Source organism: Solimonas marina, assembly GCF_012241385.1.
Taxonomy (GTDB): domain Bacteria; phylum Pseudomonadota; class Gammaproteobacteria; order Nevskiales; family Nevskiaceae; genus Solimonas; species Solimonas marina.
The window spans coordinates 1-57671 of sequence record NZ_JAAVXB010000011.1; the positions used below are offsets into that span (position 1 = coordinate 1).

The following is a 57671-nucleotide window of genomic DNA, read 5'->3' on the forward strand; positions in this document are numbered from 1 at the left end:
CCGATCGCGGTGAGGGCGTGGTAGATGCCCCAGACCGTGCCGAACAGACCGACGAACGGCGCCGTCGAACCCACCGTTGCGAGAACCGCCAGGCCGCCCTGCAGCCGCGACTGAATCTCCTCGACCGCGCGGTTGATGCTCATCGTGATCCAGCTGTTGAGATCGATCTGCTCGACCATCGTGCCTTCGTGATGCTGGCTGGCAGCGATGCCGCGGTCGGCGATGTACCAGAACGGCGTCCCGGCCTTCAGCATCGCCACGCCGTCCGTCGCCGAACGACTCGACCAGAATTTGTCGTTGGCATCCTTCGCCTGGCTATAAACCTTTTGCTGTTCGATCAGCTTCATGATCATGATGTACCAGGTCGACGCCGACATGATCAGCATGATGATCAGCACGCCGCGCGCGACGAAGTCGCCCTGCGCCCACAGCGCCGACAGGCCGTAGGGGTTGTTCACCTCCGCCATCTTGTTGCCGTCGGGTGCGGTGCCGGCGTCTTCCGCCGGGGCCGGGGCCGACATGTCGTCAGCCGGGACGGCGGCCGGCGCCGCCATCGGGTCCGCCGGCGGCGTCGAACTGTCCTGCGCGTATGCCGGCAACGCCGCCGTCATCAGCAGCAGACCAACGGCGGCAAGCGCCTTGCAAGAATCCTTAAACGACATCGGACATCTCCAGATAAGTTGCGAAGTCTTGGGCAACAAGTGGGCGTGACGGCTTCCGGCCAATCGGCTGCCGGGCTTCTTTGCGACGTTTGTTCATTAAGCGATGATCATTCCGACCGGAACGTGTACTTCAGCGCGCCCCAGGCCGGTACTTTCTGACCATCGACGATGGCCGGCTGGAACTGGCACAGGCTCAAAGCCTTGCGCGCGGCTTCGTCGAGACGCGGATACCCCGACGACGACTGAATCTTGCTGTCGGTAACACGGCCGTCGACGCCGACCTTGAGCTGCAAAACCACCGAGCCTTCCTCGCCCAGACGCTGCGAGATCGGCGGATACTCCGGTGCGCGACAGCCCTTGCCGGTCACCTTCAGCGGGAACGACGGCGGCGCCTTCGGCGCCGGACGCGGCGGCGGGGTCGGCGCCTTGTCCTGCACGGTGATCGTGTTGGTCGACGGCGGCGTCGCGATATTGATTTCCGGCGGCGGCACGAATGGCGGCGGCGGTGTCTCGAGCTTCGGCGGCGGCGGCGGTGGCGGCTTGTCCGGCGGCGTCACCTCTTTGATGATCTTGGTCTCGATCGGCGGCGGCGGCAGTTCGATCGCCTTGCGCGCCAGTCCGTAGACCAGCGCCCAGATGAGTACCGCATGAAAGACGATCACCGAGCCGATGCCGATCATGCGGCGGCTCTGCTTGGGTTTCTGGCCGAATTCCATCAGCCGCTCCGCCCGCCACGGCAGACGGCGCCACCGTGGCGGCCACGCCTTGCATGACGCGGCGTCGATCCAGCCGTCTCAGAAACCTTCCCGGTCTCACGATCCACTTGTTCTCCTCCGGCAACCGAATACTCGCGGTACGGCGAGTGGCCACTTTATGTTTATAGACAGCGCTGTTGGCTATATTAATCTTTTAGCGTTATCGCGCCAACATTTGCCGGGGAAACTTTAGCGCTGCCCGGGCGATACTTTCGTGACCGCGCGGCGCCAGCACAGGGAATGCGCAGGACGACGGCAAGGCCTGGCGCTTCGGCAACCGCGCCGCACACTCCCCTCGACCAAAGCAGCAAAGGTCACACCGGAAGACGACAACGGGGCCGGACTGTCGGCGCCGGCACGGATACCGCATATGCCGCGGCGGACAAGAGATGCCGCCGCCGTGGAGTTGTCGAAGCGGCGTGCGGCGCCGGTTCAGGCCTCCGGCAAATGACGGCGCAGAAAGCCGATGACGCCCTCGTTGAAAGCATCGTTGCGATCACCGGCGACCATATGGCCGGCGCCGACGACGTCGTAGACCTCCAGGCCCTGCAGATGCCGGCGGAACTCCTCGACACCCTCCTCCGACACGATGTCGCTCTGCATGCCGCGCACCAGCAGCGTCGGCACCCGGACCCGGCCCGCGGCCTCCAGCAGCAGGGTCGCCATCTGCGGCGGTTCGGCACGGCTGGCGCGGGTCACGAACGCGGGATCCCAATGCCAGTACAAGCGCCCATCGGCATGCCGGCGCAGGTTCTTCATCAGCCCCGACGGATCCTTCGGACGCGGCCGGTGCGCGTTGTACGCCGCCACTGCATCGGATGCGTCCTCCAGCGTCGCAAAGCCGTTCGTATGGGCGCCCATGAACGCCGCGATCTTCTCGGCGCCTTTGCGATCGACACGCGGCACGATATCGACGACGACCAGCGCGGCCGCGAGCGTTTCGCCTTTGGCCGCAGCGTCGCCACAGGCATACAGGCTCGTCGCCCCGCCCATAGACGCACCAACCAGCGCCGGCGGCGATGGCAGCGTGGCGATGATCGCGCGCAGATCGTTGGCCATTGTCGTCAGCGAATAATCGGCGTCGGGTGCCCAGCTGCTGTCGCCGTGGCCGCGCGCATCGAAGTTGATGACGTGATATCCCTGCCGCAGCAACTCGCGCATCGCTCCGCCCCAGGAGTGCCGCGTCTGACCGCCGCCGTGCATCAGGATCACGGCCGGCCGGGACGGAGCGCCACCAACGTCCGCCGCAATCTCGATACCACTCGGCATGACGTAACGGCGGGTTTCGATCTCGTGACTCACGCGTCTCTCCTCAATGCATCCTGATCGGTTATCCGGACATCGTCGCATGCGGGTGCCATGCCTGCATGTCGGCACCCCCTCATGCGAGGATGAATTTCGTCAGACGTCCCTGCGCAATCGGCTTGTCGCCGCACCAGGCATCGGCCACCAGAAATGCGAGATTACGTCCGCGCTTGAGGATGCGCGCCTCGAAACGCACGCGATCACCGAGTTGCGTACCACTCATCATCGAGACATGAATGTCGGCAGTGGTCGCCGATCGATCGTGCGGCAGGACGCTGAGCAGTGCGGCATAGCACGCCACGTCGAGGAAGGTGTAGCAGAACGCCGCATGCGTGCGCCCATAGACATTGATCGCTGCATCGCCAACGGAAACCTCGAAGTCCGCGCGGCCATCAGCGGCGCGCAACTCACTCATGCCGAGAAAGCGATGCAGATCTTGCTCGCGCATCGCGGCGAGCTGCGGGTGTTCGAAAGCTTCGGCACAGGTCATCGGCTTGAGTTCGTTGGAACCGAGTGGGATGGAGAGCGCGTCAGCAGGCAGGAGACGATCGAGAGAACAGGTCCAGCGTCTGCCGTTTCAGCAGCGCGTGCAGCTCGCGAACCGGCAATCCCGGATTGACGAGCCAGCGATAGATCAGGCCGTCGACCGTTGCGCAGAACAACTCCGCCGCCAGCACGGCATCGTGCGTCTCGTCGATGGCACCAACCTGTTGGCCACGCTCGATCCAGCGTTGTACGTCTCGACGCTGGGCCTTGTGCGCGTTGGCGACATTGGCGCGGAACTCAGCGCCCGGGTCTATGCTGGCGTAGCGCAGCTGGTACATCACGCGCATCTCGTCCGGCGCTTCCTCGATGAAGCCGTGCAGGGCGTCGATCACCCGCAACAGCGCGACGACGCCGACCGAATCGCCGACCGCCTGCTGGACACGCGCGATCCAGTCGGCCACCACCTGGTCGTGCAGATGTCCGAGCAGGCCGGCCTTGGTGCCGAAACGATGCGTGACCAAGCCACGTGAATAACCGGCGCGCTCGCCGATCGCCGCCAGCGTCGCCGCCGACAGTCCGCCGTCGCACAGCAGTACGACCGCCGCCTCCAGCAAGCGCCGATCCGACAGCGCCGTGCGCGCTTCCTGGGTACGTCGGGTTCGTGGCGAAGGCAACTCTGGCATCGGACAATTTACTTGTTGGCAACAAGCAACTTATACTCACCGAATAGAAATCGTCAACTGACATCGCGTTCCGTCGCGATGTGCCTAGCGCCCGGAGGAGACGTGAGCGAACAGGCCGACAACGCCGCCGTGCAGCTACGCAGCGCGGCGCAGACCGTGCCGCAGGACTGGCCGCGCCTGCAGCGCTATCTCGCCGGGTACGGGCTGACGCTCGACATCGACCCGCCACCAAGGCAGTTCGCCGGCGGCTTCGCCAATCTCAACTACTTGGTCATCATCGACGGCAACGAAGCGGTGTTGCGTCGCCCGCCGATGGGTCCGCTGCCGCCCGGCGCCTACGACATGGCACGCGAGTCGCGCATTCTCGCCGCCGTGCACCCGGCCTTCCCGCTGGCGCCGCGCGCCCTGCATCTGTGCGAGGACCACGCGGTGCTTGGCGCGCCGTTCCAGATCAGCGAGTTCCGCCACGGCGTCTCGGTTCGCGATCAACTCCCGCCGCCATTCGTCGGTGACGCGAGCGTCGGCCAACGTCTGAGCACGATGCTGGTCGATGTCCTGGCGCAGCTGCACCGCATCGATCCGCAGGCGATCGGGCTCGGTGAGCTTGGGCGCCCACAGGGTTTTCTGTCACGTGCGGTCGAAGGCTGGATCAAACGCGCGACGCTGGCGACCGCCGACTGGGGCATGCCGCGCACCGATGCGCTGATTCGCGAACTCGGCGCCTGGATGCGCGCCAACGTCGTCCCGGATCGCCACATCGTGCTGCTGCACAACGATTACAAGCTCGACAACGTCCTGCTCGATACGCAGTCCCTGGCACCGGTCGCGGTCGTCGATTGGGATCAGGGCACGCGCGGCGACGGCCTCTTCGATCTGGCGGCGCTGCTGTCGTGGTGGGTGCAAGCAGGCGACCCGCCGGTCATGCATCAGTTGCAGCAGATGCCGACGGCGCAGCCGGGCTTCATGACGCGGCGCGAAGTCGCCGACGCCTATGCGCGCGCCACTGGCTTTGACCTGTCCGACTTCACCTTCCATCGCGTGCTGGCGATGTTCAAGACCGCCGTGATTCTTCAGCAGCTGCATCTGCGCTATCGCAGCGGCGGCACCACCGACCCGCGCTACGCGACCTTCGCGACGATTGCCGAGGATCTGATGGGCCTCGCGCTCGACGTCTCGGCCGCACGTTTCTTCTGAGCCGATCTTCATGGACTTCTCCCTTTCTCCCAAACTCGTCGAACTGCAGCAGCGCACGCGCGAGTTCATCGCCAGCGACGTCATCCCGCTCGAAAACGACGCACGACAAGGTGCGCACGGGCCGAGCGAGGCGCTGCGCGCCGAGTTGATCGAACGCGCGCGCCGCGCCGGTCTGCTGACCCCGCATGCATCGGTCGAACTCGGCGGCCTCGGTCTGACGCATATCGAAAAAGCCATCGTTTTCGAGGAGGCCGGCTATTCGCCGCTCGGACCGGTTGCCCTCAATGTGCATGCACCCGACGAAGGCAACATCCATTTGATGGACGTGGTCGGCAGCGACGCGCAGAAGCAGCGCTGGCTCAAACCACTGGTCGAGGGCCACAGCCGTTCGTGCTTTGCGATGACCGAGCCGGACCCCGGCGCCGGCGCCGACCCCGGCATGCTGCGCACGACCGCGGTGCGCGACGGCGACGACTACGTCATCAACGGCACCAAGTGGTTCATCACCGGCGCCGAAGGCGCAGCCTTCGCCATCATCATGGCCAAGCTCGACGACGGCGCGGCAACGATGTTTCTTGCCGACATGAACCAGCCGGGCATTCGCCTCGAACGGCTGATGGACTCGCTGGACTCGTGCTTCACCGGCGGCCACGGTGTGCTGCATTTCGAGAACCTGCGCGTCCCGGCCACTGACGTGCTCGGCGAGGTCGGCAAGGGCTTCCGCTACGCGCAGGTGCGCCTGGCGCCGGCGCGCCTGACGCATTGCATGCGCTGGCTCGGCCAGGCGCGGCGCGCGCACGATGTGGCGCTGGCCTATGCACGCCGCCGCCAGGCCTTCGGCAAAACACTCGGCGAACACGAAGGCGTCGGCTTCATGCTCGCCGACAACGAGCTCGATCTGCAGACCGCACGGCTGTCGATCTGGCATACCGCGTGGCTGCTCGATCAGGGCCACAAGGGCAATCTCGAATCGAGCATGAGCAAGGTCTTCGTTTCCGAAGCGGCCTGGCGCATCGTCGATCGCTGCGTGCAAGTGCTCGGCGGCCAGGGCGTCACCGCCGAAACCATCGTCATGCGCATCTTCCGCGACCTGCGCGCCTTTCGAATCTACGACGGCCCCAGCGAGGTGCATCGCTGGAGCATCGCGCGCAAGCTGCTCAGCAACGCAAGCTGAGTCCTGTTTCACCTGTCGTTCGATACACCATTTCCCGGAGGAGAAATCCGATCATGAAACTCGATGCTTCGATTGCTGCCGTCGTCACCGGCGGCGCGTCCGGCCTCGGCGAGGCGACCGCACGCGCGCTGGCCGCCCACGGCGTCAAGGTCGCACTGTTCGACCTCAATGAAGAAAAAGGCACGGCACTGGCAAACGAGCTGGGCGGCGTGTTCTGCAAGGTCAACGTCACGTCCGACGCCGACGTCGACGCCGCATTCGCCAAGTCGCGCGCGGCGATCGGCCAGGAGCGCATCCTCGTCAACTGCGCCGGCATCGCCAACGCGATCAAGACGGCATCGCGCGCCAGGGAAGACGGCGCGATCAAGCACTTCCCGCTCGACGCCTACGAGAAGGTCATCCAGATCAACCTGATCGGCACGTTCCGCTGCATCGCCAAATCGGCCGCCGGCATGCTGACGCTGGCACCGCTCGAGGACGGCGACCGCGGCGTCATCATCAGCACCGCCTCGGTGGCCGCACAAGACGGGCAGGTCGGACAGGCCGCGTACTCGGCATCCAAGGCGGGCGTCGCCGGCATGACGCTGCCGATTGCACGCGATCTGTCGCCCGAAGGTATTCGCGTCAACACCATTTTGCCGGGCATCTTCGCGACGCCGATGATGAAGGCGATGCCGGACAACGTGCAGGCCGCGCTTGGCGCTTCGGTGCCGTTCCCGAAACGGCTCGGCGACCCCGGCGAATATGCCTCGCTGGCACTCGAGATGTGCCGCAACGGCTATTTCAACGGCGAATGCGTGCGTCTCGACGGCGCGATTCGTATGTCGCCACGCTGACGCTTCGCAAAAAAAGTATCAGTTGATACCCGACAGGTGTCGCATCATGCGACATCATGTCGCTCCGCAGCGCCCCTGCGCCGACACGGGTTCGGCCAGGGGCGTTCGCACGTTAGAATCCCCCGCCTGCCCGACCGCAGGGCCGTTTTGTGCTGCGCGCATCAAAAATCTGCGCATGGCATGAACCTGGCACCGCGCCGGCCGGCATCGGCGCGAATCGTGCTGTTTTTCGAGAAGACTGATAAGGAGTCGCTGAATGGAATCGTCACCCGCCCCTGTCCGCAAACTGCTCGTCGCCAATCGCGGCGAGATTTCGATCCGCGTGATGCGCGCGGCGGCCGAGCTGGGCATTCGCACGGTGGCGATTTACGCGCACGAAGACCGCTTTGCGCTGCACCGCTTCAAGGCCGACGAAAGCTATCTGGTCGGCAAGGGTCAGAAGCCGATCGCCGCGTATCTGGACATCGCCGACATCGTCCGCATCGCGCTCGAAGCCGGTGTCGACGCCATTCATCCGGGCTATGGCTTTTTGTCGGAGAACCCGCAATTCGCCGAGGCTTGTGCGGCGGCCGGCATTCGCTTCATCGGCCCGCAGCCGGCGGTGCTGCGCGCGCTCGGCGACAAGGTTGCGGCGCGCAACGCGGCGGTCGCGGCACAGGTACCGGTGCTGCCGGCCTCGAAAGCCCTGCCGTATGACCTGGACGAATGCAGGAAACTGGTGGCCGACGTCGGCTATCCGGTGATGATGAAAGCCAGCTGGGGCGGCGGCGGACGCGGCATGCGCGTCATCGAGTCCGAGGCCGATCTGCCGCTGCAGATGGAGACGGCGCGCCGCGAAGCCAAGGCCGCGTTCGGCAACGACGAGGTCTATGTCGAAAAGCTCGTGCGCCGCGCACGCCACGTCGAAGTTCAGGTGCTCGGTGACACGCACGGCAACCTGATTCACCTGTTCGAGCGCGATTGCTCCGTGCAGCGCCGCAACCAGAAGGTGGTCGAGCGCGCACCGGCGCCCTACCTCACCGAGGCCGGCCGCAGCGAATTGTGCGAAGCCGCGCTGCGCCTGTGCCGACAGGTCAATTATTCGCACGCCGGCACTGTCGAATTCCTGATGGACGCCGACACCGGCTCGTTCTACTTCATCGAGGTCAATCCGCGCATTCAGGTCGAACACACGGTCACCGAACAGGTCACCGGCGTCGACATCGTCAAGGCGCAGATTCGCGTTACCGAAGGCGCGCGCATCGGCGATCCGGCGCACGACCATGTGCCGGCGCTGCCGACACAGGATCAGGTCCGCCTCAACGGGCACGCCCTGCAGTGCCGTGTCACCACCGAAGATCCGGAAAACGGCTTCACGCCGGACTACGGCCGCCTGCTCGCCTACCGCAGCCCGGCCGGCCTGGGCATCCGCCTCGACGGCGGCACCGCCTACGGCGGCGCGGTGGTCACGCCGTATTACGACTCGCTGCTGGTCAAGGTCACCGCCTGGGCGCCGACCACCGGCGATGCGATCGCGCGCATGGACCGCGCGCTGCGCGAATTCCGCATTCGTGGTCTGTCGACGAATCTGGCGTTCCTCGAAAACGTCATCAACCACGAGCTGTTCAAGTCCGGCGAGTGCACGACGCGCTTCATCGACTCGACGCCGGAGCTGTTCGTGTTCACACCGCGCCGCGACCGCGCGACCAAGCTGTTGCGTTTCGTCGGCGACGTGATCGTCAACGGCAGCCCGGAAATGAAAGGCCGCCAGCCGCCGAAACTGCCGCTGCCCGAACCTCGCCTGCCGAAGCTGGCGCTGGCCAACACCGCAGCGCCGGCCGGCACGCGTGACATCCTGCTCAAGGAAGGCCCGGCCGGCTTCGCGCAGTGGCTGAAAGCGCAGCCGCAGGTGCTGCTGACCGACACGACCATGCGCGATGCGCACCAGTCGTTGTTCGCGACGCGCATGCGCACCGCCGACATGCTGCCGATCGCGCCGTACTACGCGCGCATGGCGCCGAATCTGTTGTCGATGGAATGTTGGGGCGGCGCGACCTTCGACGTCGCGCTGCGCTTCCTCAAGGAAGATCCATGGGATCGTCTTGCCCTGCTGCGCGACGCGATTCCGAACATTCCGTTCCAGATGCTGCTGCGCTCGGCCAATGCGGTCGGCTACACGAACTACGCGGACAATGTCGTCAAGTTCTTCGTGCAGCAAGCGGCGGCCAACGGCATCGACATCTTCCGCGTCTTCGACTCGCTGAATGCGGTCGACAACATGCGCGTCGCGATGGACGCGGTGATCGAAGCCGGCGCCGTCTGCGAAGGCACGATCTGCTACACCGGTGACCTGTTCGACGCGACGCGGCCGAAGTTCAATCTCAAGTATTACGTCGACATGGCCAAGGCACTGGAGAAGGCCGGTGCACATGTGCTCGGCATCAAGGACATGGCCGGCGTCTGCAAGCCGCGTGCGGCTCGCGAACTGGTCAAGGCGCTGAAGCAGGAGATCGGCCTGCCGATCCACTTCCACACGCACGACACCAGTGGCATCGCCGCCGCCAGTGTGTTGGCGGCCATCGAGGCCGGCGTCGATGCCGTCGACGGCGCGCTCGACTCGATGTCGGGCCTGACCTCGCAGCCCAATCTCGGCTCGATCGCCGCCGCGCTCGCCGGCAGCGAACGCGATCCGGGCGTCGATCTCGACGCGCTGCAGCGCCTGTCCGACTACTGGGAAGACGTGCGCCGCGTCTACGCGCCGTTCGAAGCCGACATCCGTTCCGGCACCGCCGACGTCTATCACCACGAGATGCCGGGCGGTCAGTACACGAATCTGCGCGAGCAGGCCCGTGCGCTGGGCCTGGCCTCGCGCTGGCCCGAGGTCTCGCAGGCCTACGCCGACGTCAACAAGCTGTTCGGCGACATCGTCAAGGTGACGCCGAGTTCGAAGGTGGTCGGCGACATGGCGCTGTTCATGGTCGGCAACGGCCTGACCACGGCCGACGTCGAAGACCCGGAGCAGACCATCGACTTCCCCGAGTCGGTCGTGCAGTTGTTCCGTGGCGAATTGGGCCTGCCGCCGGATGGTTGGCCGCAGGCGCTGCAGGCCAAGATCCTGCGTGGCAAGACGGCGCTGACCGAACGCCCCGGCAAGAGCCTGCCGGCGGTCGACCTCGACGCGGCGCGCAAGGCGGCCGAGGCCGACCTCGGCATCGAGCTGGCGGACCGCGATCTGGCGTCGCACTTGATGTATCCGAAGGTCTATCGCGACTACGTCGAGCACGTGAAGCAATACGGCGATGTCTCGCGCCTGCCGACCACGGCGTTCTTCTATGGCCTGCGCGAGCAGGAAGAGATCAGCGTCGAGATCGACAAGGGCAAGGCGCTGGTGATCCGCTTGCAGGGCCGCGCCGAGGCCGAGGACAGCGAAAAGCTGTTCTATGAGCTGAATGGCCAGCCACGCGCAGTGCGTGTCGACAAGGCTGGCGTCAAATCGTCGACGGCGCGTGCGCAGGCCGCCGAAGGCGACGCCAATCAGATTGGCGCGCCGATGCCAGGCATGGTGTCGCGTGTCGCCGTGAAGGCGGGCGACAGCGTCAGCAAGGGCGATCCGCTGGTATCGCTGGAGGCGATGAAGATGGAAACCGTCATTGCGGCGCCGCGCGATGCGCGCATCAAGGAAGTGCTGGTACCGGCCGGCGTCACCGTCAACACGCGCGATCTGCTCGTCGTGCTCGAAGACTGACGACCAGACCCCGCAGAGCCCCAGGGGAGCGCCGCGGCGCTCCCCTTTTTCATGCGACGCGCATCGGCGCGCCAAGCATCATGTCGGCCAGGCGCTCGGGCGGCACCGCGGCCGAGAAGAAGAAGCCTTGCGCGTAGTCGATACCGAGCCGCTGCAGTACGGCGAGCTTGTCGCCGCTGTCGACGAACTCGGCAACGGTACGCTTGCCGGCGGCACGCGCCACGTGATGAATCGAGCGCACGATCTCCAGCGCCAGCGGATCGTCGACGATGTCGCGGATGAAGCGCCCGTCGATCTTGACCTCGGTGACCGGTAGCGAATGCAGATAGCCGAACGAGCACAGCCCGGAGCCGAAGTCGTCGAGGCTGAAGGTACAGCCGACCGAGCGGAAGTCTTCGATGATGTCGGCCGCCATTTCGAGCTGCGCAATCGCCGCCGTCTCGGTGATTTCAAAGCCGAGCTTGCCCGGCGGCGGCCGCACCGAACGCACATCATCGAAAAGGCGCTGCATGAAACGCTGATCGCCCAGCGAATGCGCGGACAGGTTGATCGTCAGCCCGTCGAGCCGCGACACGACCTCCGGGTGATTCTCGATCCATTCGAGGATCGCACGCGAGACGAAGGCATCGAGCTCCGGCGTCAGGCCGAAATGCTCGAGCGTGTCGATGGTACCGGCCGGCAACGGCGTGTGACCGCCGCGATTGCGCATGCGCAACAGAAACTCGGCCTTGGCCAGTCGCGGTGTCTTGTCACGAATGTCCATGATCGGCTGGGCATGTAGCACCAGGCGCCCGTCGTCACGCAGACGCCTGAAATTGAGGACGGCACCGGCATCGCGGTGCGACGTGCCGCCCTGCGCATGACCACGACTGACGACGATCTGGTTGAGGCCGCGGCGCTTGGCGATCTGGCAGGCGTCTCCGGCATCCGCCAGATGCCGCTGCCAGTCGCGCTTCTGCCCGACCGTCGCCAGACCGATCGCCACGCTCAACTCGCTCTCGCCAAGCGACGAGGGGTAGTGAATGGCGCACAGACGGTCACGCAGTTGCCGGCAGTCGTCGATGGCGGTCTGGCCATGATCGATCGCGCGAGCCGCGACGAACTCATCGCTCCACAGCCGGATCGCCACACCACCAGGCCCGACCCACTCCTGCATGGTCTTCAGCACGCGCTCGATGATCTCGTCGCCGACGCTGGGTTGCGCCCACTGGTTGATGTCGCGCATCTGGCGAATGTCGACGTACACGAGCATCGCGCCTGGGTAGGCATCCCATTGGTCGAGCGCGCGGCAGAGTTGCCCGAAATTGGATGTCGGCATGACACGAAGAAAGAAGCAAGGACCTGCCCTGATAGCGGCCCCTTCGGTGATTTTCTGAAGCCGCGCGCAAGCGGCCAACTGTGCGCCAGATCACAGTGGCGCCCCCGAACGGGGGGCAGAAGCCCAACAAAAAGGCCCCGCCGAGGCGGGGCCCAATGCAGATCAGGCGGTCCGGGGCCATGACCCCGGACCGGACCCGCTGCTTATTCGACGACGTGCAGTTCCACGCGACGATTGTTCTCGCGACCCTGCTCGGTGTCGTTGGTGTCGATCGGGCGCGTTTCGCCGTAGCCCACCGGCGTCATGCGCTTGGCCGCCACCCCGTGCGCGGTCAGATAACGCTTGACCGCGTTTGCACGGCGTTCCGACAGGCCGAGGTTGTACGCCTCGGAGCCGATGTTGTCGGTATGGCCTTCGACTTCGACATTGATCGTCGGATACGCATTCAGCGTCGTCGCCACCTGGTCGAGAATCTTCTGCGCTTCCGGCGTCAGGCGGTCCGAGTCGAACTCGAACTTCACACCCTTGAGGATGAAGTTCTTCTCGACGGCGCAGCCATTGGCGTCAACCTGCTCGCCCGGATGCGGCTTGCGGCAGTCACCGACCAGCGCGCAGCCATTCGGCAGCACCTTGGCACCCGGCGGCGAATGCGGGCACTCGTCGAGGTAGTCCGGGATGCCGTCGCCATCCGAATCCAGCGGGCAGCCATCCGGACCCACGGCGACACCGGCCGGCGTGTTCGCGCAGCGATCAAGATCATCCGGAATGCCGTCGCCGTCGGAGTCGTTGGACGAGCAGCCGTCGGCGTTGACCTTGGTGCCCTTCGGCGTGTTCGGGCACTTGTCGAGGTAATCCGGCACGCCGTCGCCATCCGAATCCAGCGGGCAGCCGTTGGCGTCGACCTGCACGCCCTTCGGCGTGTTCGGGCACTGGTCACGCGTATCCGGCACGCCATCGGCATCCGAATCGAGTTCGCAGCCGTCGGGGCCAACCTGAGTACCCTTCGGCGTATTCGGACACTTGTCGAGGTAATCCGGCACGCCGTCGCCGTCGAGATCGGTCGGGCAGCCGTCGGAATAAACCGACACGCCCTTCGGGGTATCCGGGCACTTGTCGCGCGAATTCGGCACGCCGTCGCCGTCGTCGTCGTTCGGATCAGCACCGAACTTCCAGCGCAGACCAGCCGTCGTCGTCCACAGATAGAACGTGTCGTCCTGGACCGCACCCTTGCCGCTGATGAAGTCGAGGTTGTAACGACCTTCGACGCGCAGATCGAGGTTCTGCGACAGATTGAAGAATGTACCGACGCCGACACCGACGCCCGCACCACCCGTGTTTTCCTGAAGGAAACGGATGTAGTGGCCGTTGACGTTGCCGATGATGTACGGCCGGACCACCGAGCGCTCAGGCAGCAGGTACTGCATCAGGCTGAAGCCGAGCACACCGCGCTTGTAGTCGTTGGCCTTGTCGAGGTCCGAGACGTCGAGGTAGCTGTAGCCACCTTCGATCTCGATGCCAAGGTACGGTGCGATCGACCGACCGAAGGCGATCGAAGCACTCGGCCCAAGGTCGACATTGTTCTTGTCGGCGAAGTCGACGCCGATGGACGGCGAGACATACCAACGTCCGTCATAGTCCGTCTGCGCCTGCGCATTGCCGGCACACAACAAGCCAGCAAGCAAAAGCCAACCGAATTTCCGCATTTTATTCTCCCATCCCTAGTCGTCCGCTCTACGTCACCGAGCGTAAGAATTTCCCTACAAGCCCCAAGATGCTGTTTGGACGAAAAACGCTTTTGAAATCCAAGATTCCAGATTCAAGCACTTCTCATTACCGCGTCTTTCTAGATTATGATTGCGAAAGTACACGGCGTAAATATAGGGTGACGTCAAGGTACCATTAGTTGGGTACTGCATTTTGCCGCAGCACAGGGAAAGGGAGCTCCATTCATGAAGGCTGTAACGGGTATTCGTTGGTTGTTGATGGTGCTGTGCGCGCTCGCGCTCGCAGCGTGTGGCAATGGGAGCGTCAAGAGCCCTGATGCTGAGTCGGTGCTGACGTCGCTGACGATCTCACCGAGCACGGCGACCCTCGCGCTGGGCCGGACTCAGCAATTCACGGCGAGCGGCACCTGCCAGATCGCGGATCAGGAACCGACGCCGTGCTCGCCGAGCGGTCTCGACTGGGAGACCAGCGACAGCAACGTCGCCACCATCGACGACAATGGCCTGCTGACCAGTGTCGGTCAGGGCACTGTCACCGTCACCGCATCGAAGGATGGCGTGACGAGCAATACCGCCACCGTTACGGTCGGCGCTCCGGTGCTTGAATCGCTGGTCGTCTACACGATCGTTGATGGTGAGTCGACCGGTGAAAGCTCGGCCACCGTGGCGCTCGGTTCGACGCAGGCATACAAGGTTTTCGGCGTTTACAGCAACTCCAGCGACCCGCAGGAAATCAACGCGCTGCTGACACCGATCACCTGGACGTCGAGCGACACCTCGGTGGCCACGGTGGCGCCGACCAACACGGTGCAGACCAACGCGACGCCGGTCGGCGTCGGCACGGCGACGCTGACGGCGTCGACGACCAACAGCGAAGGCACCGATCTCACCGGCGACGGCACGATCACAGTGACCAATGCGGCGCTGGTGGCGGTCTCGCGCATCGATCCGACCAGCGCGTCGATCTCGGTCGGCGCGTCGCAAACGTTCACCGTCTATGCCACGTATGCCGACGGCAGCGAGTCGGCCGTCGATCCGTCTGATATCGACTGGACCTCGTCGGACGCGACCATCGCCACCGTCGATGCCACGGGCAGCGCCACCGGCGTGGCCGAAGGCACGGTGACGATCACCGCAACGCTGAAGGACAGCGTCTCGTCGAGTGGCAGCACGCGTTCGATAAGCGCGACGCTGGTGATCTCGCCGGCCGCCTGCACCTCGGCCATGCTCGCCAGCCAAGGCGCAGAGACCTCGGTCGAGAAGAACAGCGACCTGCTCTGCCTGGGCTGCATCATCGCTGACCAGGCGAATGTGATCGACGACGATTCGACCAACTACGCGTCGGCGTACATTCCGGTCGGCCTGCTCGGTGGCGACATCTCGCTGACGGTCACGGCCGCGGACGGCATGCAGTACGACGCCAGCACCGATGCGCCGGCAACGACCGGCTTCATCATCGCGCGTCCGGCCAACCAGCTGCTGTCAGCCGAATTGCTCGACACCATTACCGTCAGCACCCTGATGGACGGCAGCGTGGTGGAAAGCGGCACCGCCGATTCCAACCTGCTGCGCCTGACCCTGCTGGGCCAGCTCGGCGATAACGAACTGGCACTGGTGACGATCAACGCGACGCAGCCGTATGACGCCATCAAGCTGACGCTCAGCTCGGGGCTGCTCTCGGCGCTGACGACCACGCAGATCTACTCGGCCTGCGCGACGGCGGCGCCGCCGACCACCGAGTAAGCTGCAGTGACAGGCTGAAATGCAAAAGCCCCGCAGCGATGCGGGGCTTTTCTTTTACGCCTCGATCCGGCGGATGCCGGACAAGCCGAATCGCGGCTCGAAATTCAATCGCGACGCGGGTGCAGAACCAGATTGTCGCGGTGGACGAACTCATCCTCGCCGACATGGCCAAGCCGCTCGACGAGTTGTGCATGCTTGGCGCCAACAATGCGTGCGCCATCGTCGGCGCCGTAGTTGCTCAAGCCGCGGCCAACCTCGTCGCCCTGCGGGTCGACGATCATCACCAGATCGCCGCGATCAAAGCGCCCTTCGATGCGCGTCACCCCGACCGGCAGCAGGCTGCGGCCCTGCTCGCGCAGGACCCGCGCTGCACCTGCATCGACATGCACGGTACCGCGCACCTGCATCTGCCCGGCAATCCAGCGCTTGCGCGCCGTCATCACACCTTGCGCCGGCGTCAGCAGCGTGCCCAGCGGGGCGCCACGCGCGATTTCCAGCAGAGCATCGGGGTGGCGACCGTACGCGATCACCGTCGCCGCGCCCGAGCGCGCCGCGGTATGCGCCGCATTGAGCTTGGTGCGCATGCCGCCGCGGCCGAGCACGCCCTTGCTGTCGCCGGCCATGCCGGCGAGGCGGGCATCGGTCAGCAGGGCCTCGGACACCAGGCGTGCATCGGGGACCTGCCGGGGATCGGCGTCGAACAGGCCATCCTGGTCGGTCAGCAGCACCAACAAATCGGCTTCTGTCAGGTTGACGGTCAGCGCGCCCAGGGTGTCGTTATCGCCGAGGCGAATCTCGTCGGTCGCAACGGTGTCGTTCTCGTTGACGACCGGCACGACTCCGGATTCGAGCAGCCAGTTCAAGGTGCCGCGCGCATTCAGATAGCGGCCGCGTTCGGCGACGTCATCGTGCGTCAGCAGAATCTGCGCCGCCTTGATGCCGTGCTTGTTGAATTCCGATTCATAGGCGCGCACCAAGCCCATCTGGCCCACGGCGGCGGCGCCTTGCAGGCCGTGCAGTGTTGTCGGGCGCTGCTTCAGGCCGAGCCGCGCCATGCCCTCGGCAACTGCACCGGACGACACCAGCACCACTTGTCGGCCGGTCGCTCGCAACGCCGCGATCTGCGCACACCAGTCGCGAATGGCGTCATGGTCGAGACCCAAACCCTTGGCCGTAACCAGCGAGCTGCCGACCTTGACGACCCAGCGCCGGGTTTCGGCGAGCTTCGCGCGGCCGGATGCCGGTACGACGGAAATGGGGGATGCCGTCATGTTCTGCGAACCTGAGGAACGATTCAGTCGAGGGGACGTTTTGCCGCAGCCTTGCGCCGTGTCTGCGTGCTGCGCGTGACGCCGCGGCCGAGGTCCTTGCTGGGCACTTCTTCGCTGTCATCGCGACGCGTCACCGGTGCACGGCGGCGCGATTTCGGCTTCGGCGGCTCCGGCACGGCCGCTGCCGCCGCCGCTGCCGCCTGCTCCTGCTCACGCACGCGGGTCTCGACCCACTGCATGGCCGCCTCGACGAGTTCGTCGCAGCCGGCACGCGCGGCTGCAGAAATAGCGAACCAGCGCCCTTTCCAGCGCAGCTTCTTGAGTACCTGCTTGACCAGGGCCTGCCACTCGGCCTCCGGCATCACATCGATCTTGTTGAACACCAGCCACTGCTCGCGCTGCGCGAGTTCGTCGCTGAAGGCCTTCAACTCGGCGTTGATCGTGCGGATATTGGCACTGACATCGCTGCCGTCCGGCGGCAACACGTCAATCAGGTGCAGCATCAAACGCGTGCGCTGCAGGTGCTTGAGAAAGCGAATGCCCAGGCCGGCGCCGTCAGCCGCGCCTTCGATCAAGCCGGGAATGTCGACCATCACGAACGAACGGCCGGGACCGGCGGCGACCACACCCGGCTGCGGATACAGCGTCGTAAACGGGTAATCGGCAATCTTCGGCCGCGCCGCCGAAACCGACGACAACAGCGTCGACTTGCCGGCATTGGGCATTCCGAGCAGGCCGACATCAGCCATCAGCGACAGCTCGAGCCGCAGCTCGCGCTCCTCGCCCGGCGTGCCCTTGGTCGCCTTGTACGGCGTGCGATTGACCGACGACTTGAAGTGCGGGTTGCCCAGGCCGCGATGTCCGCCCTGCGCAACCTTCAAGCGCTGACCGTCGTGAGTCAGCTCACCAATCAGCTCTTCGGTGCCGGCGTCGAAGATACGCGTGCCCGGCGGCATGCGGATTTCGAGATCATCACCTGCGGCGCCAGTGCAGTTCGAGCCCTGGCCATTGACGCCGGCCTGGGCGCGGAAGCGACGCGTGTAGCGGAAATCCGCCAGGGTATTGAGATTGACGTCGGCAACGGCCCAGACGCAGCCACCGTCGCCGCCGTCGCCGCCGTCCGGACCACCGAACGGCATGTATTTCAGGCGCAGGAAGCTGATGCAGCCGTTGCCGCCCTTGCCTCCTTCAACGAGGATCTTGGCTTCGTCAACAAACTTCATCGGTAATGCTCGTCAGGCCCGTTTACACAGAGTAGCGCACAAAAAAGCCCCGTTTCCGGGGCTCTTTCGCACAGATGCAGAAGAAGCTCAGGCCGGAACGACGTCGACGTGGAGCTTGTTCGCCGGGCCGCGGGTCTTGAACTGGACCTTGCCGGCCACCGTCGCGAAGATCGTGTGATCCTTGCCCAGACCAACGCCGACGCCGGCATGGTACTGCGTGCCGCGCTGACGGATGATGATGTTGCCCGGGATCACGACTTCGCCGCCAAACTTCTTGACGCCAAGTCGCTTTGATTCTGAGTCGCGGCCGTTGCGAGTGCTGCCGCCTGCCTTTTTATGTGCCATGTTGAATGCTCCTGGTTCGCTGGGCGTCGCGCTTAGGCGCCGACGATCTCGGTGATCTTCACTTCCGTGAAGTTCTGCCGATGGCCCTGTTCCTTGTGGTAGTGCTTGCGGCGGCGATGCTTGACGATACGGATCTTGTCGCCACGGCCGTGCGAGAGCACTTCCGCCTTGACCGCACCACCGGACACCAGCGGCGCACCGACCGTGATCTGCTCGCCATTGGCAACCAGCAGCACTTCGTCGAACGAGACCGTGCTGCCGACGTCGGCCGTCAGCGTTTCGATCTTCAGCGTGTCACCCTGGGCGACCTTATACTGCTTGCCACCCGTCTTAATCACGGCGTACATCGTTGACTCCAAATAAAAAAACGATCTAATTCTGATTGTAAGCCGGCGCAGCCAAGCCGCCCGGCCCGAATGAAGCGCGCAATTGTAGGTGGCGCCCGTGTCAACGTCAACAAAAAAGCACAGCTTCCGGCGATCCCCCGCCAGCGGCTATCCATTTTCAAATACAGGCCTTAAGTCATTGACGATCAAGCGTTCCGCCGCCTACGATCGCGCCGCCCCTATGGATCTGAAAACCATTCTCGCGCCCATCGCCGACGACATGCGGCAGGTGGATGCCACGATTATCGCCCGACTGCGGTCGGAGGTCGTTCTCATTAACGAGATCGGCCACTACATTACGTCGGCTGGCGGCAAGCGCCTGCGGCCGGCACTGGTGTTGATGGCCGCACGCGCCTGTGGCGCAAGCGGCGACGAGCCGGTGCTGCACGCGGCGATGATCGAATTCATTCACACCTCGACGCTGTTGCATGACGACGTCGTCGACGAGTCGGGGCTGCGTCGCGGCCGCAAGACCGCCAACGCAGTCTGGGGCAACGCCGGCGCCGTACTGTCGGGCGACTTCCTCTACTCGCGCGCGTTTCAGATGATGGTCGAGTCACGGCGCATGAAGGTCATGGACGTCATGGCCAATGCGACCAATGCCATCGCCGAGGGCGAAGTGCTGCAGTTGCTGAACTGCGGCGACCCCGACACCGACGAAGCGCGCTACATGCGGGTCATCGAGCTGAAGACCGCGCGCCTGTTCGAGGCCGGCTGCCGGCTCGGCGCGATCGCGGCCGAACAAAATGACGCCGTCGAACAGGCGATGTACAACTACGGCCATCATCTGGGCCTCGCCTTCCAGCTGGTCGACGATGTCCTCGACTACACGGCGGACTCGACCGTCAGCGGCAAGAACGTCGGTACCGATCTGGCCGAAGGCAAACCAACGCTGCCCCTGATCCATGTCATGAAGCACGGTGACGCCGCGTCGTCGGCACTGGTGCGCGAGGCAATTGCCAATGGTCGCGTCGATCTTCTCGACGACGTGCTAAAAGCAGTTGAATCCACGGGGGCGATTCCTTACACTCGCGCCCTCGCTGAAAGGCACAGCCTCAAAGCGGTCGAATCGCTCGGTGAAATTCCCGACTCACCGTACAAGAACGCGATGATCGAGTTGGCCCGATTTAATACGAATCGCGCCGCTTGAACGCGGCGGGGCGTAGCTCAGTTTGGTAGAGCGCTTGCTTCGGGAGCAAGAGGTCGCAGGTTCGAATCCTGTCGCCCCGACCACCTTTTTACATCTGTACCCTGCGCCGCACGCTTCAGCCTGAAGCCCTTCCCTGCGCGGCGCGTGCCGGATTCAACCGGCGCCCATACGAAACAAGCCCCCCATGACGCCGGCAACGCGAAACGCCGGAAGCTCCTGCTCGTGCGCGCGCTGCGCCAGATCGATGACGATCGGCTCATAGCGCGGATTTTCTGCGTGCAGCTCGACGACACTGCCACGGCGCTGATAGCGCTTGAGCGTGATGCTCTCGAAACCGGTCATGTGATCGAGCAGGCAGGCCGCAATGATTTGTCCATTGCGGGCCTCGTTCTGCACATGAATGCCGACCAGATCCCCACTGAAAATACCGGCATCGATCATCGAATCGCCTTCGACGCGGTGCAGGAAGTCGGCACGCGGATGAAACAGCGCCGGATCGAGCGCAATCCAGTCCTCGGCATTGGCCGGCGCCGTCAGCGGCGCACCGGCGGCGATGCGCCCGAACAGCGGCAATTGATCGGTGCGCTCCTCGACGCGCAGCAGGCGAATACCGCGCGCGTCATTCGGCACCAGTTCGATCTCGCCCTTGCGCGCCAGCGCCATCAAGTGATCGCGCGCGGCATTGCGATTGAATCCGAAATGTTCGGCGACCTCGCCGTGCGACGGGGGATAGCCGCGCTCTCGAACGTGGTTTTGAATGAAGGTCAGGATTTCGAGCTGGCGTGAGGTGAGCTGGGCCATGGCAGTTGCAATCCGGTCGAGGAGTGGTTACTGTGCACATGCACAGTCCTGAGCGAGTGAACAGTATATGAGCCGTTCGACCTCCGCAACAAGCCGTAGTGGCCGCCCGACGCGTCGCCGCCCGACCCGCATGGCCGTCAACGCCGGCTCACGCTATCAACATGCGCGCCGCCGCGAAGCCGAACCACATTGGATGTGGCAAGACACGCTGATCCCCGCTGGCGTCCTCAGCGTGATCGGGACGATTGTCGTTTATCACCACGACGTCTTCAGCAGCGCGTTTTCGCTGGTGTTCTGAAGTCGTTGTTGCCGATTTCCGCCCCTTGCGCCGGGCGGAATCGTGGTTGGCCGTCGCCCCTCATCCGACACCAGCCACGTCGCAGTCGCGCCAGGTCGTCCGTCCTTCTTCCGGTCTGCCTGCGAGCGTGTGACGATTTCGCCGCATCCCGACAGCTTCCTCGCGCGCCTCGCCGCGACGGCGGCCCTGTCGAAGTCGACGGAAGATTCACAGGTTCCGTATCAACCCGATTCGCCCCCGCTCGCGCGGGGGCATTCTTTTGAGCGGCGCGCAGAAAAAAGGCGGATCCGAAGATCCGCCGAGTGCTTGATCAAGCGTTGAAACTGGCCGCGGACCGTCCATGATCCGAAAGCGGCGGCTTCACTTCTTCACTGAATTCGTTGGTCAGTGTGACTTGTCCGCGCGGCCGTCGTAGTGAAATGGCTGCAAACGGTGATGGCGATAGTCGGTATCAACCTGGGCTTGCGCCTCATAAGGTTTGTCGACATCCAGATAGACGCTGTAGCCGCCATGCGTGTACTGCTGATAGATCAGCGGCAGCGTGCCACCGGAAGCCCAATCGTCTCCGTCACGCCAGAACCACATCTGCCGCTCCGGCGCGAAATAGAGCTGCTTGCCGGGGTAGTAGACGTAATGGTGCTGTGCTCCGCCGTGCTGATGTCGCTCTGGGGCGGCCTGCGCAATGCAGGCGCTCAGCAACAGACCGATGAACGCGAGGCAACGCATGGCAGTGGCACGTGGACGGCGAATCATGATGAGCCCTGACGTTAGAGGCGCGCGCTGAATTGCGCCTGAACTCTGCGCCGGTCGTCATCGTCACCAGCGGTCGTTACGATGGTATGTACCCCTTGAAGGAGAACCGCGATGTTCGTCGCCATGAACCGCTTCCGCATTCATCTCGGCCGTGAAGCCGAATTCGTCGAAATCTGGAAGACGCGCGACAGCCACCTCGACGGCGTGCCAGGGTTTCGCGAATTCCACTTGCTGCGCGGCCCCAGCAACGACGAGTACACCCTGTTCGCCTCTCACTCGATCTGGGATTCGGCCACGGCATTCGAAGCCTGGACGCGCTCGGATGCCTTCCGCAAGGCGCACGCGAACGCCGGCACATCGCGCGACGTCTACCTCGGCCCACCGCAATTCGAGGGCTTCGAGCAGGTCTTGTAAGGAGCATCCGCGCCAGCCGCCGCGCGGGAAGCCGCAGCGCCGGGCGATGTAGAATCGCGATCTTTCGCTTCAGCCGCCGACTCGCGCCATGGCCCGCCAGATTCTCGTTACCAACGCCCTGCCCTACGCCAACGGACCGATCCATCTCGGTCACATGGTCGGCTACATCCAGGCCGACATCTGGGTCCGCTTCCAGCGCCTGCAGGGCAACACCGCGCACTATGTCTGCGCCGACGACGCGCATGGCACGCCGATCATGCTGGCGGCCGAGAAGGCGGGCGTCGCGCCCGAGGCGTTCATCGCGGCGATTCAGGCCGCGCACGTGCGCGACTTCGCAGACTTCCACGTCGGCTTTGATCACTACCACTCGACCCATTCGGACGAGAACCGCTTGCTCTGCGAGCTGATCTACACGCGGCTGCGCGCGGGCGCGCCGGTCAGCGATGAGCGCGCGGCGATGCCGCCGGCCATCGCCAGCCGCACGATTCAGCAGCTCTACGATCCGGTCAAGGATATGTTCCTGCCGGACCGTTACATCAAGGGCGAGTGCCCGAAATGCGGATCGCCCGACCAATACGGCGACAACTGCGAAGTTTGCGGCGCCGCATATTCGCCAACCGATCTGAAGAACCCGAAGTCGGTGGTGTCCGGCGCGACGCCGGTGATGCGCGATTCGGAACACTATTTCTTCGAGCTACCGAAATATCAGACCTTCCTCGAACACTGGTTGGCGGGCGACGTCGCGCACCCGTCAATCAAAGCCAAGCTCAAGGAATGGTTCGGCGCCGGACTCAAGGACTGGGACATCTCGCGCGACGCGCCCTACTTCGGCTTCGCGATTCCCGACGCGCCGGGCAAATTCTTCTACGTCTGGCTCGACGCGCCGATCGGCTACATGGCGTCGTTCAAGGCGTATTGTGAAAAGCTCGCCACCGAGCAGGGCCGTGCCGCCGCCGAAATCTTTGCCGACTTCTGGGACGCGCGTGCCGGCACGACGACGGAGCTGCATCACTTCATCGGCAAGGACATCGTCAATTTCCACGGCCTGTTCTGGCCGGCGATGCTGCACGGCTCCGGCTTCCGCACGCCGACCGCACTGCACGTCAACGGCTATCTGACGATCGACGGCGCGAAGATGAGCAAGAGCCGCGGCACGTTCATCAAGGCCCGCACCTATCTCAATCATCTGAACCCGGAATACCTGCGCTACTACTTCGCCGCCAAGCTCGGCAGCGGCGTCGATGATCTCGACCTCAACCTGACCGACTTCAGCAACCGCGTGAACAGCGATCTGGTCGGCAAGTACGTCAACATCGCCAGCCGCTGCGCCGGCTTCATCGAGAAGCGCTTCGATGGGCATTTGGCCGTGGCGATGCACGATCGCACGCTGTTCGAGGACTTCGCGTCCGAAGCCGACAATCTGCGCAAGCTTTACGAATCCGGCGACTTCGCCGGCGCGCTGCGCGAAATCATGCTGATGGCCGACGACGCCAATGCCGAGATCCAAAAGCTCGCGCCGTGGACCATGGCCAAGGACGAGACGCGCGCCGAGGAACTGCATCAGGTCTGCACGACCTTCCTCAATCTGTTCCGTCAGCTGACGATTTATCTCAAGCCGGTGCTTCCGCAGATCGCCGCGCAGGTCGAAAGCTTCCTCGGCGTTGCGCCGTTGAGCTGGGCCGACGCCGGCAAACCGCTGCTCGGCCATCAGATCCAGCCGTATGTGCCGCTGGTGACGCGCGTCGACCCCAAGGCCGTCGAGGCCATGCTCGCGGAAGAACGCGGCGACGCGCCGGCGGCAGCCGCCGCCACTAGCGTACTGGTCAAGAAGGCCACAAAACCGGCCGCGGCAACCACGGCCGCAGCGCCGGAAACGATCGGCATCGACGATTTCACCAAGGTCGACCTGCGCATCGCGCGCATCGCCACCGCGGAGCACGTCGAAGGTGCCGACAAGCTGCTGCGCCTGCAGCTCGACCTCGGACCGCTCGGCACGCGCCAGGTGTTCGCCGGCATCAAGGCCGCGTACGCACCTGAAACGCTGGTCGGCCGACTGACGGTCGCGGTGGCGAACCTGGCGCCGCGCAAGATGAAGTTCGGCATGTCCGAAGGCATGGTGCTGGCCGCCAGCGACGAGCGCGGCGGGCCGTTCCTGCTGGCGCCGGACGACGGCGCGCAGCCGGGCATGCGCATCAAGTAAAGCCAGCCGCCTGCCGTCGTGACCGCTGCCCTCGCCGAGCGCATCGACGCGCTGCTGCCGCAGACGCAGTGCCAGCGCTGCGGCTATCCGGCATGCCGCCCGTATGCCGACGCCATCGTCCGCGGCGAAGCGCAGATCAATCAATGCCCGCCCGGCGGCGACGCCGGTATCGAGGCGCTGGCCGCATTGCTCGGCCGGCCGACCCAAGCGATGAATCCGGCCAATGGCGCACCGATCACGCAATCGACGGTCGCCTTCATCGAGGAGGCACCGTGCATTGGCTGCACCAAGTGCATCCAGGTCTGCCCGACCGATGCGATCGTCGGCGCCGCGAATCTGATGCACACCGTGATCGTCGACGAATGCAGCGGCTGCGAGCTGTGCATTCCGGCGTGTCCGGTGGATTGCATCGTCATGCAGCCGGCCGCCCAGTCGCATCTCGACCGCGCGTCGCAGTACCGCATGCGCTACGAGGCGCGCCTGCGGCGCCTCGATCGCCGCCGCGACGAACGCGAGTCCGAACGCCAGCGGCGGCGCGCGGCACTCACCACCCCGACTGCCGACAGCGGTGGCGATCCCGTCGCGCGTGCATTGGCCGCTGCACGCGCCCGCCGCGGACCCTCCTCATGAATCCCGCAAAGCGCGCCGAAATCTTCCGCCGTCTGCGCGACGGTAATCCAGCGCCAACCACCGAACTCGTCTACACGACGCCGTTCGAGCTGCTGGTCGCCGTCGTCCTGTCAGCGCAGGCGACCGATGTCGGCGTCAACAAGGCGACGGCACGGCTGTTTCCGGCCGCCAACACACCGGCTGCGATCCTCGCCCTCGGCGAAGCCGGCCTGCGCGAATACATCAAGACCATCGGCCTGTACCAGACCAAGGCGAAGAACGTCATCGGCCTGTGCCGATTGCTGCTCGAACAACACGGCGGCGAAGTGCCGCGCGACCGCGAAGCGCTCGAAGCGCTGCCCGGCGTCGGCCGCAAGACCGCCAACGTCGTGCTCAATACGGCGTTCGGCGAATCGACGATCGCTGTCGACACGCACATCTTCCGCGTCTCCAATCGTACCGGCCTGGCGCCCGGCAAGAATGTGCGGCAGGTCGAAGACAAGCTGATGAAACTGACGCCGGCCGAGTTCAAGCGCGACGCGCATCACTGGCTGATCCTGCACGGACGCTACGTTTGCAAGGCACGTAAACCCGAATGCGGCCGCTGCGTCATCGTCGATCTGTGCGAGTTCAGGGGCAAGACGCCGCTCGACCCACCGCCGGTGCGTTGACGCTCTTGCAAATGCCGCGCATGAAAAAGCCCGCCAATGGCGGGCTTTTTCACTGCAGTCGCGCTTACCAGTTCAGCTGCAGCGTGGCGTAAAGCTCGCGGCCCGGGGCCTGCTGCACGAAGTAGGAGCCCGGGAACACCGTGGCGTCGGTCACCTGGTTGGCAACGCGCTTGTCGCTGAGGTTCTTGCCACCGATCGTCACCGACCAGTTGTTGTCCTGGTTGGCGATACTCATGCGCGCCGCGTACTCCCAGTGTCCGCCGACCCGCGTATACGGATCGAGATCGGTATCGGTGTACTGCTCGCCCTGGAACAGCGCGTCACCCGACAGGCGCATCATCAGGTTCCACGGCATCGGCACCGTCAGGATCGGCGTGATCGTCGCGGTCTGCTTCGGCGCAAATGCGATGGTCTTGCCCTTCAGATCCTGCGTGGCACCAATGCCGTCGGAAATCGGCGCCGGCGCGTCGGGGTACGAGTCGTACTTCGCATCGATGTAACCGAACGAGCCGTTGATCGTCAGCAAGCGCCACGGCGTCAGCCACTGGACATCGGTTTCGACACCACGCGAGGTGGCGCTGGCATTGCCGACATTGGTCGTGGCGCCGTGGAACGCAAGCACCTGCAGGTTATCGAGCGTCGTGTAATAGAACGTCGTGTTGAAGTTCAGGTGGCGATCGAACAGACGGCTCTTGAAACCGACTTCATAGGTCGCCGCCTTCTCCGGCTTGAACGGCAAATCCTCGCCGGTATACGACAGCGAGTTGTAGCCGCCACTCTTGTAGCCGCGCGCGTAGCTTGAATAGAAATTGAGGTTGTCGTTCCAGATGTACTGCAACGCGACCTTCGGCGAAATGTCGGTCTCGTCACGCTTGCCCGGCACGTCGTAGTCGTTGGCGCCGAGCAGCAGGCTCGTGAAGCACAGACCGGAAACCAGCTTGTCCGGACAGCCGGTGCCCGCCGTTTCCAGATCCTTGGTCTCGTGGTTGATACGCACGCCCGGCGTCAGCGACCAGTGGTCGCTGATCTTCCAGGTGGCCTGCGCGAAGTACGCCAGCGACGTGGTCTGCTGGGTATAGTCGAACTGGTAGAAGTCGTTGCCGATCACCGGCGCCAATAGCTGACCGACCAGCGGCAGGCCCGGCAAACCCAGCGCCGTGATCAGATTGATATTGCTGTTGCCGGTCGCCAGTTGCAGGAAGTCGTCGGTCAGCACGAACGAACCGAGATCCTTGCCGGCCACGATCTGCGCCAGCAGGCGATAGTTCGAGCGGAAGAAATAGCCGCCGGTGACGAAGTCCACCGACTTGCCGAGCCCGAACAAGCTGTCGGACTGCCCTTCAAGGCGCAGCTCGACGGACGTCTGGTTGTAGTGCTCGTGGTTGTACAGATTGAGAATGTCGGCCGGCGAGACGTCCAGATCGTTGAGCTGGTTGATGTACAGCTTGCTGTAACCGCCGACCAGAATCAGATGCGCGTCGTGAATGCCGCCGAGATCGCCGATCGACCAGTCGGTCTTCATGCTTTCGGTCGACGATCCCTTGTCGATGAAGCCCGGCGCATTGAATTCGGTCTTGAAGTCGTTGGGATCATCTTCGACATCGGGGTCGAAGCTGCTCAGATAGTTGTAGGTGCCCTCGTCGAGCTTGGCCAGTTCGTACGGCCAGAAGTTGAGACTGGAATCCGAACGCACCAGGTTGATATCCATCTGCACGTCGTCGAGCGGCAGGATGCGCAGCTTCAGACGTCCTGCATTCTGGTTGAGGTCGTTCTCGTCGCGATGCAGATAGGTGTTACGCAGTTCGCCGTCGTTCTGATGCGTCATGAACGACAGGCGCGCACCGAACCAGTCGTTGAACATGCCGCCGACACCACCTTCGAAGCGGAAATCGTCGTACGAGCCGTAGCTGGCACGGGCATTGGCCGAGAAGTTGTCGGTGACGCCACGGCTGATGACGTTGTACAGGCCGGCGACCGTGTTCTTGCCGAACAGCGTGCCCTGCGGACCGCGCAACACTTCAACGCGATCGACATCGAACATCGCCTCGGTGAAGTACGCGCCGCGGCCGTAGAAGATGTCGTCCTCGACGAAGCCGACCGAGCTTTCGAAACTCGGATTGAAGGTATTGGTGCCGAAGCCGCGGATGAAGACCTGCGGTGACCCGGCGTCGTCCGTGTCGACGCGTGCGTTCGGAATGTAGTAGCTGACGTCGGTGAGGTCGGACGCATTGATGTCGGCCAGCTGCTCGGCGCCGACCGCCGTGACCGACAGCGGCACGTCATGCAGCGACTGCTTGCGCTTCTGCGCGGTCACGACGATTTCGGCGAGCCCCGGCGAGCTGCCGCCGTCGGTCTGAACCGCCGCCGGCTCGTCGCCGGCCACCGGAATCGTATCGAGTTCCGGGGCAGACGTCGTCACATCGGCCTCAGGGGCACTGGCCGGCTCAGACGGCGCGGCGGCCGCCGCGTCCTGAGCGTGCGCGCGCGCACCGAACAGCATGGAAAAAACTGCAAGCGAAGCGATAACGCGCAAATGGCTTCGACACATGGACGATCCCCAGCCCTTTACCGTAGACGCCGACGACTCTAGCAAGTGGCTGCGCGCCACCGCTTGGCATTTGCCGCCACGGCCCCCCGGCGTGACGGCAGCTCTCCCGCCCGCTCAGCCCTTCAGGGCATCGAGCGGCGCCTGCCAGTCGTAGCCCAGAACGTCGGCGACCGCCTTGTACGTGACGCGACCCTTGTGCACGTTGAGCCCCTCACGCAAGTGCGGATCATCGATCAGCGCCTGCCGGTAACCCTTGTTGGCCAGCGCGATGGCAAACGGCATCGTCGCATTGGTCAGCGCGAACGTCGACGTGCGCGCGACACCGCCCGGCATGTTGGCGACACAATAGTGGACGATGCCGTCGACCAGATAGGTCGGCGCCTGATGCGTGGTCGGCTTCGAGGTTTCGAAGCAGCCGCCCTGGTCGATGGCCACGTCCACGATCACCGTGCCCGGTGCCATCAGCTTCAGCATCTCGCGTGTCACCAGCTTCGGCGCCGCGGCCCCCGGCACCAGCACGGCGCCGATGACGAGGTCCGCTTTGGCAATGCTGTACTCGACGGCATCGACGGTCGAATACAAGGTGGCCAAGCGCCCGTCGAAGGTGGTGTCCAGCCAGTTCAGCCGCGGCAGCGAACGGTCGAGGATGGTCACGTGAGCCCCCATACCGACCGCGATGCGGGCCGCGTTGTAGCCGACGACGCCGCCGCCGATCACCACCACTTCCGCCGCCGGCACGCCCGGCACGCCGCCCATCAGCACACCATTACCGCCGGCCGCCTTTTCCATCGCATGTGCGCCTGCCTGGATCGACATGCGTCCGGCGACCTCGCTCATCGGCGCCAGTAGCGGCAGGCCACCGCGCGCATCGGTGACTGTTTCATAGGCAATCGCCGTGCAGCCGGATGCGATCAGCGCCTCGGTCTGTTCCGGGTCGGGCGCCAGATGCAGGTAGGTAAACAGCAGATGATGCTCACGCAGCATCGCGCATTCCTGCGGCTGCGGCTCCTTCACCTTGATGATCATCTCCGCCGTCTCGAACAGCGCCTCGGCACTGTCGACGATCTTGGCGCCGGCACGGACATAGGCTTCATCATCGATACCGATGCCAAGCCCGGCCCGTGTTTCGATGAAGACTTCGTGCCCATGCGCGCTGAGCTCGCGCACGCCCGCCGGCGTCAGGCCGACGCGGTATTCGTGATTCTTGATTTCCTTGGGGGTTCCAATACGCATCTCGAGCCTCCGGTTCGTTCGCCCCATTATCCCGCCACCCCGGGTCCGCAGTCTTCGTGAACAACCACCAGACGCGGGGACTCACCAGCTGCGCGATCGGTGCCTACGAGATGCTCCGGGCACCCGCCGTACAATGGCGCATTCCGTCGTCCCGAGACCTGAACGTGATCCCGCAACGCCGTTCCCGCTCCGCCTTTCCGTTCATGCTGCTGGCCGTCGGCATCGGTCTCACCGGCTACTACGGCGTCAAATGGTTCGAGCTGCCAACCTACAGCGAATCCGACATCGCCGCCTCGACCGAACTGAACATGCAGCTCGAACTGCAGGCCCAGCACGCCCAGACCACACCGGAAAGCCGCGAGCGCTTGCGCAAGCAGACCCGTCAGGACCTGCTGAACGACATCGCCAAAGAGCGTCGCGACGTCGAAACCGGCCTCGGCGCCGGCCTGATCGCCCTGGTGCTGGCCATCGGCAACATCGTGCTCATGACCCTGTTGCAACGAGAAAGGGCGCGTCATTGACGCGCCCTTTCTATTTAATCGCTCAAAGTCAGCCGTTCAGTTCGGGTTTGCGCAGCTTGCCGCTTCGCCATACGGGCTGACCTGCCCCGGTGGATTTACTGTTTCCGTCGTAAAGTCGCTCGACAAACCCTGCAATTCAAAATTGACAGACGTACTGCCCTGATCTCCGTTCACCACAATGGTCGCCGTCAGCTGCACTTGCACCCAGTGCGCACGGTCCTTGGGATAGGTGATATCAAATTGACCAGTGCCATTGGCATCCAGCGTTACGGTAGCAGGGACCGATGCTGGGTTGCCTGGGTCGAGTACCGTGTTGGTATTGAAGTCCTCCCCGGCGTCTAAAAGTCCATTGAAGTTAATGTCTTCGTTGGCACAGCCGAATCCGGTATCGGCGCAGCCGATGGCGCCTGCGCTGCAGGTCAAATACCCACTACCGGCCGCCACCGTCCACTGCGTGCCGTTCCAGCCTTCGGAGCCTTTCTGATAGGCCAGCGCATTGATCGTCAGGTTCACCACACTGCCGGCCGGCGGCGGATTGCCGGCGGAATCCGTCACGAGCACCGAATACGGCATTTGATACTGCGTGCTGTTCAGTGCACTGATCGTGTTTCCGGTGCCGAGCACAATTCGCAGAGCCTGCCCTCCGACCGTCAGCGTCGTGCTGCCACTGACGCCACCGGCAACCGTCGTGCCTGTGATCGTGACACCATCCTGCGAGCCCGTCGTTGCACCGCCCTTGTAGGTAATCGTCGCCTGACCGCCGGAGTTGGTCACCGCTGTGCTCTCTTGCAGCGCACCGCCAGAATCGTCATTCAGTGTGAAGTTGACGCTCTGGTTCGCGACTGGGTTGTTGTTGGCATCCCGTACGGTGGTCGTGATAACACTGGTGCCGTTGACGGCGACCGTCGACGGTGATGCCTGCAAAACCACCGAGGCCGCGGTCGTTGCATTGAACTGAACGCTCGTCGACGCAGAAATAGTCGGACTGCAGCTCGTGCACGTTGCGGTCACGACCGCACCGCCGGCGTTACCGGCCGCGGAAGCCTGATTGAGCTGAATCTGCGCAACACCATCGGCATCGGTCGTGGCCGCCGTCGCGGACAAGGTGCCTCGCGTCGTATTGAAGCTCACGTTCTGCCCGGAAACCGTTCCGCCCGCCAGACGAACCGTGATGTTTTGCCAGACCGTGAATGTTGCACCGGTGCCGCTGCCGCCACTGACCGTCGCCGGACTGGTCGGCAGCGCCGTGTAATCGCCGGCGTTGTTAACGATAAAGCCGGTCACGGCTCCGGTGACTGCGTCGACCGTACTGACCGTCAGCTGTGCCGGGGTCGTGAACGTGCCGCCGCTCACCGTCAAGACGTCGCCCGCCACATAATGGCTGCCCCCGTCGGCCGACTCCGCCCCGAGTGACAGGTTCCCGCTGAAGGGGATCTCCGCATCATCCGTCGGCGCCACAATCGTCAGCGTTTGCGACGCTACCTGAATGGCCTGCTTGGCAACCGTGGCGGCGTTGCTGCACGCCTGCGGCGTTACCGTCAACGTATCACTTCCGCCACTACTGCCGGTGTAGTCCACCGTAAACTGCCCATTGCTGTCAGTGGTGCAATTACCGCCGGAACAATTGCTCCCGCTATGTGCGGCGATCGTATTGCCCGAGGACGACGATACCGTCAGAACCTGACTGCTGATCGGGTTATTCCCGGCATCCTTAAAGCTGACCGTATAACTTTGTTTCGCGTTCAACCCAACAGAAGCGGGGCCAGCGATCGAAATCGTCGTGCCAGCCTCCTGAATCTGAACCATATCGGAGACGCTGGAGGCCGTCGCAGTCACGTCGATCAACTGATTAGTCGTGTCGCCGCCAGTGGTCAATACCGCAGTCGCCCGACCAGTCGCGTCGGTTGTGCCGCTCGTGACCTGCAATGCACCGCCGGAACCACAGGAGCTTGCATCGAGCTTGGCAGCAAAATCGACCGAAACATCTGGCAGAACGTTGTTGTTTTGATCCTTGACGAGCGCGGTCAGCGTCACACCCTGACTTTCAGTGCTGGCGTTTGACGCAAGCTGTGAGCTGCTCGCAACTAGCGTCACTACCTTTACAGGATTGGTAACGGTCACCGATGCGACATTTGAGAGTGAGTTGGTTGCAATTTTCGCTTTGATTTGGTCAACCACAGTTGTCGCGGGATTACCGGCGGTGTAGCCCACAACTGCTCGGCCATCAGCACCCGTCACCACACTGGTAGCTGTTAATGAACCACCGGAATTGTTGCTCTTGAAGCTGAAGTTCACCGTGATATCGGAAACCGGATTTTTGGTCTTGTCCTGCACCACAGCGACCAATGAAACCGCCCCACCGCCTTTGACGGAAGGTGCGCTTTGTACAAAATTGAGGCTGTACGGATCGCCGGCCACGAACTGGACATTCGCAGTCTTGCTGAACCCGGCAATCTTCGCCGTAACCGTGGCAGAGCCGAGTGTCGACGCTGCCCTGAGTTCGAAGTCGGCTTGGCCGTTCTGGTCAGTCGGAACACTCGGGCCGTTCACCGCCGCCCCCGCAGAGGTAGAGAAATCGACGGTCACGTCAGGGAGCGGTGTGCCGTCGCTTCCGGTCACTACTGCACGAACAATGGCTGTGCTTGCCCCATCGGCTGGAATACTGGAGGAAAGCGCCGTTAGCGTGATGCCTCCGACAACCTCCGCAGAGCCGCTGACCGTAATTTTGACCTTGTCGCTGAGTCCTTCGGGCGCAACATTGGCTGACACCTTGACATCACCCGCAGCGGATGGCGCCGTCAGCACGACCGTCGCAGTACCGCTGCTGTCTGTCGTCGCCGACGATGCGGACAACGAGCCCGCCGTCGTGCTGAATTGCACGGCGTGATTCGGCACACCGTTGCCACTCGCGTCACGAACCGTCGCTGTGATCGACGTGGTACGGCTTGGCGCTACCGTGCTCGGGGCCGCAGTCAGCTTAATTGCCGTCGCCGTGCCGGCGGCGACGGTGAGCGACGCCGTGGCGCTGTAGCCACCGGACGATGCAGACAGCGTCACGCTGCCCGACGACGCGGGCGCGGTATAGGTCACCGAGACCTTGCCGCTGGCGTCGGTGACCGGTGCCGTATTGTCGAAGTCGCCGGCTGTCGCCGAAAAATTCACGGTCTTGCCGACCACGGCATGACCTGCGCTGTCGACAACTGTCGCGACGATCGTTTGCGACGCCATAGCCGTCGTCGATGGGTTCGCCGGCGAGATCGTGATGCCGCCAACGGATGCTGCGTCAGCGTCAATCACCACTGTGGCTTGCTGCGTCGCACTGCCGGACGTCAACTCAATGCTCTCCGAGCCGGCCGAGGTACCGGCGACGAAGCTCGCGCTCACGTTGCCGTTGGCATCGGTCGTTGCCGCGGCCGGGGTGACAGAGGAGCCTGAGCTGTTCGCCGAAACAATGCGGAAGTTGACCTGCTGACCAGCCGCGACCGGGTTGCTGTTCACGTCGAGGACTTGTGCGGAGATCGTTGCCGAACCACCCGGCACCACAGGGCTCGAAGCCACCGACACCACGAAGCTGTTCGGCGCGCCAGCCGAGACTTTCACGGTCGTCTGAGCAGAAAAGCCACCTGCGCTGGCCGTCACCGTCAGCGTACCCAACGTCGTTGGGGCCGTCATCGTCACCGAAGCTTGGCCGCTGCTATTGGTCGTTGCACTACCCGTGCTCGGCGTCAACACCGCGCCCGGCACCGAGAAGCTCACTGGCACGCCGGAGATGGCGCCGGAGCTGGTCTGCACGGTCGCACGCAGCGTTGTCGACTCACCCGCGGAAAGCTGTGACGCCCCGGCCGTGACCACGATGGATGTCACGCTCGCATTGTCCGCCGAAATTCCAACCGTTACGGCCGGGCTCGCCTGCCCACCAGCCGTCGTGGCCTTCAGGCTATCCGACGAGTAGCCACTGCTCGGCGCCGTGTATTGCGTTGATGCCTCACCATTACTGTCTGAGGTCACCGTCGTGCTCGCAAAACTGCCGCCGTTGGACTGCGCCGACGTTGTAGAGCTAAAAGTCACCGCCACGCCCGGCACGCGATTGCTGTTGGCGTCGAGCACAACCGCGCGCACCGAGGCCGCCCCCCCTGGGACCAGTGCCGTCGGCGAAACCGATAGCAGCACACTGCTCGGCGTCCCCGCCACAAATGTCAGCGACGCCGCAGCCGAGTAGCCGCCGGTCGCGGCCGTGATCGCGGCCGTGCCGACACGTGTCGGCGAAATCTGCAGGGCTGTCGCGATGCCGCTGGCGTTGGTGGCCGCCGTAACCGTCGCCGCCTTCGTCGTACCGGACTGCAGCTGATTGACCGACGTGCTGAACGTCACCACGACGTTCTGCATCGGATTGCCAGACGTATCCGTGACCTTCGCACTGACCGAAGTCTGCGTCGCCCCATCGGCGACAGCGGAACTAGCCCCCAACGTCAGGTTGATCGCGCCAATCTGCGCGGAACTGTTCGACACCGTCAGCGAAGCACTGCCACTCTGGCCGCCTGCCAGCGACGCCTTGAGCACGTCGGTTCCAAGCGCGGCACCGGCCTGGTACGTGGTTGCCGCACGGCCGTTGTCATCGGTGGAAACCAGGCTCGATGCGAACAGACCACCGCTTTGATTGGTGCTCGCACTCAAGGTCACCGACGTGCCGGTGACCGGATTGCCGTTGGCGTCCGTTACCTGCACATTGATAGAACTGGTACCGCCTGGCACGACGGTCGTCGGAGCCACGGACAGGCTCACCTGCGTTGCAGCACCAGCAACGAAGGCAACACTCGCCGCACCGGAAATGCCGGTTTCGGACTCGCGCGCCACGACCGTTGCGGTCCCGACGCTGGACGTCGAACGCAGATAAACCGTTGCCTGCCCGTTTGTGTCGGTCTGAGCGTTCGCGCTCGCCGCGAACGGATTCGACGATGGATCGGTGGAGAGCGTTCCCGCATTGGTTGCGAATGTGACCGTGCTGCCAGACACAACGTTGCCGTCGGTATCCGTCACCGTCGCCGTCAACACCGTTGAACTCGTGCCGTCGGCAATGATCTGGCTTTGAGCTGCAACCAAGTCCAGCGCCGCCACAGGCCCCGTATCGGTCGACCCACCCGTCGTGCTGCCGGTCGTCGAGCCGCCCGTCGTGCTACCGCCAAGGCTTCCTCCGGTCTGGTCGTCGCCCAGGCTCGCGCCTCCACAGGCACTCAGCATCAGAACCGACAAAAGGCTCACTGCACCAATCAGCTTACGCATGGACTCCCCCGTCCCCGCCGCACCACTTTGCGGCCTTGCAGAAATTCGATGCTATCCCGAAAAATCAAGTGAAACAAGAAACTCTGACACTTTATGAAACAACTTACGTAACAGGCGTGACATCAGGGAGCATCACCCCCTGCCGGCGGGCAGGCACGCTCAAAGTGGCAAGACGGCCTTGAATCACTGCCCTCAGCAGGCCTGCAGCCCGCTTTTGCTTGAAATACCTGACGTCACTGTGATCTCGGTCACAGAAATCGACGGATTCAGCATTTCTGAATGAAGCCGCGGGCGATATGCTCGCGCGAGGGGCTAAAAACTTGGGGATTAGGGATGCGGGGATACTTCCGCGCGGTTGCTGCCGCTGCGCTGCTCATCGGTTCAGGCCCGGCCATCGCCGCCCCGACCAAGGTCATCAAGACCGACCTCGCGGCGCTGATCGCGCAGGCCCAACCCAAGCCGGAGCAGTTCGCCGTCGACCGCAAGGTCGACCTGACGCCGGCGCAAACCGGCACCTGGACCATGACGGGGGACAAGGCTGTCTGGACGGCCTCCCTGCAGATCCCGGACGCCGTCTCGATGTCCTTCCGCGCCAGGCAGGTCAGCCTGCCGGCGGGTTCGTCGCTGGTCGTGACCGGTCCTGCCGGCGATCGCCCGCTGCAGCCCAAGCATTGGGCGACCGGTGAAGTGTCGTCCTGGCTGGTCAGCGGCGACACGATCGGCATCAAGCTGACGGTCCCGGCCGCGGCGAAGAACGACGTCGTCTTCCAGATCACCGACCTGTTTCCGGGCTTCAAGTCGACGCTCGGGATCGGCACGGGAACGAGCAAGGCCTATTCGGCCTATCTCGCCAAGGCCGCGCCGTCCAACGTCGGTAGCTGCGACCACAACTACTCGTGCTACGTCGACGCCTCGAACAAGGATCAGGGCGACTCGGTGGTGGGGATCATCCTCAACAACCAGAACAGTTGCACCGGCAATCTGGTGGCTGATGCGACGCACTCGTTCCGCCCTTACATCCTGACGGCGTCGCACTGCAACTACGAGATGGACGCCGACGGCCGCAGTGTCTTCCAGTTCTACTGGGCGGCGACCGTGCCTTGTGGCCAGGATCTGGACTACTACACCCAGGTCGGCGCGCCGATGACGCAGGGCGGCGTGGAGCGCATGCGTTACCAGGACTCATTACTGATCGAGGCGAACGACCCACCGCCGTATGGGGCCTATCCCTATTGGCTGGGGGTGGATGGCACGTTCGAGGATAACTGGACGTGCAGTAACAGCACTGGCAGCACGGTCTGCACTCGGCCTGGCACCGGCAAGGTGGTCCATCACGGACTCGCATTGACGAAGCAGTACACAATTACCAACGACTCTGGAACCGTCACTGCCGGTGTCAAGGACGGACAAAGCCTAAGCCTCGGCTATACCTATGACGCATGGCAGTTCAACATTGACTATTACAGCTTTGGGCGATTGCTGCCAGGCGCGTCAGGTTCCGCCATGGTAATCGGAGGACGCGCCATAGGCACACTTTCAGGTAACCGTGACAGTTCCGATGAAGCCTGCCCAACCCGATCGATCAGTGCTGAAAACTTCTTTCAGCGCTTGTCGGCGGTATGGGATGGCGGCGCCAACGCACAGACAAGCTTGAAGTACTGGCTTGATCCCCAGTCCTCTGGCGTAAATGCCACTGACGGCGCGCGTGATTCATCTCGCTCGGTGTCGGCCGATATCACCGCGTTCACCGTCAGCCCTCAGAATGCTGCTGCCGGTGATCCCATCACGCTGTCGTGGACGACTGGGCGCTCCGACGCCGCCTGTGATGTGACGAGCTCGATCTACAGCGCGACGGGTTTGTCGGGCGACGGGTCGATCACGGTGACCGGTACGGATGCTGCCAATGGCGATGTGCCGTTCACACTGACCTGCCACGTCGAGGGCGGCGAAGACACGAACGCCACGACCGCCGCCACCTTCACGCCAGCGCCGACGCCGACGCTGTCCCTCAGCATCTCGCCCAGCGAAATCACCGAAGGCGATACCGCGACGGCAACGTGGACGAGCTCCGACGCGGACAGCTGCACCAAGTCCGGCGACTGGAGTGGCCAAGCGGCGACCAATGGCACGATCTACCTCACCCCGTCGGCTGGGAGCTACAGCTACGTCCTGACCTGCTCCAATGCGGCGGGCTCGACGTCCCAAACCGTCACGCTGACCGTTGACAGCCCTGTCACGGAACCACCGACGGTGAGTATCAGCGCCAGCCCCACACGGATCACTGTCGGTCAGACCTCGACTTTGAGCTGGTCCAGTGACGGGGCGGACACCTGTGCGGGATCAGGGGACTGGAGCAATACCCGCGCAACGTCGGGCTCGGCAACCGTGCAACCCAGCAGCGCCGGCGTCTACACCTACACGCTGACCTGCACCAACGCCGCGGGCAGCAGCGCCGCGAGCGCGCAGGTGGCCGCGTCAGCGGCCGCGGGAGACCAGGACAGTGCAGGATCAGGTGGCGGTGGCAGCATGGGCGTCGACCTGTTGGCGCTCGCCGCGTTGTCACTGCTGCGTCGTCCGCGCCGAAGGCACTGAACTGGCGAGAGCATCAGCTGCACTCTGGTCGCGATGTGCGAGATCGGGTCGACCGCCGAGGCCGTTAAAACACGCAGTCAACGGGAAAACGAGAAGGTGGCGTCCCCGGCAGGGGTCGAACCTGCAACCTCACCCTTAGGAGGGGTGCGCGCTATCCAGTTGTGCCACGGGGACGTGGCGCGCAGTTTACCCGAGCCTCCGCATCAGGTCTTCCGTCAGAAGTTCGCCCCCGCCAACCCTGCGTTATTTCAGCACCTGCCCCAGAAACGCCTTGAGGCGCTCGCTGCGTGGCGCCTCGAAGAAGGGCTCGGGGCGGTCTTCGTAGACGATCTCGCCGGCTTCCATGAACACGACACGGTCGGCGACGGCGCGGGCGAAGCCCATTTCGTGGGTGACGACGCACATCGTCATGCCCTCGCGGGCCAGCACCTTCATGACGTCGAGCACTTCGTTGACCTTTTCCGGGTCCAGCGCCGAAGTGGGCTCGTCGAACAACATGATGTCCGGCTGCATGGCCAGCGCGCGGGCGATGGCGACGCGTTGCTGCTGACCGCCGGACAGCTGTGCCGGATGGGCGTCGGCCTTGTCGGCGAGGCCGACCTTGGCCAGCAACGCCTGGCAGCGCTCACGCAATTCGGACGTGGCCACCTTGCCGACCACGCGCGGCGCCAGCATCAGATTCTCGAGCGCGGTCTTGTGCGGGAACAGGTTGAACGACTGAAAGACCATGCCGACGTGGGTGCGCAGCCGGTTCAGATTGGCCTTGCCGCCGTGCACGGACTGGCCGAGCACCTGGATCTCGCCACTGGTGATCGTCTCCAGCGCGTTGAGCGTGCGCAGCAGCGTCGACTTGCCGGAGCCGCTCGGGCCGATGATGCAGACCACCTCGCCGCGTCGCACCGTCATCGACACCTGCTTGAGGCCGACCACACCATTGGCGAACACCTTGCCGACGTCACGGACCTCGATCAGCACTTCCGCCGCGGACTCAGTCATGGGCCAGCCTCTTTTCCAGACGGCGGACGAACAGCGACAGCGTGCCGGTCAGCACCAGATACATGAGCGCCACGGTGAACCACACCTCGAATGGACTGAAGGTCGACGCGACCACTTCGCGCCCCGCCTTGGTCAGATCGGTCAGCGCCATCACCGACACCAGCGACGAATCCTTGATCAGATTGATGAACTGCCCGGCCAGCGGCGGCAGCGTCTTCTTGAAGGCCTGCGGCAACACGACGTGACGCATCGCCTGCGGCACGCTCATGCCAAGGCTGCGCGCCGCTTCCATCTGCCCGCGCGGAATCGATTCGATGCCAGCACGAATGATCTCGGCAACATACGCCCCGGTGAACACCGCCAGCGCTGCAGCGCCGGCCGTGAACGCTGACAGCTTCAGCACCGTGCCGACGAAGAAGTAGAAGATGAATATCTGCACCAGCAACGGCGTGCCGCGGATCAGCTCGACGTAGGTCGTCGCCAGGCCGTAAACCGCCGGGTTCCTGGCAATGCGCCCGAGACCGGCGACCAGGCCCAGCAGCATCGAGAACACCAGCGCCACCGCCGACAGCTTCAGTGTCATCCACAGGCCCAGCGTCAACGGCCCGGCAACCAGGCCGCTTTTGCGCGCCAGCGCGTCGTTCTGGAACACCAGATCGCCGTCGCCAACCAGCAGCACGTCGAAGCCGGTGATGGTGTCGTGACGACTGCCGCGCAGTTCCTTGAGCGTCAGGCTTTTCTTGTCTGGCGCCACCGCGACAAAGCCGTCGTACGGCGCGCGCATCTCGGTACCGTCATTGTTGACGATGTACTGCGGGATGCGGTCCCAGCGCCAGGTATAGGCGACGCGATCGCTGGCGGCGTGCACGGCGATGCCGAACACCACCAGCACCAGCACGTACACGCCGTACCACATCCAGCGGCGTTGAGAAGATTGCATATGAAGATCCAGCAAGATTCGGCCCAGAACCGGACCGCGACGCGGGCGACCGTAGCAATTCGCCCCGGCGTCCCGCAATCGTCAAAAACCCGCGGCACGGATCTTGCCGCCTCCGCCGGAACCCTTTTCAGCCACGCGCTCCACGCAAGCGAAGACCCATGACGCCGACGCAGATCGCCCTCGTCCAGCACAGCTGGACCCAGGTCCTTCCCATCCGCACGCAGGCCGCCGCACTGTTCTACGGCCGGCTGTTCGAGCTCGATCCATCACTGCGTGCGCTGTTTCGCGCGCCGATCGCCGAACAGGGCGAAAAGCTGATGGACATGATCGACGTCGCGGTGCGTGGACTCGACCGTATCGACGCACTGGTCCCCGCCGTGCAGGCGCTGGGCGCGCGTCACGTCGGCTACGGCGTGCAGCCGGCACACTACGCCACGGTCGGCGCGGCGCTGCTCTGGACGCTGGAACAAGGGCTCGGCCCGGCTTTCGACGCCGAGCTGCGCAGCGCCTGGACGGCCGTCTATGGCGCGCTCGCCGGCGCGATGCAGTCGGCGACGGCGGTCACGCCGGCAACGTCAGACTGACGCGCAGGCCACCGCCATCGCGGTTGGCCAGCTGCAGGCGGCCGCCATGGGCCTCGATAATCTCACGCGCCAGCGCCAGACCGAGCCCGGTCCCGGCACGCTTGGTCGAATAAAACGGCAGCAAGGCATTGGCGAGCACCGACTCACTCATGCCGCTGCCACGATCGCGCAGTTCGAGCCGCCAGTTCACGCCGACGCGCAGGATTTGCAGCTCGATGTCGTCGGGCGCGCTACCGGCCTCGTGCGCGTTCTTGATCAGATTGATCAGCACCTGCTCGATCTGCCCGGCATCCAGCCGCGCCACCGCGTCCGGCGCCTCGCCGACGACCCGGAACGCGACCTGCGGTTGCAGCGCGCCGATCAGCGAGCGCCACGACACGTCATCGAGCCTCGGCGATGGCAGACGCGCGAAGGTCGCGTAGCCTTCGATGAATCCGTGCAGGTGCCGCGCCCGCGCACCGATACTGTTGAAGACTTCCGGCAGGCGTTCGATCTGACCGCGCCGCGCCAGCTCCGCGCCGGAATGCGAGAGCGATGAGATCGGCGCCAGCGAATTGTTGAGCTCGTGGCTCATCACGCGGATCACCTTCTTCCACGTCACCACTTCCTGGCGAGACAGCTCACGCGTCATGCGCCGAAACAGCAACAAGCGATGCGCGCGCCCCTGCAGGCGAAAGCCACGCTGCGAGACGTGGAAGGACTCCTCGCCTTCCGGAAAGTCGACGCTGAACAGCGCGTCGCCGCCCTCAGCCAGTGCCTCATGCAAGGCAGCAGGGCCGCTGGCGATGACGTCATCGAACGACAGTCCGGCCAGCGTGCGGCCATCGTTGAACAGCTGGCGTGCGGCCAGATTGGCGTAGGTAACATGCCCTCCGTCGTCGACCAGCATCAAAGCCGTCGGCGTGTTCTGCACCACCGTATCGAGCAACAACTCGCGCTGCGACAGATGCTGGCGCTGCTCACGCAGTGTGCGACCCAACTCGTTGTGCAACTGCGCCAGCTCACGCAGCGGACCACCACGTTCACTGGCAATCGAAAAGCTGTAGTCGCCGTCGCGATAACTGGCCACTGCACTTTCGAGTGCGCGCAACAGGCGCTGCACCGGCTGCAGTACCGCGCGAGCGGCCCAACTGGCACCGATCAACGCCACCGCCGCCGCCGCCACGATCGCCAGTGGCCACGAACCGAACCCATATTGCAGACACAAGCCGGCCGCGGCCGCGCACAACGCCACCAGTAGCGCAACCGCGGCGAATCGGGCTTCCAGTGAGAACGAAGGCATGTCGTGCCGGAGTCATTGCGTGCGCGAAGCTTAGAACCGAACCGGCCAAGCGCGCACGCCGCGATCAGGCCGGACTGGAAAAGCCGTGTCGTTCCATGCGCCGATACAGCGCTTGTCGCGACAGGCCGAGTGACTGTGCGGCGCGGCTGATGTTGCCGCCGTTGACCTTCAAGGCAGAGGCGATCGCATCCCGGTCCGGCTCCTCGGCGTTGCGACTGGCCGCGCGGCGCGGCGACAAACCGAGATCGGCGGCGCGGATCACGCCATCACTGCAAAGCAGACGCGCTCTTTCGATGGCGTTGCGCAGCTCGCGCACATTACCCGGCCAGTGATAGTCGACCAGCGCCTCGCGCGCATCGTCGGCAAAACTCGCCATGCCCTCGGCAAAGTGCTCGGCCAGCGGCAGGATGTCATCGCTGCGCTCGGCCAGCGGCGGCAGGCGCAACTCGATCAGATTCAGGCGGTAGTACAAATCCTGGCGGAAACTGCCGTCCTCGATCATTTGCGACAGATCGGCATTGGTCGCGCTGAGCACCCGCACCTTGACCTGGCGCGTGCGCGACGATCCCAGCCGCTCGAACTGTCCGGTTTCCAACACGCGCAGCAGCTTGATCTGCCCGGACAGCGGCAGATTGCCGATTTCGTCGAGGAACAGCGTGCCGCCGTCGGCTGCGTCGAAACGCCCTTCGCGCGCGCGATTGGCGCCGGTATAAGCGCCCGCCTCGGCGCCGAACAACTCCGCCTCGATCAAATCGGCCGGCAGCGCACCGCAATTGACGGCGATGAACGGCCCCTGCCGCACCGCCGAATTGGCGTGCACGATCTGCGCGATGCGTTCCTTGCCGGCCCCGTTCGGCCCGGTGATCAGCACCGGCACATCGGCGCGCGCGACCTGACAAGCCAGTTCGACGACCCGCTCGGTCGCCTCGGCACCGTAGACCAGTCCGCGCAAGTCATAGCGGCGCGCCAGTTCGTCGCGACGGCGGCGGCGCTCACGGCGCAGATCCGAGACCGTGCGGCTGGCTTCGGCCAATTCGAGCAGGTTCTCGACACTGGTCAGCAGCTTGTCGTCATCCCAGGGCTTGGCCAGATAGTCGGCGGCACCGGCCTTGACCAGTTCGACCGCCGTTTCCAGATGCGTCCACGCCGTCAGCAACATCACCGGCATGTCCGGATACCGTTCGCGAATCGCGCGGAACAGCGCCACGCCCTCCTCGCCCGACGTGGTATCGGCCTGGAAATTCATATCGGCAATCACCAGATCGACACGCTGCGCTGCCAACACCGCCATCGCCTCGTCCGGAGACGCAGCGACGATGGTCCGGATATCGCGCAGCGACAGCAACAGGCTCAGCGCCTCGCGCACCGCAGCGTTGTCATCGACGATCAGGACGGTCGGCATATTCGTTCGACGGCGCATGCAGCTTCGATGCAGCAGCCGTGTAAATCGTTGCAATGCGAAACGCGATCATATCGCCTCATCGCCCCCCGCCCCAAAAAGGGCGCGCCGACAAGCGACGCGCAATCTTGGGGGTAAAGCGGATCGGAAGCGGCCATGATCAGATGCTGCGGGTGGCCGTGGCCGGCGACACCTGGGCGGCGCGCGCCGCCGGCGCCAGCACGGACAATTGCCCGAGCAGCAACAGGCCCAGGCCGGTCGGTGGCAGATACACCCAAGGCAGGCGTTGCAGCTCGTAAACCTGCATCAGCGCCAGATTCAGTGCGACGGCCAAGCCCAAACCCAGCGTCACACCGGCGCCGACGATGATGAAATTCTCGATCTGGAAGTAGCGCAGGATGTCGCGCCGTGTGGCGCCGATCGCGCGGCGCACACCGATGCTGCGCGTACGCTGCTGTACCCAGAAACTGGCGAGGCCGACGATGCCGAGCGCAGTCACCATCAGCAGTGCCGCCATCACGCCCAGCAGCAGGCCGGCCATGAAGCGGTCCTTCTCGAAATAGGCCTGGCGCAGCTCCGTCAGTGGCCGGCTGTACGGCTCGTCGATGACCACATCCGGCATCGCCTGTCGCAGCGCCGCCAGCGACGCGCTCAGCACCCGCGGCAACGCATCGGGCGCGGCGCGCAGCAGATAGCTGCCGGCGAACTGCGGCCCCGGTACGCCAGTCACGAAGACCGACCAGTCGGCGTCCTTCTCCTCGCCGCCGCCCGGCCCCGGCACGCTCAGGTGATCGAGTACGCCGACCACATGAAAGCGGCGCTTGCCCACCCAGAAGGTCTTTCCCAGCGGATCTTCACCGGGCCAGAGATGCCGGGCCAGCACACGCGGAATCTGCACCGACGCTTCGTCCGGCACAAAGGCATGCACCGGCTGCGCGTCATCGGCCGTCGGCGCCCGTCCTGCGACCACGTGCAGGCCCAGCGCCTCGAAGCTGCCCGGCGCGCCAACGTAGAAGTCGACAACGCCAGCGAAGTGCCGGCCATCGGCATCGGTGGTGATGCCGGCATTGGCGACCGTCGGCCCGAACGGCACGGTGTTGATGATGCTGATCGACTGCACGCCCGCCACCGCGCGTACGGTCTGCAGTACGCGCGCATTGATGTCGCCGGCATCATCCGCATCGAAGCCCTGCAAGCGGATCGCCGCCAACGATGCTTCGTCGACACCGCTGTCGACGCGCAGCGCGGTCCACCGTGCGGCAATCAATGCGCCGGCATTGCAGAGCACGGCACAGGCCAGCGCGATCTCCGCCACCAGCAGTAGCGAGGTCAAGCGATGCCTGCGCAAGGCATGGAGGATGGGAAGGATATGCATGGCGCCGTCCTCAGAGGGCCTTCAACTGCATGGCCGGCGCGACGCGGCTGGCACGCAGCGCCGGCAACAAGCCGGCCAACAAGCTCGTCAGCAGTGCCAGCACGAAAGTGAAGACGAGCATCCCGGCATCGAGGTGCGCGAGATCAGCATAGGCCGCAGGCTGGCGCCGGATCAGCCACAGACCGGCCAACGTCAACAACCAGCCGCCGATGCCACCGAGCAGACCGATCGCCGCCGACTCGACCAGGCATTGCGCGAAGACGGCGCGACGCGACGCCCCGAGCGCGCGACGCAAGCCGAACTCGCCACTGCGGCGCAGGAACTTGGCGAGCAGCAAGCCGATGGTGTTGCACAGGCAGACCGCGAGAAACGCGAACGCCAGCCACGATTGCAGGCGCACGTCACTGGGCACGACGTGATTGAAATCCAGCCACTGCATCAAGGTCTGCAAGCGCGTGCCGGTGTAGACGAAACGGCCCAGGCTTTGCTGCTGCTTGGCATAGTCGTCCAGAAACTGGCGATAGCGCGCCACCTGCACATCGTTCGCCAGCTCTACCCACAAGCCGACCCAGACGCACGGCGCCGACTGCAGATGCCCCGGCGATGGCTGCGACGCCCAGCAGGTGAACGGCAGGAAGTTGCCGTCGTTGATCTCGATGCCGGTCTCGAACGGCGTATAAACGTCTTCCGGCGCTCGGTAGAAGTCGGCCGTATCGCCCTGCGAAAAACGTCCTGCACGGACATCGTAGAACAGCGGCGACGGCCGCCACGGCGCCAGCACACCGACGATGCGCACATCGGCATCACGCAGCCGTACGATGCGACCAACGCTGTTGACGCCGCCGAACAGGCGCTGATTGAGTGCCGACGAAATCACCGCGACGCGCGCGCGATCGGTATCGTCCTCCGTCTGCCAGGCGCCGCCGTAGCGAAACGGCACGTCGAACATCGCGAAGAACGACGCGGTGGTCGAGAGCATCGGGGCCATCTCCGCCGAGCGTCCGGCGTCCGATGCCCGCACCTTGACCGTGCTATTGACGATCAGCGCCTGACGCTCGGCACGATGGGCGCTCCACAGATCGACTGCCGACCGGTAGTCCAGCATGTCGAGCGGCGCACGATCGGCGCGGTGCGGACTGGGATCGGAATCGACCTGCGCGTAGAACAAGTGTGCACTACGCCCCGGCAGCGGATCGCCGGACAGCAGATGCATCACCGTCAGCGTCGTCATGCTGGCGCCGATGCCGACCGCGATCGCCAGCACCATCAGCGCGGTCAGACCGGGGCCTTGCCGCAGCCCCCGCCATCCCAGCTGCACGTAATACGCGAACATGTGGCGCGCCTGCTTATACCGTGCGCGTCGCGGTCGCTGGCGGCACCGACGCCGCGCGCAGTGCTGGCGCCAGGACCGCCAGCTGACCGAGCGCCCACAAGGCCAGCGCGCCGATCGGCAGGTAGAAGAACGGCAACCGCGGCAGCTCGTACTGCTGCATCAGCCAGCCACTGATCGCATACGCGCCGAGCATACCGAGCGCGATGCCGACGGTGACGATCAGAAAATTCTCGGTCTGGAAGTAATGCAGGATCTGCGCGCGCGTCGCACCCAGTGCGCGACGAATACCGATCTGACGACGACGGCGCTGCACCCAGAAACTGGCGAGGCCGACAATGCCCAGCGCCGTCACGATCAGCAGCGACACGACGACGGCGATCAGCAGACCCGCCATCACACGATCCTGCTTGAAGTACTTGCTGCGCGTATCGCTGAGTTTGTCGGCGCTGAGCACGATGCGGTTCGGCGACACGCTCTTGAGCTTCTTTTTCGCCGCCGCGATCAGTGCGTCGCGATTCGCCGGGTCGGTGCGCAGCACGAATTGCCCGTAGCCCAGGCTCAGGCGCACCGGTAGCAGCATGCTGGTATCGGCATCGATCAGGTCGCTACCGAAGTTGGGGCGCACCAGATGTTCGACGATGCCGACCACGCGCGTCGGCTTGGTATCGTCCAGATAGATGCTCTTGCCGATCGCGTCTTCGTTTCCGAACAGCCGCGTCGCCATGGTCTTGGTGATGATCACGGCCGACGGTGGATCGACCTTGCCCTTGAGCACATCCTCGAAGTTCAAAAACTCGTCCGGCAGAAAGCCACGCCCGGCGATCAGCTTGAGCCCGAAGGTATCGAGCAGATGCTCATCGGCGTAATAGGCCCCGACATTGGCGCTGGTGTGCTGCTGGTCGGGCGCCAGCTTCACGCCGGTATTCCACGACGAGTGACCGAACGGAATCTGGTTGACGATCGTCGCCGACTTCACGCCCGGCAGACTGCTCAATGCGCCGAGGTCCTCCTTGGCGCGCACCATCGGATCATCTTCGCCGCTGGCACCGATACCGGCGGTACGGATGTAGACCAGTTCGTCTTCGGCGACGCCGCTCGGCACGTGACTGCGTTCGAGGCGGTGCGTGATCAGGAACAGGACGTTGCAGATGATCGCGCACGACAGCGCGATCTCGATAGCGATCAAAGCCGCGGCCGTCTTCTGCCGCTTCAGCGCCGCCAGTATGGGTGCGATATCCATGATGAATTCCTCAATCGCTTTTCAGTTGCAGCGCCGGCGTCACCTGGCAGGCGCGCCAGGCCGGCAGCAGGCCGGACAGCAAGGCCGTGATCACCGCCAGCAACAAGGTCATCAACAACATCGTCGGATCGATGTGCGCAAGACTGGCGTAGTCGGCCGCCTGCTGGCGCACCCCCCACAACCCGAGCAGCGCCAACAGCAATCCAATGACCGCGCCCGCGACGCCGACGGCGCCGGCTTCGACGAGAAACTGCGCGAAGATCTCGCGACGCGGCGCGCCGATCGCGCGACGCACCGCGATCTCGCCGTTGCGGCGCAGGAACTTGGCCAGCATCAAACCGATGGTGTTGACGAGACAGACCGCGAGAAAGCCAAACGACAACCAGACCTGCAGGCGCACGTCCGACGGCACGACCTTCTGATCGTCCAGCCATTGCATGACATTCGGCAGCCGCACGTTGTTCGGGCGCGGGAAACGTCCCTGGCTGCGCTGCTCGTCGGAGTAGTTGTTGAGGAAGGCCTTGTAGGCCTTGACCTTGTCCGGTGAATCGAGCTCCACCCAGAACTGCAGCCAGGAGCAGTTCGGCGAGTGCACCTGGTCGCCATCCGCCGTGTTGTCCCAGCAGTCCATCGAACCGTTGCGACCGAATTCCAGCTCCATCGCCGTCGACAGTGGGAGAAAGATCTCTTCGTAGTCGCTGTAGCGCGCACTGTTGAGATCATAGAAATGCGGTGTCGGCCGCCAGTTGTCGAGCACACCGACCACGCGAAAGTCCGTACTCTGGATGCGCAGGGTCTTGCCGACGCTGTTGCCGCCCGAGAACACTTTCTGGTTGAGGCTCTTGGAGATGACCACGTCGCGCGCGTGCGCGTCGTCATCGGTCGCCTTCCAGCCACCGCCATACTGGAACGGCACGTCGAACATCGCGAAGAAATCGGCCGTCGTGTAGCGCGCATCGACCGAGAACGGATCAATGGCGGCACTGTCCGGCAGAACCACCGCGCCACCGCCCGTCATCAATGCCTGACGATCGGCACGCTTGGCCTTGAGCAGATTCATGCCGTCCGGATACGTGACCTGCTCGGCCGGCGCTTCGCCCGGGTGGTAATCGTTGATGCTGCGCGGATCGACCTGCGGATAGAACAGCTGCGCGCTCTTGGCCGGAATGGGATCGCCGGACAACACGCGCAACACCGTCAGGGTGGTGATGCTGGCGCCGATGCCGAGGCCGATGGCCAGCACCATCAACGCCGTCAGCGCCGGGTTCTTCCTGAGGCTGCGCGCCGCCAGCCAGGCGTAGTAGCGGAACATGGTCGGCGCCTCAGCCCATCGCCTGCGCATTCATGCGCAGCGTCGGCGCTTCGCCGAGATCGACGACCTGGCCGTCGATGACGTGCACATTGCGCTGCGCGCGCGCCGCCAGTTCCGGGTCATGCGTGACCATGACGATGGTCGCCCCGTCGCGATGGATGTCCTCGAGCAACTGCATCACGGCACGTGCCATCTGCGAGTCGAGATTACCGGTCGGCTCGTCGGCCAGCAGCAGTTTCGGGCTGCCCGCCAATGCGCGCGCGATCGCCACGCGCTGTTGCTGACCGCCGGACAGTTCGGCCGGATAGTGGCGCATGCGCGCCGACAGGCCGACGCGCTCCAGCACCTCGCCGATGCGCTTCTTGCGCTCGGCGCCGGGCATGCGCCGATAGCGCAGCGGCACGTCGACGTTGTCGTAGACGTTGAGGTCCGGAATCAGGTTGAAGGCCTGGAAGATGAAGCCGATCTTGCCGTTGCGAATGCGCGAGCGTGCGTCGTCGCCCAGCTTGCTGACGTCTTCACCGTCGAGTTCGTAGGTGCCGCCGGTCGACGTTTCGAGCAGGCCGGCGATATTGAGAAACGTGGTCTTGCCCGAACCCGACGGCCCGGTCACCGCCACGAATTCGCCGGGCCGCACGTGAATCGAGAAGTCGCGCAGCGCATAGGTCTCGACAACCTCGGTGCGAAACGACTTGGACAGATGCGTCATCTTCAACATGGGATGGTTCTCCAGACGAATGGGGCTCAACGGCTCAGGGCGACGCGATCCGCGTCGTGGAACAGGTCGGAACCGGCGATGACGACTTCGTCGCCCGGCTTCAGACCCTCGAGAATTTCAACCTTGTCGACGCTGGCGACACCAAGGCGCACCGGCTGCTTTTCGGCGATGTCGCCATGCACGACGTAGGCGGTCTTGCCGCCGTCGACATCGACGAACGGGCCGCGCGCCACCGTCAACACGTTCTTGCGCTCGTCGAGCACCACGCGCACCGACAGGCGCTGACTCTGACGCAGGCCCTGCGGCGCCTCGCCGGTGAAGCGCGCGCGTGCCGTGACTTCGCCGTTGACGACTTCGGGCGCCACCGAGCTGATTTCACCCGGCCATTCGCTGCCGTTGCCGCGTATCGTCGCCGGCATGCCAACCGCCAGGTCGCGTGCGAAGCTCTCCGGCACCTTGATCTCGACTTCGAGCTTGGTCAGATCGACGACCGACAGCAGCGCCGCATCCTTGGCAACCGTCGTGTGGTCGACGACCATCAGCTGGCCGATCTGGCCGTCGACCGGCGAGCGCAGCGTCAGCAGGTCGACCTGCCGCTGCAGGTCGTCAACGAGCAGTTGCTGGCGATCGCGTGCCAGACGCTTGGCCTCGACATCGAAATGCCGGCCTTCCTTCTGCAGATCGTGGTCGGTCTGCGCGCGCTTCAGCGAGATTTGCGCCTTTTGCAGCGCCGCCTTGGTGCGCAGCACCTCGATCTCCGGCGTCACGCCGAGATCGAAGGCCTGCTTGGTGCGCTCGTATTCGGTTTGCGCGGTCTGCAGGTCGATCTGCGCCTGATCCAGCGTCTGCTCGGCGACGATCGCCTGCTGCCGCGCATCGAGCTGTGCGCGCGAATAATCGACCTGCATGCTCTGCAGGTTGGCGCGTTCCTGGGCCAGCTTGTTGGTCAGCTCCGGGCTGTCGACGCTGCCGATCACATCGCCCTGCGCAACCTTGTGCCCCGGGTTGACGGTGAAGTGCACGGAGCCGGCGGCCGGCGCGTACAGCGTCGGGCTCACTGCCGCGACCACACGGCCTTCGGCGGCGATGTCCCGCACCAGCGTGCCGCGCTCGACGGTGGCGATCGACAGCCGCTCGCGGCTCACCGAGCCGCCAGCCGACAGCATGCGCATCATCGTCGGCACGATCAGCACCAGCAGCACCACCACGCCGAGCCCGATCAGCAACGGCTTGCGCTGCCGCTTCCACCACGGCGCCTGCACGATCGGCTGATCCTGTGCGCTGGTATCGCGAATCATCATGGTCATCCCAGTTCCTCGGGGCTTGTGCCGTAATGGCGCAAGCCCCATACCAGGCTGCGAATATGTCGCAGCCTTTTGATTTAAATCGATTTTCTAAAAATCACCGCAAACACTTCAGCGTCCGCGGACAGCCCGACGGACAGTCCGGACAATGCGCGGACACCGCTCACGGCGCCGGCTCCGCCGGCATCGCCACGGTCTTGCCGTCCGCGGCGAGCACCGCGTCGACGGCATCGAGATCGGCCTCGGTCAGCCGCCCCGCCTGCGCCTTGAGCTTGAGGCTGTTGGTCAGGTAGTCGTAGCGCGACTGGTAGTAAGCGCGCAGCGCCGAGTAATAGTTGTTCTGCGCATTGAGCAGATCGAACTCGGTGCGCGTGCCGGCTTCGACGCCGTTCTTGCTGGCGTCGATCGCGGTCTGATTGGCCTGCACCGCCAACTGCGCCGCGTGAATCGTGTGGATGCCGCTGAGCACGCCGCGATACGCCGCCAGCGTGTCGCGCTCGGTTTGCCGCAGCTGCGCCGTGTAGTCGGCCTGCGCCTCGCGGAACTGCGCTTGCGCCTCGCGACTCTGCGAGCGCACCAGGCCGCCCTGGAAGATCGGCCACTGCGCGACAACGCCGATGCTGTCGACGCGTTGGTTGCCGCCAAGGTCGGTCGGCAGCAGGGTTTTGCCGACCGAGCCCTGTAGCGAGATCGTCGGCCAGTAGCGCCCACGCACCACGGACACGCCGCGCTTGGCCGCCTGCACCGCCAATTGCGCGGCTTGCACGGCGTAGTTCTGGTCACGTGCCGCCGCCAGCCAGTCGTCGGCATTGGCCGGCTGCGGCGACACCAGCGGAATCTCGTCACGCAGCGGCGTGATCGGCAAATCGCGGCCGGTGATCTGCTGCAGCGCGCGCTGCGCGTCGAACAGGGTCAGTTCGGCATCGCTGACCGACTGCTCGGTCAACGAATGAAAGGCCTGCGCCTCCTCGACGCCGATTCGCGCACCGAGTCCGGTCTGCAACTTCTTTTGCGCCTGATCGACGAGCGCGCCATAGGACGCGCGTTCGAGACGGTTGGCCTGCAGATTGTCGGCCGCCGACAGCACCGCGAAATAGGCCTCGGCGACGCGCAGGATCAGTGACTGCTCGGCGTCGCGGTACTGTGCTTCGGCCTCGGCCGCCTGCAGGCTGGCCTGCCGCAGTTTCTGAAACGATTCGACACTCCACAGCGGCTGCGTCAGGTCCAGCGAAACCGTCTTGTCCGTCCCGGACAGGTGCGTCGTGTCGCTGACCGGCGTCGGATCGGTTGGGTCGCTAACCGACGAACTGCTGCCGTCGAGTACATAGCGCTCGCGCGTGATGCTGGCGTTCGCCGTCACCTGCGGTAACAGCAGCGAGCGCGCCTGCGGCTGCGCCTCGATCGCCGCGTCGCGCGCCGCCGCGGCCGATTCGAGCACCGCGTCGCTGCGCTGCGCCGCGTGATAGGCGTCGAGCAGGCTGTTGGCCCGCGCTGCCCCACCGACCCCCAACAGGCTGATCGCCAGCCCCCACACCGCCATGCGCATCGTCGTGTCCTCTTTCACCTTTGTGGCCATCAACGCAGCTCGCATGCCAAGTCAAAAAATCAAATCAAGACATTGTTTTTATACGATTAATTTTAAAAATCGCGTGACGAAACGCTGTCCGCGAACAGCGCGCCGGACAGTAGCGGACAGTGATGCGGGCATCGCGCGGACGTCGTCACCGGCCGACCGCGAATCAGCCGGCGCATTCGGGGAAGCGCGCGCAGCTGTCAAGAAGCCGATACACATTGTTTTTCTTTGCATGCTTTGACGGTGAGAAACCTGTCGCGCATCGTCATCGGCAGTCGAAATAAATTAGTATCCTTTTGTTTAACATATAAAATTTATTAATTTTGGCGCCCGTCAGAATCCACGCAGGCGCTTGAACAAAAATACGGAAAATTTATTGAAACATTAAATTTGTTACTTCATAAACAGTTTGTTACGAGATAAGCGTTAGGAAAACCACCAAATCGAACACGATCGATTGACCACCTTCATTTCGTAAAAATAGCCTCGCTCCCGATCTGGCTTGCCTCTTCGCAGTCGCGCTTTCGCGCGGCAGTCGCTGAGGCCGCCAGCCTTTCACATGGGAGTGATGAATGAACAAGACGAACCCGCTGCGGCGAACGCAGCTCTGGACCCTCAGCGCGTTGGCAATCGCCGTGGCCAACACGTTCACGCCGTGTAGCGCGCAGGCCGATCAGGATCAGGACGACACGACGCAGGCTGCATCGGCGTCGAAGACCGACGATCAGAACATCGAAACCATCGTCGTGACCGGTTCGCGCATCAAGCAGATCGATCTGGCCGGCCCGTCGCCGGTCACCGTCATCAGCAAGGAGGAGATCGAGCAGAGCGGCAAGCTCACCGTTTCCGACTATCTGCACGACATGAACTACAACAGCTTCGGCTCGTTCGTGCCGGCATCCGGCTACGGCGGCGGCGCGGCCGGCGGCGCCGACATCAGCCTGCGCGGCCTCGGCTCGGAACGCACGCTGGTCCTGATCGACGGCCGTCGCATGCCGCTGGACCCCGGCTTCAGCGCGACCGCGGCGAACCTCAACATCATTCCGTTCGCGATCGTCGATCGCATCGAGGTGCTGCGTGACGGCGCCTCGGCGATCTACGGCTCCGACGCCATCGGCGGCGTCATCAACGTGATTACCAAGAAGGACTTCAACGGGCTGGAGTTCACCGGGCAGCTCGACCGCCCGACCGGCAGCGGCGGCGACGGCGCCAACGCGACGTTGACCGGCGGCCTCAGCAACGACAAGGGCAACATCTACTTCTCGCTGGACCACGCGCAGAAGGATGCGATCTCCTACAAGGACCGCAGCTGGGCGAAGGGCGCGTACAGCGCCTATGGCAACCCGGGTACGGTCGCCTATGCGGTGAACCCGACGACGGGCGACGAAGATACCTCGGTCGAAGGCGTCAGCGGCGGCGCCATCGCATGTCCGTCGAGCTTCGACTCGGACAGCACATACAAGGACTCGGCGACGGTCGGCGATATCTGCCGCTACCGCTTCGGCTCGGTGGCCTGGATCACGGCGGCAACGGCGCGCGATACGCTCAGCGTCGGCGGCAATTACAACTTCAACCCGGGCATCACCGGCTTCACGCGCATGTCGCTGACGCGCGGCGAATCGAAGTCGGTCTACGCCCCGGCGCCGGCTTCGTCGGGCTTCGACAATGACGTCGGCCTACCGATGATGTCGGCCGACAACGTCAACAACACGACCGGCGACGATCTGTATTTCTATCTGCGCCCGACCGAGAACGGCGCGCGCGTCGACACGATTACCGACACGATCGTCGATCTGGTCGGCGGCGTGAGGGGCAGCTTCGACCTCTGGCGGCCGACGGACTGGGAGGTCGCCCTGACTCATTCGCGTTACGCACAGACCGACATCGGGACCGGTTACGGTCTGGCGTCGGCGCTGCAGGCCGCGATCGACGACGGCACCTACAATCCGCTCGATCCGTCGTCCAACACCGCCAGCGCGGCCGATGCGTTCAATTACACGATCTCCAACAACAATCTGTATGTGAACCAGGGCATCGACGGCCATCTTTCGATCGATAATCTGCTCAGCGGCAGCTTCCGCGTACCGCTGGTGATCGGCGGCGAATACCGCGACGAGGCGTTCCGTCAGCTCAGCGACGCGCAGAGCGACACGTCGTTCGTGCTCGACGACACCGGCACCATCACCGACTATCACCTGTCGAACGTCTACGGCTCGTCGGGCGGCAGCTCGCAGGGCGGCCGCAGCGAATACGCCATGTATCTCGAAAGCGAGCTCGGCTTTCTCGACAATCGCCTGACGGTGGACGGCGCGCTGCGCTACGACCACTACAACTCCGGCGCGGCGCGCACCAGCCCGAAGATTGCCGTCGCGGTGCGCCCGGCCGACTCGCTGCTGTTGCGTGCGTCCTACAGCGAGGGCTTCCGTGCGCCAACGCTCTACGATCTCTACGCGGCGCCGTCGCAGAGCTTCGAAGCGGCCGAGGATACCTGGCTGTGCGACAGCTCGGGCGACAGCGACGCGTGCGATCAGAGCGTGCAGCGGCAGTCGTTCTTTGTCGGCAGCGCAGCCCTGAAACCGGAGACGTCGAAGAACATCAGCGCCGGCGTGGTCTTCAACCCGATCGACAAACTGAGCCTCGAGATCGACTACTACGACATCAAGCTCAAGAACGGCATCGAATCGCTGACGGCCCAGCAGGTTCTCGACAACGACAACGACTGCCGCAACGACGGGGAATCTGACGGCTGCACCGATTCGGCGACCAAGGGGCACGTCTATCGCAATACCGACGACACGGTGAACTTCCTCTACATCCCGAAGATCAATGCCTCGAACATCGATACCGACGGCTTCGATTTCTCCGGCAAGTATCAGGTCGGCATGGGCCGCGCCGGACGCCTGGGCCTGACGCTCGATGTCTCATATGTGCTCTCGTACAAGGTCCAGGACGGCGCCGGCGAACAGACCTACGACTACATCGGCTCGATCCTCTATCCGTCGACCAAGGGCAAGTTCGGCGTCAATTGGGATTACCGCCGCTTCACGACCTCGGTGATCACCAACTACACGTCGAAGACGCGGGATTGCGACTACACCGGCGGCTGCGGGCTCGGCGACGTTCCGTCGTTCACGACCTATGACGCACAGCTATCGTGGATCGCGCCGTGGAACAGCACCTTCACGGTCGGCGTCCGCAATCTGACCGACAAGGATCCGCCGGCCAGCGACTACTACGCCGGCTCCAGCGATCCGCAAGGGCGCGTCAGCATGCTCGGTGTCTACAGCTTCGAAGGCCGTGTCCCTTACCTCAGCTACAAGCAGGACTTCTGAGTCCGACAGTGAAGCGAAAAGGGCCCCGTCATCGGGGCCCTTTTCATTGGCGACACGCGTCGTCGGCAGCGACGGAATGCTCATGTCGCCGCCAGCACGTAGTCGATCGCGGCGCAGACCGCGGCGACCTGCGCCGCGTTGCACTGCGCCGGCGTCGCCCGCGGGCTGTCCGGGTAGACCTCGGTCGTCGTCCGGTAGCGCGCCGCCGTCACCCCGGCGCACAGGCCCAGGCGCTGTAGCGGGTATTCGATGACACCGTCGGCCACGGCCGGTGAACCGATGATTTCGCCGCGCGCGTCGGCCGGCGCGATGTGCGTGACCTGCTCGACCGCCGCAATGATCGCCTGCTGAAAGGCCGGCTGCGGCGCATCGCTGTCGTCGACCAGATAAAAGCCGTCGGGAATCTCGCCGGGCTGGTAGTCGATGCCGTCGCGCGCCGCCAACGCCGGACGAAACTCGGTTTCATCGGTATCCGTCGTTTCGTGCAGATCGATATGCATCACCACCCGCTCGCGCAGCGGCGCCAACAGCGCCATCACGGCCGCCGCTTCCGGCGCCGGACTGTCGGCGCGGAACGAGCGATTCGGATCGACCGCCTGCGGATTCCAGCGGTGAATCCGTTCATAGCCCCACGGGCTCACACACGGCAGCACCAGCAGGTTGGCGCGCCCGGCATATGCCCCAGCCGCCTGCTCAAGAAACTGCAGCGCACCATGCACGCCGCTGGTCTCGTAACCGTGAACGCCGCCGGTCACCAATACGGTCGGCAGCGCTTCATCCCAGGCACGATTGCGGATCGCGAACAGCGGGTAGACATCCGGCGCGTAGTCGAGCTGCCCGTATTGCATCACGTCGTACTGCGCGCACAGAGCGTCGATACGGGGCAAGACATCGACGTCGTAGCGGCGCTGCCGTGACTGCCCAGCACGCCATTGGGCGATTTCCGCAGCCCCCCAACGCACCCCGGGCGTTCCGATCGGATAAGGCAATGGCTCGGACATCGTGGCACTCAAGTCGGGGGAATGGCGGCAGTGTAGCCGCATTGATCGCACACCTCCGCCCCACCGCCGGGGATACCGCATGCGGGCTGTTCACGCCCGGTCCGGCACATCGCGCTACCGTGTACCGCCGAACCGCGATTCAAGACTCGCTCACAAGGAGCTCAACGTGACATCCAAGATCGGCGCCTGTAGCTGGACGCTGGGCATCACCGACCCCGAACGCATGCTGTCGTTGCTGCACACGCTGGGCGTCAGCCACTATCACTATTGCGAAGATGCGCTGCAGACATCGCCCGAACGGCTGGCTTCGCTGAGTGCACAAGCCGGCCTGCGCATTTCCGCCGTCGATCCGTTCAACGCTTTTCCCGAAGCCGGCGCTGCACGCACCGAGGCCAACTGTCTGGCCTTGTACGCGCGCTATATCGACTTTGCGGCGCGCTGCGGCGCCGGTGCCATTTGCTTTCAGGCCGTGGGAATCTGGGCAGGTCATTTCGACGCCCCGCGCGAGGGGCTGGTGCGCTGCGTCTCGCAGTTGACGGCACTGGCGCTGAAGCGCGGCGTGCAACCGGTCTACGAGATCGTCAACCGTTACGAGTCGCCACTGATCCACACCGTCGGTGAAGCGCTCGACACCCTTGCCGCACCGCTCGCACAGGGTCTGAGGCTGGTGCTCGACAGCTTTCACTTGCAGATCGAAGAGCCGGATCCGGTCGACGCCATCGCGGAGGCGCTGCCCTATCTACACGAATATCAAATCTCCGATTCGAATCGCGGCGCCATCGGCGAGGGCCATATCCCGTTCGCAGCACACAAGGCAGCGCTGGATGCGGGCGGTTACGAACGCGATGTGATCGTCGAAACCGTGTTGCCGGAGTGCGGCTACCATCAGCCGCCCGCGAATGCGCAACAGTTGCAGCGGCTGGCCGCGCAACAGCGTCAATCGGTCCACGCATGGACCATGCTGTAACGCGAGCCGCACCGACACTGTCGCAAATTTCATCGCGTTAACCGGCTTTCGCCTCCCGTCGACATGGCATGCTCATTGACGCGGCAGTCGCCGCGCTACGCACAGCGGGGCCGTCTTATCGTCGAGCGCTAAGCAGCTACACAGAGACGCAGGAGAGCGATTTCTGCCGGGCACAGGAATCCACCGAAGGAGCAAGCTCCCATAAACTCTCAGGTATCAGGACTGCGATTCTGTTTGCCGTCTGAAGAGTGATGCCGGTGCAAAGCCGGCGTCCACCGAAGGAGCAAGCGCGGCGGGAGTCGCGTGAAACTCTCAGGTTCCCGGACAGAGGGAGCGGCGCAACGCCCGGTTTCGACCGGGACGCTGTCGTTCACTTTCTCGAAATGGGGATTTCATGAAACATCATCCAAGGTACG

Annotated in this window: 44 protein-coding genes, 2 tRNA genes and 1 riboswitch; of the genes, 17 read left to right on the plus strand and 29 right to left on the minus strand. The window is 64.3% G+C overall.

The features are described from left to right. The 5 genes from G7Y82_RS21935 to G7Y82_RS16745 form a co-directional block, all read right to left on the minus strand. A partial coding sequence (locus G7Y82_RS21935; protein WP_168149291.1) for a MotA/TolQ/ExbB proton channel family protein occupies positions 1-662 on the minus strand: 662 nt, incomplete at its 3' end. 107 nt (positions 663-769) lie between these two features. Next, positions 770-1378 (minus strand): energy transducer TonB, encoded by a 609-nt coding sequence (locus G7Y82_RS16730; RefSeq protein WP_168149292.1) that lies wholly within the window; start codon positions 1376-1378, stop codon positions 770-772. A gap of 471 nt (positions 1379-1849) precedes the next feature. Beyond that, positions 1850-2719, minus strand: coding sequence for an alpha/beta fold hydrolase (locus G7Y82_RS16735; RefSeq protein ID WP_366515690.1), 870 nt, complete (start codon positions 2717-2719; stop codon positions 1850-1852). Between the two features lie 79 nt (positions 2720-2798). Beyond that, positions 2799-3212, minus strand: coding sequence for a PaaI family thioesterase (locus G7Y82_RS16740; protein WP_168149294.1), 414 nt, complete (start codon positions 3210-3212; stop codon positions 2799-2801). Positions 3213-3252: 40 nt separating this feature from the next. Then, positions 3253-3891 carry a TetR/AcrR family transcriptional regulator gene (locus G7Y82_RS16745; protein ID WP_240954375.1) on the minus strand — a complete coding sequence of 213 codons (639 nt, stop codon included), beginning with the start codon at positions 3889-3891 and terminating at the stop codon, positions 3253-3255. Between the two features lie 102 nt (positions 3892-3993). Between G7Y82_RS16745 and G7Y82_RS16750 the strand changes: the two genes are divergently transcribed. The 4 genes from G7Y82_RS16750 (at position 3994) to G7Y82_RS16765 (ending at position 10819) form a co-directional block, all read left to right on the plus strand. Continuing rightward, on the plus strand, positions 3994-5085 hold the full coding sequence (locus G7Y82_RS16750) for a phosphotransferase family protein (protein ID WP_168149295.1): 1092 nt from the start codon (positions 3994-3996) through the stop codon (positions 5083-5085). Between the two features lie 10 nt (positions 5086-5095). Continuing rightward, a complete protein-coding gene (locus G7Y82_RS16755; protein ID WP_168149296.1) occupies positions 5096-6259 on the plus strand; it encodes an acyl-CoA dehydrogenase family protein in 1164 nt (387 codons plus the stop codon). Positions 6260-6312: 53 nt separating this feature from the next. Beyond that, entirely contained in the window at positions 6313-7095 is a 783-nt protein-coding gene (locus G7Y82_RS16760) for an SDR family NAD(P)-dependent oxidoreductase (RefSeq protein WP_168149297.1), read from the plus strand. 256 nt (positions 7096-7351) lie between these two features. Next, a complete protein-coding gene (locus G7Y82_RS16765; RefSeq protein ID WP_168149298.1) occupies positions 7352-10819 on the plus strand; it encodes a pyruvate carboxylase in 3468 nt (1155 codons plus the stop codon). 49 nt (positions 10820-10868) lie between these two features. On the opposite strand, the gene G7Y82_RS16770 is transcribed toward G7Y82_RS16765, so the two are convergent. Beyond that, the gene (locus G7Y82_RS16770; protein ID WP_168149299.1) at positions 10869-12137 is read right to left on the minus strand and encodes an EAL domain-containing protein; all 1269 of its coding nucleotides are present in this window, start codon (positions 12135-12137) and stop codon (positions 10869-10871) included. 203 nt (positions 12138-12340) lie between these two features. Continuing rightward, a complete protein-coding gene (locus G7Y82_RS16775; protein ID WP_168149300.1) occupies positions 12341-13840 on the minus strand; it encodes an OmpA family protein in 1500 nt (499 codons plus the stop codon). Positions 13841-14086: 246 nt separating this feature from the next. Between G7Y82_RS16775 and G7Y82_RS16780 the strand changes: the two genes are divergently transcribed. Further along, positions 14087-15604 (plus strand): Ig-like domain-containing protein, encoded by a 1518-nt coding sequence (locus G7Y82_RS16780; protein WP_168149301.1) that lies wholly within the window; start codon positions 14087-14089, stop codon positions 15602-15604. Between the two features lie 104 nt (positions 15605-15708). Here G7Y82_RS16780 and proB read toward each other — a convergent pair whose 3' ends face one another. The 4 genes from proB to rplU form a co-directional block, all read right to left on the minus strand. Then, on the minus strand, positions 15709-16875 hold the full coding sequence (proB, locus tag G7Y82_RS16785) for a glutamate 5-kinase (RefSeq protein ID WP_168149302.1): 1167 nt from the start codon (positions 16873-16875) through the stop codon (positions 15709-15711). Between the two features lie 23 nt (positions 16876-16898). Continuing rightward, positions 16899-18098, minus strand: a complete 1200-nt coding sequence (gene cgtA / locus G7Y82_RS16790) for an Obg family GTPase CgtA (protein ID WP_168149303.1) — start codon at positions 18096-18098, stop codon at positions 16899-16901. 87 nt (positions 18099-18185) lie between these two features. After that, the gene (rpmA, locus tag G7Y82_RS16795) at positions 18186-18443 is read right to left on the minus strand and encodes a 50S ribosomal protein L27 (protein ID WP_168149304.1); all 258 of its coding nucleotides are present in this window, start codon (positions 18441-18443) and stop codon (positions 18186-18188) included. Positions 18444-18475: 32 nt separating this feature from the next. Beyond that, positions 18476-18790: a 50S ribosomal protein L21 gene (rplU, locus tag G7Y82_RS16800; protein WP_168149305.1), complete on the minus strand. Its 315-nt coding sequence runs from the start codon at positions 18788-18790 to the stop codon at positions 18476-18478. A gap of 220 nt (positions 18791-19010) precedes the next feature. On the opposite strand from rplU, the gene G7Y82_RS16805 reads away from it, so the two are divergent. Then, complete coding sequence (locus G7Y82_RS16805; RefSeq protein ID WP_168149306.1) at positions 19011-19979, plus strand: polyprenyl synthetase family protein; 969 nt, start codon at positions 19011-19013, stop codon at positions 19977-19979. A 6-nt stretch (positions 19980-19985) separates the two neighbouring features. Beyond that, a tRNA-Pro gene (locus G7Y82_RS16810) sits at positions 19986-20062 on the plus strand. Positions 20063-20132: 70 nt separating this feature from the next. Here the strand turns inward: G7Y82_RS16810 and lexA are convergent. Next, positions 20133-20780 (minus strand): transcriptional repressor LexA, encoded by a 648-nt coding sequence (gene lexA / locus G7Y82_RS16815; RefSeq protein WP_168149307.1) that lies wholly within the window; start codon positions 20778-20780, stop codon positions 20133-20135. A gap of 130 nt (positions 20781-20910) precedes the next feature. Between lexA and G7Y82_RS16820 the strand changes: the two genes are divergently transcribed. Then, positions 20911-21078, plus strand: a complete 168-nt coding sequence (locus G7Y82_RS16820; protein ID WP_168149308.1) for a hypothetical protein — start codon at positions 20911-20913, stop codon at positions 21076-21078. A 384-nt stretch (positions 21079-21462) separates the two neighbouring features. On the opposite strand, the gene G7Y82_RS16825 is transcribed toward G7Y82_RS16820, so the two are convergent. Continuing rightward, a complete protein-coding gene (locus G7Y82_RS16825) occupies positions 21463-21804 on the minus strand; it encodes a hypothetical protein (protein ID WP_168149309.1) in 342 nt (113 codons plus the stop codon). A gap of 138 nt (positions 21805-21942) precedes the next feature. On the opposite strand from G7Y82_RS16825, the gene hmuQ reads away from it, so the two are divergent. From hmuQ to nth, 4 genes are all read left to right on the plus strand, one after another. Further along, positions 21943-22245: a heme-degrading protein HmuQ gene (gene hmuQ / locus G7Y82_RS16830; protein WP_168149310.1), complete on the plus strand. Its 303-nt coding sequence runs from the start codon at positions 21943-21945 to the stop codon at positions 22243-22245. Between the two features lie 88 nt (positions 22246-22333). Next, on the plus strand, positions 22334-24445 hold the full coding sequence (gene metG / locus G7Y82_RS16835) for a methionine--tRNA ligase (protein ID WP_168149311.1): 2112 nt from the start codon (positions 22334-22336) through the stop codon (positions 24443-24445). An 18-nt stretch (positions 24446-24463) separates the two neighbouring features. Continuing rightward, the gene (locus tag G7Y82_RS16840; RefSeq protein ID WP_168149312.1) at positions 24464-25075 is read left to right on the plus strand and encodes an RnfABCDGE type electron transport complex subunit B; all 612 of its coding nucleotides are present in this window, start codon (positions 24464-24466) and stop codon (positions 25073-25075) included. Continuing rightward, on the plus strand, positions 25072-25725 hold the full coding sequence (gene nth / locus G7Y82_RS16845; protein ID WP_168149313.1) for an endonuclease III: 654 nt from the start codon (positions 25072-25074) through the stop codon (positions 25723-25725). The genes G7Y82_RS16840 and nth overlap by 4 nt, the downstream gene beginning before the upstream one ends. A gap of 64 nt (positions 25726-25789) precedes the next feature. Here the strand turns inward: nth and G7Y82_RS16850 are convergent, their stop codons facing one another. Both G7Y82_RS16850 and ald read right to left on the minus strand, forming a co-directional pair. After that, positions 25790-28144: a TonB-dependent receptor gene (locus tag G7Y82_RS16850; RefSeq protein ID WP_366515691.1), complete on the minus strand. Its 2355-nt coding sequence runs from the start codon at positions 28142-28144 to the stop codon at positions 25790-25792. Positions 28145-28387: 243 nt separating this feature from the next. Next, complete coding sequence (gene ald / locus G7Y82_RS16855; RefSeq protein ID WP_168149315.1) at positions 28388-29506, minus strand: alanine dehydrogenase; 1119 nt, start codon at positions 29504-29506, stop codon at positions 28388-28390. A gap of 56 nt (positions 29507-29562) precedes the next feature. Here ald and G7Y82_RS16860 point away from each other — a divergent pair, with 56 nt between their 5' ends. After that, positions 29563-30027 carry a hypothetical protein gene (locus tag G7Y82_RS16860; protein WP_168149316.1) on the plus strand — a complete coding sequence of 155 codons (465 nt, stop codon included), beginning with the start codon at positions 29563-29565 and terminating at the stop codon, positions 30025-30027. Between the two features lie 36 nt (positions 30028-30063). Here the strand turns inward: G7Y82_RS16860 and G7Y82_RS16865 are convergent, their stop codons facing one another. Next, positions 30064-35307 (minus strand): beta strand repeat-containing protein, encoded by a 5244-nt coding sequence (locus tag G7Y82_RS16865; protein ID WP_168149317.1) that lies wholly within the window; start codon positions 35305-35307, stop codon positions 30064-30066. 333 nt (positions 35308-35640) lie between these two features. Here G7Y82_RS16865 and G7Y82_RS22010 point away from each other — a divergent pair, with 333 nt between their 5' ends. Beyond that, complete coding sequence (locus tag G7Y82_RS22010) at positions 35641-37899, plus strand: hypothetical protein (protein ID WP_240954377.1); 2259 nt, start codon at positions 35641-35643, stop codon at positions 37897-37899. A 97-nt stretch (positions 37900-37996) separates the two neighbouring features. On the opposite strand, the gene G7Y82_RS16875 is transcribed toward G7Y82_RS22010, so the two are convergent. From G7Y82_RS16875 to G7Y82_RS16885, 3 genes are all read right to left on the minus strand, one after another. After that, positions 37997-38073, minus strand: a tRNA-Arg gene (locus G7Y82_RS16875). A gap of 69 nt (positions 38074-38142) precedes the next feature. After that, entirely contained in the window at positions 38143-38895 is a 753-nt protein-coding gene (locus G7Y82_RS16880) for an amino acid ABC transporter ATP-binding protein (RefSeq protein ID WP_168149318.1), read from the minus strand. Beyond that, on the minus strand, positions 38888-39835 hold the full coding sequence (locus G7Y82_RS16885; protein ID WP_168149319.1) for an amino acid ABC transporter permease: 948 nt from the start codon (positions 39833-39835) through the stop codon (positions 38888-38890). The genes G7Y82_RS16880 and G7Y82_RS16885 overlap by 8 nt, the downstream gene beginning before the upstream one ends. Before the next feature lie 158 nt (positions 39836-39993). Between G7Y82_RS16885 and G7Y82_RS16890 the strand changes: the two genes are divergently transcribed. Next, the gene (locus G7Y82_RS16890) at positions 39994-40419 is read left to right on the plus strand and encodes a globin family protein (RefSeq protein ID WP_168149320.1); all 426 of its coding nucleotides are present in this window, start codon (positions 39994-39996) and stop codon (positions 40417-40419) included. On the opposite strand, the gene G7Y82_RS16895 is transcribed toward G7Y82_RS16890, so the two are convergent. From G7Y82_RS16895 to G7Y82_RS16935, 9 genes are all read right to left on the minus strand, one after another. Continuing rightward, positions 40397-41701 (minus strand): sensor histidine kinase, encoded by a 1305-nt coding sequence (locus G7Y82_RS16895; protein WP_168149321.1) that lies wholly within the window; start codon positions 41699-41701, stop codon positions 40397-40399. The two genes, G7Y82_RS16890 and G7Y82_RS16895, sit on opposite strands and share 23 nt — an antisense overlap. 64 nt (positions 41702-41765) lie before the next feature. After that, entirely contained in the window at positions 41766-43103 is a 1338-nt protein-coding gene (locus tag G7Y82_RS16900; protein WP_168149322.1) for a sigma-54-dependent transcriptional regulator, read from the minus strand. 157 nt (positions 43104-43260) lie between these two features. Beyond that, on the minus strand, positions 43261-44475 hold the full coding sequence (locus G7Y82_RS16905) for an ABC transporter permease (protein WP_168149323.1): 1215 nt from the start codon (positions 44473-44475) through the stop codon (positions 43261-43263). Positions 44476-44485: 10 nt separating this feature from the next. Further along, entirely contained in the window at positions 44486-45808 is a 1323-nt protein-coding gene (locus tag G7Y82_RS16910) for an ABC transporter permease (protein ID WP_168149324.1), read from the minus strand. Between the two features lie 13 nt (positions 45809-45821). Beyond that, complete coding sequence (locus G7Y82_RS16915) at positions 45822-47048, minus strand: ABC transporter permease (protein ID WP_168149325.1); 1227 nt, start codon at positions 47046-47048, stop codon at positions 45822-45824. Between the two features lie 10 nt (positions 47049-47058). Beyond that, positions 47059-48360 (minus strand): ABC transporter permease, encoded by a 1302-nt coding sequence (locus G7Y82_RS16920; RefSeq protein ID WP_168149326.1) that lies wholly within the window; start codon positions 48358-48360, stop codon positions 47059-47061. 10 nt (positions 48361-48370) lie between these two features. Next, positions 48371-49078 (minus strand): ABC transporter ATP-binding protein, encoded by a 708-nt coding sequence (locus tag G7Y82_RS16925; protein WP_168149327.1) that lies wholly within the window; start codon positions 49076-49078, stop codon positions 48371-48373. A gap of 26 nt (positions 49079-49104) precedes the next feature. Then, the gene (locus G7Y82_RS16930; RefSeq protein WP_168149427.1) at positions 49105-50376 is read right to left on the minus strand and encodes an efflux RND transporter periplasmic adaptor subunit; all 1272 of its coding nucleotides are present in this window, start codon (positions 50374-50376) and stop codon (positions 49105-49107) included. 169 nt (positions 50377-50545) lie between these two features. Next, a complete protein-coding gene (locus G7Y82_RS16935; protein WP_168149328.1) occupies positions 50546-51958 on the minus strand; it encodes a TolC family outer membrane protein in 1413 nt (470 codons plus the stop codon). Positions 51959-52527: 569 nt separating this feature from the next. Here G7Y82_RS16935 and G7Y82_RS16940 point away from each other — a divergent pair. Then, complete coding sequence (locus tag G7Y82_RS16940) at positions 52528-55287, plus strand: TonB-dependent receptor plug domain-containing protein (RefSeq protein ID WP_168149329.1); 2760 nt, start codon at positions 52528-52530, stop codon at positions 55285-55287. A gap of 80 nt (positions 55288-55367) precedes the next feature. Here the strand turns inward: G7Y82_RS16940 and G7Y82_RS16945 are convergent, their stop codons facing one another. After that, positions 55368-56288 (minus strand): M14 family metallopeptidase, encoded by a 921-nt coding sequence (locus G7Y82_RS16945; RefSeq protein ID WP_168149330.1) that lies wholly within the window; start codon positions 56286-56288, stop codon positions 55368-55370. A 166-nt stretch (positions 56289-56454) separates the two neighbouring features. Between G7Y82_RS16945 and G7Y82_RS16950 the strand changes: the two genes are divergently transcribed. After that, positions 56455-57255, plus strand: coding sequence for a sugar phosphate isomerase/epimerase family protein (locus G7Y82_RS16950; RefSeq protein WP_168149331.1), 801 nt, complete (start codon positions 56455-56457; stop codon positions 57253-57255). A 139-nt stretch (positions 57256-57394) separates the two neighbouring features. Further along, a riboswitch (glycine riboswitch) is annotated at positions 57395-57490 on the plus strand. The last annotated feature ends 181 nt before the right edge of the window (positions 57491-57671 follow it).

Bases quoted from the DNA above. Each gene is read 5' to 3' on its own strand.
- G7Y82_RS16920 (WP_168149326.1), bottom strand. From the start codon at position 48,360: ATGTTCCGCTACTACGCCTGGCTGGCGGCGCGCAGCCTCAGGAAGAAC.
- G7Y82_RS22010 (WP_240954377.1), top strand. From the start codon at position 35,641: ATGCGGGGATACTTCCGCGCGGTTGCTGCCGCTGCGCTGCTCATCGGT.
- rpmA (WP_168149304.1), bottom strand. From the start codon at position 18,443: ATGGCACATAAAAAGGCAGGCGGCAGCACTCGCAACGGCCGCGACTCA.
- nth (WP_168149313.1), top strand. From the start codon at position 25,072: ATGAATCCCGCAAAGCGCGCCGAAATCTTCCGCCGTCTGCGCGACGGT.
- G7Y82_RS16745 (WP_240954375.1), bottom strand. From the start codon at position 3,891: ATGCCAGAGTTGCCTTCGCCACGAACCCGACGTACCCAGGAAGCGCGC.
- G7Y82_RS16915 (WP_168149325.1), bottom strand. From the start codon at position 47,048: ATGGATATCGCACCCATACTGGCGGCGCTGAAGCGGCAGAAGACGGCC.
- G7Y82_RS16930 (WP_168149427.1), bottom strand. From the start codon at position 50,376: ATGATTCGCGATACCAGCGCACAGGATCAGCCGATCGTGCAGGCGCCG.
- lexA (WP_168149307.1), bottom strand. From the start codon at position 20,780: ATGGCCCAGCTCACCTCACGCCAGCTCGAAATCCTGACCTTCATTCAA.
- G7Y82_RS16925 (WP_168149327.1), bottom strand. From the start codon at position 49,078: ATGTTGAAGATGACGCATCTGTCCAAGTCGTTTCGCACCGAGGTTGTC.
- G7Y82_RS16740 (WP_168149294.1), bottom strand. From the start codon at position 3,212: ATGACCTGTGCCGAAGCTTTCGAACACCCGCAGCTCGCCGCGATGCGC.
- G7Y82_RS16755 (WP_168149296.1), top strand. From the start codon at position 5,096: ATGGACTTCTCCCTTTCTCCCAAACTCGTCGAACTGCAGCAGCGCACG.
- ald (WP_168149315.1), bottom strand. From the start codon at position 29,506: ATGCGTATTGGAACCCCCAAGGAAATCAAGAATCACGAATACCGCGTC.
- G7Y82_RS16805 (WP_168149306.1), top strand. From the start codon at position 19,011: ATGGATCTGAAAACCATTCTCGCGCCCATCGCCGACGACATGCGGCAG.
- metG (WP_168149311.1), top strand. From the start codon at position 22,334: ATGGCCCGCCAGATTCTCGTTACCAACGCCCTGCCCTACGCCAACGGA.
- G7Y82_RS16895 (WP_168149321.1), bottom strand. From the start codon at position 41,701: ATGCCTTCGTTCTCACTGGAAGCCCGATTCGCCGCGGTTGCGCTACTG.
- G7Y82_RS16890 (WP_168149320.1), top strand. From the start codon at position 39,994: ATGACGCCGACGCAGATCGCCCTCGTCCAGCACAGCTGGACCCAGGTC.
- G7Y82_RS16775 (WP_168149300.1), bottom strand. From the start codon at position 13,840: ATGCGGAAATTCGGTTGGCTTTTGCTTGCTGGCTTGTTGTGTGCCGGC.
- G7Y82_RS16765 (WP_168149298.1), top strand. From the start codon at position 7,352: ATGGAATCGTCACCCGCCCCTGTCCGCAAACTGCTCGTCGCCAATCGC.
- rplU (WP_168149305.1), bottom strand. From the start codon at position 18,790: ATGTACGCCGTGATTAAGACGGGTGGCAAGCAGTATAAGGTCGCCCAG.
- G7Y82_RS16935 (WP_168149328.1), bottom strand. From the start codon at position 51,958: ATGGCCACAAAGGTGAAAGAGGACACGACGATGCGCATGGCGGTGTGG.
- G7Y82_RS16730 (WP_168149292.1), bottom strand. From the start codon at position 1,378: ATGGAATTCGGCCAGAAACCCAAGCAGAGCCGCCGCATGATCGGCATC.
- G7Y82_RS16825 (WP_168149309.1), bottom strand. From the start codon at position 21,804: ATGCGTTGCCTCGCGTTCATCGGTCTGTTGCTGAGCGCCTGCATTGCG.
- G7Y82_RS16910 (WP_168149324.1), bottom strand. From the start codon at position 45,808: ATGTTCGCGTATTACGTGCAGCTGGGATGGCGGGGGCTGCGGCAAGGC.
- G7Y82_RS16780 (WP_168149301.1), top strand. From the start codon at position 14,087: ATGAAGGCTGTAACGGGTATTCGTTGGTTGTTGATGGTGCTGTGCGCG.
- G7Y82_RS16900 (WP_168149322.1), bottom strand. From the start codon at position 43,103: ATGCCGACCGTCCTGATCGTCGATGACAACGCTGCGGTGCGCGAGGCG.
- G7Y82_RS16865 (WP_168149317.1), bottom strand. From the start codon at position 35,307: ATGCGTAAGCTGATTGGTGCAGTGAGCCTTTTGTCGGTTCTGATGCTG.
- cgtA (WP_168149303.1), bottom strand. From the start codon at position 18,098: ATGAAGTTTGTTGACGAAGCCAAGATCCTCGTTGAAGGAGGCAAGGGC.
- G7Y82_RS16760 (WP_168149297.1), top strand. From the start codon at position 6,313: ATGAAACTCGATGCTTCGATTGCTGCCGTCGTCACCGGCGGCGCGTCC.
- G7Y82_RS16905 (WP_168149323.1), bottom strand. From the start codon at position 44,475: ATGCATATCCTTCCCATCCTCCATGCCTTGCGCAGGCATCGCTTGACC.
- proB (WP_168149302.1), bottom strand. From the start codon at position 16,875: ATGACGGCATCCCCCATTTCCGTCGTACCGGCATCCGGCCGCGCGAAG.
- G7Y82_RS16880 (WP_168149318.1), bottom strand. From the start codon at position 38,895: ATGACTGAGTCCGCGGCGGAAGTGCTGATCGAGGTCCGTGACGTCGGC.
- G7Y82_RS16770 (WP_168149299.1), bottom strand. From the start codon at position 12,137: ATGCCGACATCCAATTTCGGGCAACTCTGCCGCGCGCTCGACCAATGG.
- hmuQ (WP_168149310.1), top strand. From the start codon at position 21,943: ATGTTCGTCGCCATGAACCGCTTCCGCATTCATCTCGGCCGTGAAGCC.
- G7Y82_RS16940 (WP_168149329.1), top strand. From the start codon at position 52,528: ATGAACAAGACGAACCCGCTGCGGCGAACGCAGCTCTGGACCCTCAGC.
- G7Y82_RS16945 (WP_168149330.1), bottom strand. From the start codon at position 56,288: ATGTCCGAGCCATTGCCTTATCCGATCGGAACGCCCGGGGTGCGTTGG.
- G7Y82_RS16820 (WP_168149308.1), top strand. From the start codon at position 20,911: ATGGCCGTCAACGCCGGCTCACGCTATCAACATGCGCGCCGCCGCGAA.
- G7Y82_RS16885 (WP_168149319.1), bottom strand. From the start codon at position 39,835: ATGCAATCTTCTCAACGCCGCTGGATGTGGTACGGCGTGTACGTGCTG.